This window comes from Paenibacillus sp. Mc5Re-14, from assembly GCF_001049835.1.
Classification (GTDB): Bacteria; Bacillota; Bacilli; order Paenibacillales; family Paenibacillaceae; genus Paenibacillus; species Paenibacillus polymyxa_C.
The window spans coordinates 1,016,600-1,074,270 of the sequence record NZ_CVPD01000001.1; the positions used below are offsets into that span (position 1 = coordinate 1,016,600).

A 57,671-nucleotide genomic window follows, 5' to 3' on the forward strand; every position below is an offset into this window, starting at 1 on the left:
GTACTGCATTCATACACCAGAGATTTCCGGGGCAGTGAACGCTTCATCACCACACCCCATGACGAACGACCAATTTGGGAAAACAGTAGCTAAGGTATATCGTCGTCCGCACTGGTTTCCCGTTCCTGGCTTTCTAGTCCAAAAGCTATTGGGTGAGATGAGCACGCTTGTATTAGACGGTCAAAAGGTAATACCGCGTAAAGCGCTGGAGCACGGATTTAAGTTTAAGTATTCTTCACTGAAGGAAGCGCTAGAGGAACTCCATTCTTCTCACAAGTAGCGTTGAATTAAAAAATGAACTCTATGGATGATAGATAATATCTTTGTATCTCTACCAGCTTAGGGTTCATTTTTGATTTAGACATAATCTATCAATTAAACTTGAGATCTTTGAGTTGTCTTGTTTTAGGCCTATGAATGGTCTTCTAGTTATAAAAAAGAAGCCCAGAATATAACAGGCCTCTTCTTAACATATATCCATTTAACGTTTACTCAAGATGCATTAGAGGATTTAAAAGAGTCCAATCGATAAATATAAGAGACTCCAGCGATTTTAAAAGTATCTCCATCCTTCATAGTATACTCCTTATAAGGCACCATAGGCTCTCCATTCAGCACTGTTCCGTTCGTCGAGGATAAATCTTTAATGATATGGCTTTGTCCTCCTGTAACTATACAAAGCTCAATATGAGAACGGGAAACTCCATCGGTATGCTCTACAAACTGGACCAATTGCGGATCTCTTCCGATGATAAAGCTACCTCCAACGAATTGGTCTGGCTGCAACCGTATGCGCTCGGTTTCTCCACTCCCAGATAACTTACGATCCAAACAAGCAATCGGCGAGTGCTGAACAGTTGGACTCGGTATCTCTTGATCCGGACGAAGCAGCACGGTTTCCTGCTTGGATATAGTATTGAGTAGCTCCGTTACCCCGGACAAGGACTTATAATAAGCCTCGCTAGTATCGCTGTCGTCCAATTCATTTCCCCGCATGGCACCTTTCCTCGAAGGCTCGTGCAAGTCATAATTTGTACTTACTTTCCCTCCATCCTCCGTCGTTCGGCTTCCCATGCTTTTAGATTCTGAGTCTGGAAAAGTCCAACGCCAGCTTTCCTGTCCTTGATCACTTGAATCGGATGATTGCTTGTCATGATGATGGCGTCCCGCTACAAACCCAGTTAGCTTATCTACCTGATAACGGTCATTTTTTCGCTGTGCTGGAGAAGCACCTCCTAACCATTCCGAATCCAATACAGGTACTGCCTCGCTATAAAAAGGAGATAAAGCTCGATTGCGCTCTAATTTCCCCGTCCAGCTTATATAAGCAACAGCGACAAGCACTAAAGTTAGCACAATCGAAATAAGCAAGGGAACCGTCTCTGGATGATCCAAATAAATATAACGCCAAACAATGGCCGAGGCGAGCAAACATCCGAGAGAAATGTATGTTTTATATTTTTGTAATTTAGGCTCCACCTCTTCATTTTCCATTTCGTTGTCGGCTCCTACCTCGACATTCTCCTCTGATTTTGCGGACTGCTTGAGTCGATTGACTCGCTTAAGCCCCTGAATTTCCTGCAGAGTCTCCCGATGTTCTTGGCCGTACGTTCTTCCGCCACGATCTGTATCGTTATCCTGTATGGTATGAGAGGAATGAACAGATGATCTACCTTCAGCCTGACCGCTGATGCTCTGTTCACCAGTCGCCATCCCTTGTAATAGTAGTTCCTTCAACGCGCTCAACTCAAATTCATTTCTATCGCATAGATCAAGTATGCGCTGTATAGATTCTCCCTGAAGGTGAGCCACACGAGTCATCAAACGAATAACCATCTGCTTAAAATAGCTACCTGTTTGTTGCGTATACTGTACACTGCACAAAGGAACATAGGTTAAACTAACGTTCTTCCTTGTGCCTGAACCGCTTATAAAAATGTAATCTTCGTGCAAAATAAACTGGCGGATATTTAACATATATTGTGGGCTACGATGAAGAGCATCTACTACTTCAAAAAGAATCCGGTAGAAATCAGAAGTCGACACATTCCCACCTTTCCATACTTGGGAAAGCATACGTTGCCCCGAAATATCGTAATGTAACTCGATCTGAAAATCGACTTCTTTTATTCTAAGTTCCAGCAGACCGGGAATCCGATTACCAGTCATCATTCGGGTCTGTACAGAATTTAAATCATCGGTCTTGAGCCCGCCTTCCTTGTTTAGAATCATAAACGTCCCGCCATTGCGAGCAAAATCCCTGCTTAAACCAAACAATTCATGACCTCCTTAACAATTCTTATTCCCTGAGGTAGCATGATCTCCCCAAGCGGACACGTCATGACAAGAAGTAAAGATAAGCGCTGACCGCTCCTGGAATGACTGCCGTCATAAAGGGAAACCTGAGGTGCGCTTCTCTCCCACTAGTCAGCGCTTTGCCGCTGCGAAATAGGAAAAATCCTCCTAAATTAAACGCCACGCGTCGTAATCTCATGATGGTTTCCCTCCTCCATAGCAAAATCCCTATACCAATAATGCCTGCAAAAAAAATCGAATATAGAGCCGATTGCCACGCAAAAGCTGCACCTGTCCATGCTCCAATTAAGCCAAACAGCTTTACATCTCCTGCACCAATTGCTCCCATCCAGTACAAAATCAGCATGAATCCAAAGCCGGTGCCAAGACCAGCAATAGCAAATAAAAAACCGTGCCAGCCTCCGAACAGAGTATTGAACAGCAAACCCACCGCTATGCCGGGCAATGTAAGCTTATTAGGGATTTTCATGCTTCGTAAATCTGTCACTAGCGCGATCGCCAGCAGAACTCCACACACAATATACATCCATGTCAATGCGGTCTTCCCCCTTCATAACAATGAAAATTAGCAGGCCTGCCAAATCATTTTTCAGTGTAGTTAACTCTATAAGTCTATATCTAGCCTATCCATCAGTTGTCTTCTGCACAGAAAACGGAACCTCAATACGTTGGCCATCCTCCGTTTCAATTACAAAGCTCCATTGACCTGGTGTTGTGTTTGTTCCTACAAACCAGTTCCATTCAACAATCCCGTCTGCATTGGCTGAGGTCCAGCCCAAGTGCTGAGCTGTGCTTTCACCTGACTTATAAAGTACAGAAAGGGTAGCATTCGTCCCAGGTTCAACCTTGGCCTTGATCAAATTGTATACACCCTTCACAGCAGGCTCAGGCTTGACAAGCAACTGTATGGAATGCTGCGCATCCTTATCCCCTGTTTCATCACCTGTACCTGCTCCCTCTCCTGTATCACCAATCCAAAGACGTTCCTCAGCCGCCGCTTGGAGCACAATGTTGCGATACAAAAAGGGGACTTTCATCGGTAGTTCATATGATAGCTCTACTCTAAAATAAGGGTCCTTAGTTTCTGTAAGAGAGGGTACATGTACGCTCGTTATATGAATACGGTCATACTCCAGAATACTTTTCTCCATAAAAGGCTTTAGCATCGGCTTCAGAACAGGATCAAGTGCAGCCTCCGTCAAGTGTCCCCGCAGCTCCTCCAGCGGCTTTTGACCGCCTTGAACAGCGTTTTCTACCCAGTCGCCGATTGGAGGTGGCAGTTGAGCAGCGAATTGGCTTGCATATTCACTCACAGATAACTTAGGAAGTTCATCTAGCGGTTTGCGGACTGCATCTATTTTAGCGGACGCCGCCTCCACGGCTAGAGACACCGGGTAGATTTTAGCCGAAACCTGCTTAACCGTTTCTGAAGCGGTAGTCTGCAAGGCTGTGGAGACCAGTGTCATTTGGACCATATAAATGAGAAAAATAATAAAAAACAAAAACAATGGCAATACCAGTGACGCTTCTAAAACAATACTTCCTTGTTCACGCTGCTTCAATCCACAAGCCTGCCGTAGATAATGATTAATAGGAAAAATGCGCTGTTTTCGTGACATAGTACACACTTCCCTTAATACTCTCGCCTTCTTTGGAGGCGGTTCCGAGCATTTTCATTACTCCAGGTAGAAACCACAGCCTCATCCCATTCTTGACCTCACCCTTCGCATACGTCCGTCGCTCAGCTGGATTGACATCTGTATTCAGGCGGATCAGAGCAAGCATACGGGACATTTTTCGTTCATTATTGCTATGGAGCATCAGGAACAATCGCAAATGATCCTTGTAAGTCATTCGAAATTTCAGAAAATCAGACAAAGGCACATCCCCTTTTTGCGCCAGCATGATCATATCTTCAATCGCCTTCTCTACTCCATATAACAAAGCTGCCGCCAAAACGACCAACGGGTTACCCTTTGAACTGTTTTTGACCAGTCCCTCCATCGTTCGAATGGCAAGCCTCATAGCAAAAATCTCCCCATAGGCAGATGCCAGATTACCCGTCGGATTATGAAACCCATACAAGATGTACTCAACTTCCTGATTATTCACCTCCAGCTGGTCCCTTAAAATCTGTGCAGCATTACCCACATTTCTACCTGATCCGGCCAAACTACCAAATCGGCTGAAATCCACATGATGGAAGTAAGAAAGCGCGTACTCATTCTGGTAAATCTCGTCTCCCAGTTGAATCAGTAAGTTAGATGCCGCCTCATATAGACCATCCATTCTATCCATGGAAGCCCCCGTTGCATCATAGGTGTCATAGGACAAATCAGCGGATACAGATGGACTGGATGAAGACTGATTGAACGAAATACTTTCATTGTAATACTGCTCCACTACTCGGAATTGCTCAGCACTTTGTTTACCTTTAGAAAGAACCTCAATGATCCGATAGGCTTGCTTGAGCTTGTTTTTTGCCTCTCTTTCCATTTTTTTGCGCTCTTTGTCAGGGCCGCGTCGCGTATCCATCGTTCTGGCCTCACCGACGAGTACATTGGCGGGTCCCGCCCAAGCATATGCATTTAAGTATTTATCTATCTCCTTGAGCGTTGAAGCAACTTCTTGCTTGAGCATGTCTGCATTCAAAAATGGATCTGTATAAAAAGACAGTGTACGCATCATGCTCGTTATTCTATTGTTAGCAGTATTTATTGCGGTCCTTTGCTTTTCGATTTCTGCTTCCCATTGCTCAAATTCATTGCTCGGAACCAACAAATCCTCTGCCCTTTGCCGGGCACTTCCTACAGACGGATCAGCGTTGGAGCCTGCTCCGCTTGGGGTGGGGGCTGCAGAAACCTCGTCATAGCCTGCATTGGCCGCCCTCTGCTTATATTGAACAATGACTTTGCGCATTTCTTCATTAATCTGCCGGGCTTCATTTAACGGTTCCTTGGCTTGCAGAAGCAGCTTATCATGCTCCTCTCCAGTCTGAACCATGACCTGTCGCAGGCGATCCAGTGCTTTCCTTGCCCTTCTTGCATATTTCTCCATCTGCATGATTTTAACGTCATCCACACTCTTCTTGTTGTCCTCATATACATGTACGTAATGCTTATATTGAGCAGCAATGTCGGCTACAACTTCAAGTGGGTCCCATATATACTGATTAGGCATATATGTCCCCCTCTGTTTAATTATCCGTTTGCGAACCTCTTCCATATAAGCTCCTGCCTTACGCTGTTTCTCCAGCATGTCATCCAGTTTGGCCTCACGTCTGTCATACAGCTTTTGCAGCCGTTTCAGCAAATCTACCGTGTGTGAAGCCTCCTTCATATTTTGAGAGAGTGGCTTTAGCTTTTCTAGCACTTCCATCGTAAAATCTACAGGCGCTTTATACTTCATCTCTTCACGGATCTGCTCGTTAAATATGGCATATTTACCAAGCTCCCTTTCCATTTGCAGTGAACTGGAATCCAGCTTCATATTCATTAGCGGTAGCGTTTCCGCGCGCGCCGTACGCCGCGCACTGTCATTCAGCACTTTGACCATAATTTGTTCGCCGCCGCCTTCACCATAAGCAAACAAACCGTACTCCTGCTGTAATGCCGGATCATAAGCAGACATCACTGACCGTACTGCTGCATGGGTCAGCCGTTCAGTCTGCACATGCAGTGCAGCAATTCTAGCATAATCAATAAATACAGCAATAAAACCGAACATGACCGCCAAAATCAGAATGAGGAATACCGTGACAGCACCTGATTCTCCGTCCTTTGTATTTCGTCCCTTACCAAACACCCGCTTCCTCCTTTCCAGTTAATTCCCGTTAACTACTCCTTACTGACCATTTTGCCCATATTGCATCAATACTTTCCCTACAATTGCCGGATCTACCTTTTCACCTGAGCCTCTACCCATAAACTTCGCACCATAATAACGGACCAACTCGATTGTACGAATCCATTCCACAGGTTCCACCACACCCGAGCTCATTTTTCCTTGTAAATCTGTATGATCTAAAAACTGATTCAACAAAGGTACCTCCACGATCTTATTTAGCTCTGTGGTCACCTTACGGTGAATCATACTGTTCTCATATGTCATCTGCCCATGCATACCCGCAGGCATTCTATTTTCTGCATTGGACAGCTTCTGAGCAGGTAACGAGCCTCCTTCATTGCCGCCCGGTACCTGTACACTTTCCTGATTATTGGCTCCGGCCCAGCCAAACAGGGCGCCTAACATAACGTCATCCTTCAAGCGCCAATAGAGAGAATCCCGTTGCCCTTGCGCAAATGCTCCCGTACGCGGGTCCTTAAAGCTGTTATCCCAACTGTAAGCGGCTCTTTCCGAAGCAGTAGAGGCAACCTGCACCAATATAGATTTTTGATATATATACAGGCAAAAGAATAACATTACAAAAATAACCAGCAGCAAAATGGGAAAGACGAGGGAAGCCTCCAAGGAGAAGCTTCCGTCCTCTTTTTGTACCAATTTGCACAGCATTATGAATCCATAAAATCGTTACTTTTTTTATCCGCCTTTTTCAACAGCCCTTCTACAATTTTCTTGATCTGATCTTTAAAAATAATCGCCACCGCAATCAGAATCGCAATGATCAGGATCATTTCTAACGTCCCCAAACCATCCTCATCCTTGTGCAATTTACGAATACTACCTGCTACAATTGTCATCATCATTTTATTCCTCCTACATATTCATCATCATTAAAGCCGGAGCGCCCACCAGCACAATGACCGTTAGCAAAATTAGTGCCATCGGGAAGACTAACTTTGAAGAAGCCTGTTCCCCTCTTGTGCGGCTAATCGAAGTCCGCTTGCTCCATAACGTCTGAGATAACTCACGTAAAGCCATTACAAAATCGCTCCCGCCACGCCTCATATTCAATAAAACTGTTGTTGTAAATATCGTCACTTCTTGAATACCACAACGTTTACTCAGATGTTCAAATGCCTGTTGAAAGGAATAGCCACTTTCCCATTCCCCCACTGTCTGCAGCAATTCCCGATACAATGGGTGTACCGTATCCGCCCCTTTACGCTCCACGCAATGAAGTAAAGCCCGTTGTACTGTCTCTCCCGCACCAACCAAAAGCATCATTTTACTCAATAATTCAGGCAATTCCATTAAGATTTGCTGATCCCGCTTCTGTACTTTCCCATGCAAATCCTTGACCAGCGCTACTGGCACCAGAACACCGAGTCCCAAGCCAAGCACCAGTCCGGTCGCTTCCCCGCCCATCATAATGGATATTAAAGCTCCACCAGCAGCCACCATATATCCGTACCCCAACATTTCTGCCAGAAAAAGCATCGTTTTTTCTCCGCTGTTGCGCATACCATACAGCTTCTGTATGGAACGCTGTAGCTTGAACATCAGCAAAGGCAACCTATGAGTGGCACGTGAAACATGAAGTATGTGTACAAAAGGCACCGAAAGTTTTTGCAGCCGCAGTCCTTCGAGCTTCATATGGCGAAAATGTGCATACTTAGCAGTGTACATTTGGTTCAGCACCACCCAACCTCCCAGTTGCAGAACCAGCATAACCAGACAAACCAACGTCACCACACCCATCACTCCTTACACTTCAATCTTCATAATGTGGTTGATCCACACGAGACAGCCACCAAGCACCAGTAGGCAAAAGGTTGACAGAATCATACCTGTACCGCTGTATAAGGGCATCATGTAGTCTCCTGCGGTCACTGTCATAAACAAAACAAACAAAAAAGGCGCTGCAAACATAACCCTCGATTCAAAACGTTTCTGCGCAATCATTACACCGATCTCCTGCTGAATTTCCAGCTTCTCACCAATGACACTTGAAGCCCGTCGTACGACTTCCACCAGATCACCTCCGGTTCGTTTGCAAGCCGCAAATACGTCCGCAAAATTCGTAATATCCTCCATCTGAGCCCGACGAGCCAAATCCTGCAAAGCAGCCTCTACAGGCTGTCCGATTTCGAGGCAGGCCGTAATAATGTTAAATTCAAAAATCAGATCGTGATCTCCATCCGGACTAAGCAACCTCAAATCCTCTACAGCCTCACGAAACCCATTCTCCACCGACCTTCCCGCTGAAAGAGAAGACGAAAGCGAGTATAAAGCCTGCTTAAATTGAATGCTTAAAGCAGACCTACGTCGTTGCAGCAAAAACTTTCTAAAATAACGAGGCATCACCACAGCTCCAGCAGCACACAGCAACGATAATATCCATTGGTGATAAAATAGATATCCGATCGTCGCGAACAACACTCCACTAGAGAGAATGCACATACTTTTTTGTACAGTCGATAATGTATACACCGTATAATTTGGCAGAGAAGGGACCTCACGTGACACTTGCTTGGCAGTCGCCTTTCCTGTTCTCATGCCGATACTCCTCCCTTGTGCCAAATTTCCGGCTTGATCCCGGCCATTTGCAGCTTCAATGTATGTTGTAGCCTCCCACCACAACGTTCCAGTTCCCCTACAATTTGTCCTTTACTTTCTCCGTGTTCTTGGAAGCGATAAAGGGGATTTAGCGTCACCTCACCATTTTCAAAACCAATCACTTCGCTAATTTCTAGCACCCTTCTGGATTTGTCGCGTAGCCGTGACAGATGAACGAATATATCAATGGCCGAGCTGATCTGCTGCCGTACTACTCCAAGCGGAAGCTCTGCCCCACCGAGCACCATCGTTTCCAGCCGGCTGACCATATCGCGGATATTATTCGCATGCCCAGTTGACAACGATCCATCATGTCCCGTGTTCATCGCTTGCAGCATATCCAACGCCTCACTCCCTCTGACCTCACCCACCACAATGCGGTTAGGCCGCATACGTAAGGAGGAACGAATCAGATCACGAATCGTGATTTCTCCCTTCCCCTCGGTGTTCGCGTTCCGTGTTTCCATGGAAACCAGGTTGGGGACAGTCACAATTTGCAGCTCTGCCGAATCTTCAATCGTAATAATCCGTTCAGACGAAGGGATGAACTGGGATAATGCATTCAGAAAAGTTGTTTTACCAGAGCCCGTTCCGCCGCTTATAAAAATGTTGTACTTGCTACGTACCAAGTCTTTGAGCATAGCGGCGGCTTCTATATTGAGCGCACCCATTCGTATCAAATCATCCATCGTCATGGGACGCTCGGGAAACTTCCGTATGGTCATCGTCGGACCCTTGAGAGCAACTGGCGGCAGCACGATATTTACACGTGATCCGTCCTTTAGTCGGGCATCCACAATGGGAGAAGCCTCATTCACAATTCGGTTCACCCCGGCTACAATCGTCTGGATCAAATCCTCCAGTCGTTCGCGGGATTCGAATTGATCGGGCACCTGAATCACCTCACCTGCCCGCTCCACGAAGATTTCCCGATGACTGTTGATCATAATTTCCGTAACGGTCGGGTCGTCAATCAACGGCTGGAGCACATCCAGCCCACGGAAAGAGTTGAAAATTTTGCGGACAAGTGCATGCTTTTCTCGGGAAGTTAAGCTCGCCAGCTCTACGTCGTGTAAAATTCGCTTTTCGATATGCCGTACTAGATCTGTATCCTTTACCGAGGACGTTACGTCCAGCCCGTTACGAATATCCGCGCGCAATACCTTAAATTGTTCCTCATTCATGTTCATCATCCCCTTAAGACCAAGCAACCGTCGACTGTGCTGTGCTCTCCATATCCAGCAGCTCGCGGCACAAATGACGAATTTCCCGCTGATAAATCGGTGAACTAAGCAGCAGCTCACGATGCTGCATTTGTTTCCATGAAGGTATATAGGGTAACGCTCCGTTCAGTTCCATGAAGTCACGAGGTAACGAGTTGATCATAGTTCCCATGTAGCGATTCACCACAAAGCTGGTTTTGCATATCATGGCTTCAAGCCCTTCAGGCTGTGTAGTTTCTAAAACATCCAGCCATAATCCGCACTTGTGCATACTCATTAAATCGTCAGCCAGCAACCAGATCAGCTTATGACTAGCTTCAAGCACGGCTTGAGCCCGCTCACCATTTTCAGAATCGCAATCTACGATCACTACATCATACTGCCCGCTTTCAGCAATCGTTCGAATGAGCTCTTTCGCTTCATCACAAGTCATGTCTGTCAATTCCTTGCGATTATAGACAGGTTGAAACGTATCAGCCTGAATTTCAGGACGACGCACACAATACGAAGCCAAAGATAACGAAGTGCCCTCATTTCCCTCCGACTTGAGATCATACAGCAGTCTGGACAGTCCTTCTCCTTCTCCTTGTGCTCCGCTAGAACTGTCTGAACCAGTGAACAACGAGCTTGAATCCACCGTTTCCAGATTCAAGTAGAATACCGAATATCCCTCATTCCCCAGCTGCTTGGACATATTGAGCGCGGCCGTTGTCTTGCCCAATCCACCTGAAGCTGCCACCATGCCGATAATCATTCCACCTTCCCGACTGTTTACGCTTTTCCGACCATTCAACCTCTGTCTCGCCGTTTCCAAAATAATACCGGCCAGTTCAGATAAAGGCTGATATTTTAATACAGGCTGCCCATATTCACTTACTTGTTCTCCCTCATGTAATACCAAACAAGGAATATTTGCATCTTCCCGAGCTGTCCATAGATTCAGAAAGGGCATTTCACCTACTACCACATCTGGTCTTTTCATTCCGCTAGTTTCCATCATGTATTGATGAAATGCCTCCGGCTGCGAAAAAGCCGTTATTCTGAGCCTTCTGGCGTACTCGCTTCCGTGAACATAATTCAGCAGAGGCTCAATATAATCCCGGCCTTCTACGGCCAATACCACTTTTACCGGAACCAATATGCTCATCCCCTTTCCCAACACAACAACGCAAAAAAGCACCGTTCATCCATCCGTAAGTACATACGGTTGGTGAACGGTGCTTCCGTCACGTGCAATCTATTTATTGGTAGAATAGCATAGCACCTGTGTTAGAGCAAGTATTTTTTGCGCAAGTATTTTCTTAGAATTCTGGTACTAGGAGAAGGCGGGCAGTCTAGCCCCGCCTCCTACGATCTTCAACTTAGTAGAATTTGTGGTGACGACGATGACAGTCATGATGGCGATGATGGCGACGTTTCCGGCAATGACATTTCTTATCAAAGTCTTCATGTTTCCAGTGATCACGTTTAAATTTTGGTTTAAACTTAATGACAGTCACCTTAATGATTTTCTTAAAAACACGTTTTTTTGGCTTTGGAAAATGACAATCATGCTTACGATGTTTATACATTCAAACTCGCCTCCATTTCTTTGAGATAGAATATACTATGGAAGCAGTGAATAACCGGTAACCAGCATATGACTATTTATGAATGGATTGGGCATTTTAATAATCTGTCTCCAGCTTAATATCCGGATCATAATCCGCCACGATAAGAACATCCATATGACGTGCTTGACGGAGAATCCTCGGCACAACCGCAGTCTTCCCCCAACAGCTACTTCGGGAAGACTGTCCCACGATGAGCTGCGTACCTGAATATCCTTCTACTGGAGCAATCAAAATGTCGGCAATCTCGCGTCTGCTGGAAACAAGCCGAATTTCAAAGGTTCCCCCAGTCGGTGGGTCAGCAGCTTTATTTGTTCCAGACGAGGGTTCAATCTCTCCGGTATACGCTCACCGATATGGACATAAGTCACAATCCACACAGCCTTCAAACGAAATGCGATACGAAAACCGCGGCGAATCAACCTTTCAGCATTTTCACTTAGCGTCACGCCTACAAAAATCACTTCCTCCCTGCGCCACGGTCCCCGAAGTGACTCGTGCCGATCCCAGGATTCCAGCCGCTCATCTACATCGTCTGCCAATTCCCGCAAAGCAAGTTCACGCAGCGCAATTAGATTACCCAGCTTAAAAAAGTGGCTAAGTGCCTGCTCCACCTTCGCAGGAGCGTAAATTTTGCCCTCACGCATACGTTGCTGTAACGATTTGGGAGCCACATCAACAAGCTGTACTTCATCGGCCAGACGCATCATATGGTCAGGAACTGTTTCTCTCACCCGAATGCCAGTAATTTGTTCTACTGCGTCATTCAAGCTCTCCAGATGCTGCACATTCATTGTGGATATAACAGAAATACCTTGTTCCAAAATGGCCAGTACATCCTCATAACGCTTAGATCTCAGACTTCCCGGAACGTTGGTATGTGCCAGCTCATCAACTAGCACTACCTCAGGATTACGCCTGAGAATGGCTTCAGTGTCCATCTCTTCCAAATGTGCACCATGACGCTCGATAGACTGACGGGGAATCATCTCCAGAGATCCTACCTGGGCTAGTGTTTCTGCTCTTCCGTGCGTTTCCAGCAATCCGATAACCACATCAATCCCGCTTTCCAGCAGATCATTTCCCTCTCTCAGCATGGTGTATGTTTTGCCGACCCCCGGAGCAGCCCCAATATATACTTTGAGCTTGCCCCGCAGAATTTTGGCTTCCTCAGCCTGCACTTCCTCAACGCTCAAACGATGATACGGGTCAGTATCTCCTTCCTCCTGTCTCATCGTTGGCAAAATCCGTTCGCCCTCCTGCTCGGCTCGGTCTGCAATCAACAGCAAATCCATATTTTTCATTCGTTTTAAAATTCCGTTCACCAGTGATCCTTTAACCAGCTCCTGCCACGGAGTCTGCCGAGAATGCCCCATAACAATTCGGGTAACATTGTGAGTCACCGCATAATGGATAAGTTGACGTGGCAGCCTTCTGCGGGAAAAGAGCGGGATTTCTTCAAATGTCGATCCGATCTTATCGGCCAACTGCTCAATGGAACGTTTGAAGGCTGCTGATTCCTTGGACAGCTTGCGCTTCGAGCTGACAAAAGAGACCACCAGCATATCTCCACCCAATCGCTTGGCCACCTGTTCTCCCCTACGTACATAAATGGATCCATTCCAATGATATTGGACAGGCACCAAAATACGCTCTGCTGCTCCTGACGCCCCGTGCAAGCCTAGCTCCTCCCGGTGCCGTTCCAGCGAATCATTCACATCCTCTGCCACCAATCGCAGAGCGAGCTCACGCAATTTACCCAGATTTCCCCGGTGAAACATCTCTGGATTGGGCGTATGCATGTAACCTTTCGCCAGCCGTTCCAGAATCATCTCCGGGGTGGCATCAATTAGACGAATTTCATCCGCCAGCTCCAATGTATCAACCGGAACCGTATATTCCGCTTCAAAGCCAGTCAGCTGATATACCCACTCCGTGATCCCTTCGAGTTCATAAACATTGACCGTCGTAATGACGCTAATTCCCATCTCCAGCAAATACCGAATATCCTCCAGCCTTGTTGGAAACGAGGCGTCTTTTCGGTTATGATGTGCCAAATGATCTACCAGCACCACCTCAGGATTTCGCGCCACTAAAGCTTCCACATTCAGATCCTTTTGCTCCTCGCCATCCTTCATCCAATGAATACTGGGTACTCGCTCTAGGGAGCCGACCTGTTCCACGGTCTCACGCCGTTGCAGAGTCGATACCGCACAAATTACAACATCAATCCCTTCATGCTGCAGCGATTGTCCCTCCTGCAGCATATGATACGTTTTGCCAGAGCCACTGACCGCACCAATGTATATTTTGAGTCTGCCTCGATGCAATTTGTTAATGGAATCCAGTATCTCCTCTGGTGATTTACGTTTGAAGCTCTCCAATTTCGTTCCTCCCCGCAGCGTAACAGCTCGTTCCGAATCCTTCTGTGTGATTGTAAAGAATGTACTCCCGTGTCCCGGTTAATTCAAGATGACCCAACAAGCTTGCCTCAAAAAAAGCCGCACAGATTAGCATAAGCTTAAAAAAGCGTGCATTCAGGCACTTTATGCCCGTCTGCACGCTATTATGAGTAATTCATATAGGAACACTTCCTACGAGACTCACTTGCTATTTTCGCCAATGATTCCCCGTTGTTGAAAAAACTTTCGCCATACCACACCATGAGACGGGGAAAATAGAAAAGCCAAAAGCAGCAACACACCCGATACACACAGCATACATGCCGCAATAGAAGCATCCAATACAGTTGCTGTATAAAAGCCTACGATCGAGCTAATGGCTCCAACTCCCACGCTGTATGCAATCATACGGGACAGCTTCTCCGTCAGCAAATAAGCGGTAAGAGGCGGTACAACAAGCATGCCAACCACTAGAATTGCACCCACACTCTCAAATGACGCCACTGTCGTTAGTGATACGAGACTCATTAGCAGATAATGAAAAAAAACAACCGGAATGCCCAATGAAGCGGCCAATGCGGGATCAAAGGAAGTGACTTTAAATTGCTTGAAAAAGCCCCCTACCACGAGCAGATTGATCAAAAACATTGCCCCCGTAATCCACACAGCCCTCGGACCTATATCGAAGCCAGCAATCTCTATCGTATTCCACGGAACATAAGCAATTTCCCCATACAAAACGTGGTCCATATCCAGATGGGCATCGGAAGCAAACACACTGATCAGTAAAACACCGATAGCAAACAATGTTGTAAACACAACGCCAATGGCAGCATCACTTTGCAGACCGCTTTGTTGGAATAGCTGAATCAGATACACCGTTAGAAGCCCCAGCACGGCAGCACCAAACATCATCCACACCGAATCCCTCGATCCGCTGATGAGAAAGGCAATGACAATACCAGGCAGTACCGCATGACTGATGGCATCACCGATCATAGCCATTTTCCGAAGCACGAGAAAGCATCCGACGATACTACATCCCCCTGCCACTAACATTCCCGTCAGGATCACATAAAATGAACTCATAGGGCACGTTCCTCCCTGGGCTGTGTTCCAACTCCCTGCTCCAGACTTTTTCTGGCGTTTAACTGAACGATAGCCTTGGAAATCATTCCACGCTGCGGCGCAAAGATCAGACTTACACCAAATACCACAGTCGCACACAACACGCACAATGGTCCTGTAGGCAAATTTTGTCCCAGAGAGCTAATAACAGTCCCACCAAGACCCGCTATAGCACCAAACAAGCCTGACAGGCATACCATAACACCCAGCTTCTCTGTCCAGTATCTTGCCGACACGGCCGGGGTAATCAGCAGGGCAGCCATCATAATGACGCCCACAGCTTGAATGCCAGCCACCACCGCAATGACAATCAACAGCATTAATAACTTATCCAGTAGACCTGCCGGAAAACCAAGTCCACGGGCAAAGCCGGGATCAAAGCTGAGCAGCTTAAATTCCTTGAAAAATAATAAACATATTCCAATGAGCACCACCGAAATTACCGCCATCGTATAGACATCAGACAACACCATTGCCGCAGCCTGGCCAAATAAAAATTTATCCAGCCCACTTTGGTTGCCTGCGCCACTATGCTGAATTTCGGTCAACAACATAATGCCGAAGCCAAAAAATACGGACAGCACCGCTGCAATCGCTGAATCACTTTTAATTCGCGAATACCGGGTTAGCGCACTGATGGCAAAGGTAGCAACAATCCCTGCAATGGCTGCTCCAATCATAAATCCAAACATGGATTTTGTACCTGTGATCATAAAAGCCACACATACCCCCGGCAAAGCCGCATGTGCCAAAGCATCTCCCATAAGTGATTGCTTACGCAAATACATAAAACTGCCAATCACCCCGCTGCTTAAACCGAGTAAAATACATCCAAGCAAAATCCATTGCATGTTCGGGTCTGCCAAAAGCGCTGCCAAGCTTGTCATACTGCTCACCTCACTCCGAGTATCGTGCCGGATTCCGAACCTGTTTTGAGTATACTCAGACGCCCGCCATACGTACGTTGCAGATTTCCCTCGGTAAAAATATCTGCGGTCTCTCCAAATGCCATCAGATGCCCGTTCAACAGCATAACCTGGTCAAAATAATCCGTGACCGTAGATAAATCATGATGAACGACAAGCACGGTTTTCCCCTGCTGTTTCAGATCGTTAAGCAATGAAATGATAGCTTTTTCTGTTGCAGCGTCCACACCAACAAACGGTTCATCCATAAAATAAAGCTGAGCGTCCTGCGCAAGCGCTCTCGCCAAAAATACACGTTGTTGCTGACCGCCAGATAATTGACTAATCTGCCTGTCTGCAAATTTGCTCATTCCAACCTTGTCCAAACTCTCCATCGCAGCCTGACGATCTGCTGCTCCCGGACGTTTAAACCAGCCCAGTCTGCCGTAACGTCCCATCATAACCACATCTAGAGCGTTCGTCGGAAAATCCCAATCCACCGACTCCCGCTGCGGTACATATCCAACCTTGAGCAGCTGTTGCTTATAGGGCTTGCCGTAGACCAGCACCTCGCCCCTGAGCTTTGGAATCAGCCCAAGCACGGCCTTGATCAGTGTAGATTTGCCAGCCCCGTTGGGGCCGATAATACCAATCAGCTTACCTTCCGGCACCTCAAAGGAGACATCGAACAAAACGGGCTTTTTTTGATAGGCTACCGATAAATCACGAACAACAAGTGGTGAATGTCCCATGTGTCTACGCCTCCTTATTTAAGAGCTCTAACGATCGTATTCACGTTATGCTTGACCATTCCAATATACGTTCCATCTTCTGTCCCCTCTTCACCCATAGCATCCGAATACAGCTCGCCGCCAACCTGTATGGTATGACTTTGCTGAGCTGCACCCTGAATAACCGCATCTATGGCCTTTCTCGGAACACTTGATTCTACAAATATGGCTTTAATTTTATGCTCCACCAGATAATCTCTCAGCTTGGTCACATCTTGTGAGCCCGCCTCTGATTCTGTACTCATGCCTTGAAGGCCTCTTACTTGAATCTGGTAAGCGTCTCCGAAATAGCCAAATGCATCATGTGCCGTGACAAGTACGCGCTGTGCCTTCGGTATACTGGCAATCTGCTCTCTCGTGTAATCGTCCAGTTCTCGTAGCTCAGCGAGATAAGCTTCGGCATTGGCCTTATAATCCTCCGCATGAGCAGCATCAAGTGCCGACAATTCATCTCTGACGGTTTCTACCGCAGACATCCAGTTTTGTACATCAAACCAGATATGTGGATCATACTCAGATCCCATTTCTGGGCTAGCTGCACGCAATTGATTTTGGGCAATGTTTTTGGACACGGGTATAACAGGCTTTTTCTTGCTAATTTTCTCCAGGATGTCCTGCATTTTCCCTTCCAGATGCAACCCGTTATAAAAAATGATGTCGGCTTTATCCAGCTTACGCATATCTCCCTGAGACGCCTTGTACAAATGTGGGTCAACGCCTGACTTCATAATTCCCGTGACCTCCACATGAGCACCGCCGACCTTCCCGACAATGTCAGAGATCATACCGATGGTAGTCGTAGCCTTTATTTTCTGTCCCGCCTCTTTCGTAGCTCCCTGTTCTGTCTTCTTGGCATCTGTACATGCAGTCGCTAGAACCAGAACTAGAGACAACACTCCAACCGTCGCTACCCATTGTGGCAAAGCCTTCTTAAACTGCTTGTTCATGTTTTAGAATCCTCCTTTTAATATTTGTTTTAGGACAAACTATTTCCTTGAGACAATTATTTTTTATCCATACTATATTTTAGAGTATACACTAAAGTTTTTACCTAAGGAAACATTTTTGAAATATAAATCTTAACTATTCTTTTATATCGTTCGATTTTGGCTCTCCGAATGTGTAATATATAGAAGATATCCGGTCGTTATACCAAAGAAACCATACAAAGAAGGTGCAAGTCATGGACCCAACAGGATACAGCCCTAATTGGAACAAACGTCGGCAAATACAGTTACGAAAAATACTGCTCATTTTTATGCTGGTGTGTTGTCTGTTTGCCCTAACTTCCTGTGCTCGGGGTGACATTCATGTAGATGTTCATCTAGATCAAAGTGTAGATATGGATGCAACGTTCAGTGTAAACAACCAGACACTGATGATGTTGGACAATCCGGGGCTGCTCGATCGATTAGTTCAACGTATGCAAAGCAATAATGTAGACGTACAGCCGCTATCGGAACAAGGGAGAAAGGGATATCAAATAAAGGGGCATTATCAAGGGGATTGGGGTACAAACCAAAAAAATCCCGATCAGGGTTTAAACCTGCCTGAGGGATTAGAAATAAATCGCGCAGTGAGCCAGCATTTTTTCACAACCAATATGGATCTTACGCTTAAGCTCGATTTGCCTCGGATGCTTCCTGAAGAAGCTCGTGGCCTGAGTGATAAATTAGAACAAATGAATGTGTTCGCACGCAAATTACTAGAACGGCAACTGGATCTTAACTTCAGCCTATCCCTGCCCATCCAGCCTGCTTCCAGCAATGCGGACCGTGTGTCGGATGATGGAAAAACACTCTATTGGGACATTGCTCCATTAGAGTCAAACGAGCTAAAATTGTCGGTCAACGTACCCAATGTACGCCATATCGTGTATGTATCGGCTACGGGTCTCATACTGATCGCGGTAGCTGTGATATTACTGATTCGTAATTATCGTCGTAAAAATAAACATAAATAAAGCAACTAAAAAAATCGTTTCCTAATTTCTGGTGGGGGGATCTGACATTGATCCTCCTCATCCTTGCCAAACCAACGATATCGGTTACGTGCTACCCAGTTATAGGCTGCGTTGCGCACAAAGCGGGGAATCAAGATGAATACATAGGCCAGCGGGTATGGAAAACGAAGGCGTTTGGCAATCCGTAAAGCTGCAGTTGACCTTGTATAATACGTACCGTCTTCAATCAGCACGAATGTATCCAGTTGATCTGTAGACAGTCCACCTGCACGTAAAAGTTCTTGCCCTACCTCGGATTGCAGGGAACCAAAATGGAATATTCCCTTAGGATCACGCTTGATAATGAAGCGGGTTGCTCCCTGACAAAAGTGGCATACCCCATCCACCAATACAATGGAATATTCGGTATGGACATGATCAGACTGGTTCATCAACGCATTTCACCTCCACAGAGAAATCAACGGCATGAAAACGCAACGGTTCGATTATAAACAAAAAAACGCCGAAAGTATCCGACGCTTGTCTAGAAATTATCCTTGCCTGTTAGAAAAACTAGCTCAATGCTTTCTCAAACAGCTGTTTTGCATTAATTTGCTCTAAAAACTCATCATGGAACTGATCCATACACTTGCAGATAAAATCCTTATGGCATACCGGGCAAGGCGTCGTTAGCAGTCGACTAATATTCGTCAAAGTCCACTCCGGATTACGTTGAGAAAAAACGCGGCACTCCGTTCCATCGGCCAAACTCATTTTAAACTCATAAAGCCCTTCCTTTTCGTTGCTACCAGCCAGCGTGAAATTAACAATATTCGGTCTGTAAGACATCATATCACCCGTATTTTTCAAATTTGTTTCGTACCTGATGACCAGAATCACCTATGACATCTTAATGAATTTTGGCGATGATGTCAAATGGACGCCATTCTCAGCGAATCAAGATTTAGGTGTAAAAGCCGCCGATCAATCGGCGGCCGTGTGTGAAATTTTTAAAAATGCGGTCAAATGACGTTGAGTTCAACATCAATGTTACCGCGAGTGGCTTTGGAGTACGGACAAAAATCATGTGCTTGGCGTGCCAAATCTTCAGCCTGGGAACGCTCAATCCCCGGTATTTTTACATCCAGACGCACCGCTAACTGGAAGCCGCCGTCGCTTGGGTCCTTGCCGATCGATACGTGGCTGGTGACCTCTACATTGTCCACCTTTACCTTGGCTTTACGGGCCACATTTGCCAACGCACTTTCATAGCATGCGCCATAGCCTGCCGCAAACAGTTGCTCCGGATTCGTAGCGTCCCCACCTGCGCCACCCAGTTCCTTCGGTGTGCTCAGCTTATGCTTCAATACCCCGTCTGAAGAAGCCACTGAACCGTCTCTTCCACCATGTACCGTTGCTGATGCTGTGTATAACGCTTCCATGATTTCATCTCTCCTTCTTCCATCTTATTGACATTCCGCAGGAATCCTCGTCATGTTAATACATGATTTCCTTCTCGTATGTACTTTAAACGAGCCACGCAAAATGAATCATTTAAAAAGGGATGATAACCCGTTTATTTACCGTATTATTTACCGTTTAGTTCCACCTCTTTTGTGTTTACACTATATGTTATAAGCCCCTAACCCCTAACTTGATGGGCCGCCTGCATTTAGAAAATCCAAAACAACCAAGCTGCCCCTTGAGAGCAATATAGCTTGGTTTTTTCCATTGTTTAGTTTTAATTAAGATGGTCAATTGCTTCAAAAATACGATGATTTTGCTTGACCACACAAAAGTTGCACTAGACAAAAACTATTGTGGGTGTACAATAGGGATAACGCAATCGCTATGTCACTAATAATATATTTCAATATGAACAAAGAAGGTGAAGCGTATGAAAAATTCAAAGGGCAACTTCGCGGAAATCGCTTCACTATCAGAAGTGAATCGTTCTTTGAGCATCCCGAAGGATGGGACCTGGTTTCGGAAGTTTCTTGCCTTTGCTGGACCAGGCTATATGGTTGCTGTCGGCTATATGGACCCTGGCAACTGGGCTACAGACATCGCTGGCGGATCAAAATTCGGCTACACACTACTTAGTGTTATTCTAATCTCCAACCTGATGGCCATTCTGCTGCAAGCCTTATCTGGCAAGCTCGGTATTGCTACAGGTAAAGATTTGGCTCAAATGTGCCGGGATGCTTACAGTCGCCCTGTCGCGATCGGCTTATGGCTTTTATGTGAAATTGCCATTGCAGCCATGGATTTGGCCGAGGTCATCGGTTCAGCCATTGCCCTGAAGCTACTGTTCGGTCTCCCGTTACTATACGGAGTCATCATTACCGCATTTGATGTTATGCTCATTTTGCTGCTGCAAAATAAAGGTTTCCGGGCATTGGAAACCCTCGTTATTGTATTAATGGCCACGATTGCCGGCTGTTTTGGCATTAATCTCATTTTGGCACAACCAGAATGGGGCGGCGTATTGGGTGGCTTTGTACCGGACTCACAAATATTGACGAATCCAAGCATGCTGTATATTGCCATCGGTATTATGGGAGCTACCGTAATGCCACATAACCTGTATCTGCATTCTTCTATTGTACAAACCCGCAAATATGAGCAGACATCAGCAGGTAAACGGGAAGCTATTACATTTGCAACTTGGGATTCCAGTATAGCGCTCATGTTCGCTCTATTCATTAATGCAGCCATCTTGATCGTAGCAGCTGCCGTATTCCATACAGCAGGAAGAACAGATGTAGCAGAGATTAGTGATGCCTATTATCTGCTTTCGCCATTGCTGGGAACCACACTTGCGAGCATACTGTTTGGAGTGGCGTTACTCGCCTCAGGTCAAAACTCGACCGTGACAGGTACTTTAGCCGGACAAATCGTGATGGAGGGCTTCTTGAATCTTCGTCTCTCACCTTGGTTGCGTCGTCTGGTGACCCGTCTTATCGCGATCATTCCAGCGGTCATCGTCACTGCGATTGCAGGTGAAAAAGGTGCGGAAGAGTTGCTTGTGCTGAGTCAGGTTATTTTATCCATCCAGCTTCCTTTTGCCATCATTCCATTACTGCTCTTTACCAGTGACAAAAAGATTATGGGTGAATTTGCGAATAAAATGTGGCAAAAAGTACTAACCTGGATCGTGACCGCTATCATCATTATCTTGAATGTAGTGCTTATTATTCAGACAATTACAGGTTGATCGGTAGCAAAATCATAAAAAGGTATCTCACTTGCCTCCATGGCAGCGAGATACCTTTTTTTACTCACCCTATTTTATTGGTCCTCTATAAATAAGTGTTGGTTTAATTGTTAAAATGGAGTATTGCACTCACATAATAATGAGACTCAGCAGAAATCTCAAACCCTATTGACCTGTAGAGATTCAAGGCGCGTTTATTTTGAGTAACCACTCCTAGTCGAATCTGAGTGTACTGCTTGGCAAGCAAGATGTTAACCACACGAGCAAGAATTTCCCGGCCATACCCTCTGCCTTGGTATAATGGATGAACACAGAAATCATGAATAACTGCTGTATCCGTATGAACATGATTGACTCGGATCATTCCAACCGGTGTCAGAACATCTAGAGCGAGGTAGGTAACACGTTCTGGTTCTCTCGTATGTTTAAAATAGTTCCTTGTCCAAGACTCTGAATCCCCAAAAGCTTGTGACGAACATTTAACCATAAAATCAAAATCTTGAGCTTCTTCTAGTCGCAAAACTAAGCCGGAATGATGTAACATATCAGAGCGGAACTGAACTAAATGCATAGTAAATTCAGACGTATTAAAGTTCGCCCCCAAGTGCTTCACACAATCTATTCCAGGTTTTGAATTGGACGGGATTCTGATACGACATGTTTTGATGCCTTGTATTTGCATCTTTGTTGCAGCTTTGTTCATTAAGGAGCGGAACACACCCTGACGCCGATAATCCGGATGAACCATAGCGTTAATATTAGCTTCGATTTCATCTGATGTATACCAACTGAGATAGCCAATGAGCTGGTTGCCCATTTGACAAAGGAATGCTTTATCCCCACCGTTTTCTTTTAGGCTTTCTATACCCACTCTCAAACTTGAACCATCAAAATCCTTGCATAGTTGTTCTAACATTCGTACCCGAGAAAGCTGATGATTTGAAAAATCATTCATTTTTAAAATTTTATATTCCTGCATATTATTTGTTACCCTCATCAAGAAGAAAACACGCAGTTTATGGACGATTAGGCGCTGTCCTTCTATAGTCTGTCCGCTTATTCATCGTTACCATTCGGACCGCCTCCTTGAGCATATGTGAGTATAATTTTAACTTAATCATCAGACAAATCAATAATATTATATTCTCAACGCTTGCCAGCCTTCGTCTGCACTTGAGCTTCAAGCGCGAGATTCAGCTTGAGCACGTTCACACGCGGCTCGCCGAACACCCCGGCGCTGCGGCCTTCTGTCTGCTCCTGCACCAGCGTCTTCAGCTGGTCCTGACCAATCCCCGTCAAGCCACTAATACGCGGAATTTGAGCCTGTGCCGCCTGTGGGGAGATGTGTGGGTCTAGACCGGAGCCGGAGTTCGTAATCAGGTCCAATGGAACCTGACTGACGGGTACATCCGGATTATGCTTCTGCCAATCCGCAATAGAATCCTTGATCCGCTGCACCAATGCCGGGTTCGAGGGTGCGTAATTACTTGAGCCTGAACCAGCCCCATTGTAATCGATACTTGATACCCGACCTTGGAAAAACGCCGGATTGGTAAAGGACTGCCCAATCAGCTCAGAGCCGATTACTCGCCCCTCCGTGTCACGAAGCATACTGCCGTTTGCTTGCTGCGGAAACAGGACTTGCGCCACTCCTGTACTAACTAGCGGATATGCCAATCCGCATAATAGGATCATTAGCACAGAAGTTCGCAAAGCCACTCCAATAACCGCGCTTCCTCGCATCTCATGTCTCTCCGGTTGATTTTCCGGCACTGCCTCCGTCCCTGTACGCTTGTTATGACCTTGTCCGCCAGATCCGGCTTTCTCATGTGCAGCAAACCTGCGTCCAGACAACATCCGATAAAAACCACTCATGTCGCTCACCCTTTCTGCGCTAAATCCACAAATGTACCAGCAAATCAATGGCCTTAATGCCGACAAACGGTACCACCATACCGCCCAGGCCATAAATCAGTAAATTCCGTCCCAGCAAACGATCCGAGCTCATTGGCTTATACTTCACGCCCTTCATTGCCAGCGGAATCAGAAGTGGAATAATGACTGCATTAAAAATAAGCGCCGATAAAATAGCCGAGAGCGGGGAACCCAGTCCCATGACATTCAGTGCACTCATTTGTGGAATAGCCAGCATGAACATCGCCGGAATGATGGCAAAATATTTAGCAACATCGTTCGCAATACTGAACGTTGTCAATGCCCCGCGTGTCATAAGCAGTTGCTTTCCGATGGTGACCACCTCAATAATTTTGGACGGATCAGAATCCAGGTCCACCATATTAGCAGCTTCCTTGGCCGCGACCGTACCGCTATTCATGGCAAGACCGACATCTGCCTGGGCCAGCGCAGGCGCATCATTGGTACCATCTCCAGTCATGGCAACCAGCTTGCCCTGCTCCTGCTCACGGCGGATAACCGCAATTTTGTCCTCCGGCTTGCTTTCTGCTACAAAATCGTCCACACCTGCTTCACGTGCAATTGTAGCAGCGGTCAGCGGATTATCACCGGTACACATAATCGTGCGGATGCCCATTTCCCGAAGCTGATCGAAGCGTTCCTTCATGCCCGGCTTCACCGTATCCTTCAAATAAATAATGCCGTATATCCGATCATCCAGCGCCACCGCTAACGGTGTACCTCCTTCTGCGGCTACCTGATTTGCTTTTTCCTCCAGATCGGCCGGAACACTGCCTTTTTGCGATACAATCCACTGCCGGACAGAGTCCACGGCGCCTTTGCGTACTCTTCGTCCATCGGCGAGATCCAGACCACTCATCCGGGTTTCTGCCTTGAACTCGATAAAGGTCCCACCTGCTGCCAAGGATTCATCCAGCGTGTACTCCTGCTTGCGCATCAATTCCAGCACCGAGCGCCCCTCAGGTGTCTCATCCTTTAGTGAACTCATCGCCGCCCATTTCGCTAACTCTGCCTTTTCTATACCATCCACCACCACGAATTCACTCGCCATCCGGTTTCCGAAGGTGATGGTACCCGTTTTATCAAGAATCATCGTATTGATGTCCCCGGATGCTTCTACCGCCTTGCCTGACATGGCCAGCACGTTAAACTGGGTAACCCGGTCCATACCGGCAATCCCAATAGCCGACAAAAGCCCGCCAATCGTGGTCGGAATCAGACAGACTAGCAACGAAATCAGCACGGGAACAGGCAAATCAATCTTAAAATGACGGGCTATCGGAGCCAGCGTCACCACCACAATTAGAAAAATAATCGTCAAACTAATCAGCAATGTATTCAGTGCAATTTCATTTGGCGTTTTTTGCCGCTGTGCACCTTCCACGAGCGAAATCATTTTATCAATAAACGTCTCACCCGGCTCAGTCGTAATCCGCACCTTAATGCGGTCACTGACCACCCGCGTCCCGCCAGTTACCGAGCAAAAATCACCGCCCGATTCCTTAATGACTGGAGCTGATTCTCCCGTAATCGCAGATTCATCCACCGAAGCCAGGCCTTCAATGACCTCACCATCACTTGGAATCATTTCGCCCTGAGAGACGATTACCACGTCACCTTTACGCAATGCTGTCGAGCTGACTACTTGAATCTCATTTCCGACAAGCTTATTAGCTCGCGAGTCCTGCTTGGATTTTTTTAAGGAAGCAGCTTGTGCCTTCCCCCGTCCCTCCGCGAGCGCTTCGGCAAAGTTAGCAAAAAGCAGCGTGAACAACAGAATAATAAATACAGCCAAGTTAAAGCCCATTTCCTTGCCGGCTCCAAAATAACCGGGAAGCAGTAGCATGAGCAGTACGACCAATGTACCGATCTCCACGACGAACATGACAGGATTTTTCATCATGATCATTGGATTTAATTTGATAAAGCTATCCTTGATCGCCTGCTTCAAGATGCTTCTATCCAGCATGCGTTTGCGTTCTTCCTTCATGATCAAGCACCCCGTTCATCCATTCTCATTTTTCTTCTTCATGCTCATTTTTCATCACATGGTCAAAAATTCAGTTACAGGACCCAATACGATCACCGGCAAAAAGGTTAACGCACCAATCAACAGAACAACTCCGATGAGGATGGCTCCAAACAGCTTGTTGTCCGTGCGCAGTGTGCCTATCGTCACCGGGGTCGGGGCTTTGGCATTCAACGAAGCTGCCACAGCCAGCAATGCAATCATGGATACATATCGTCCAAAAAACATAACTGCTCCTGTTGTAACATTCCAGAACACGTTGTTATCTGAAAGGCCTTCAAATCCTGAACCGTTATTTGCCGCAGATGATGCATATTCATAAAGCACCTGAGTCAACCCGTGATATCCGGGGTTAGAGACCGCATCGTATCCCCAATGACTCATAAACGCAAGCGCAGTTGGAGCAAGAATAAGAAACGGATGTACCAAAATGGCAATCGCAATCAGCTTCATTTCCTTGCCTTCAATTTTCCTACCCATAAATTCCGGGGTTCTTCCGACCATCAAACCGCATATAAACACCCCCAGAATCGCATACATCAGCATATTCATCAGCCCGACGCCCTTGCCGCCAAAAATGACGTTTAGCATCATTTCTCCCAAAGCAGCCATACCACCTAGCGGGGTCAGTGTATCATGCATATTATTGACCGAACCTGTCGTCGCCGCCGTTGTGACCGCAGTGAATAATGCCGATTGTCCAATGCCGAAACGAACCTCTTTCCCTTCCATGCTTCCCTGAGATGCATCCATACCCAGTGCCTGGATTAACGGATTACCTGTCTTCTCCGACACATACGTTATGGATAGAAAAATAAGGAACAAGACCATCATCGAGCTAAAAATAATCCAGCCCTGCTTGCGATTACGGGCAAACAATCCAAAAGTATACGGCAGCGAAGCCGGCATTACCCACATTGCTAAAATTTCCAGTACGTTCGTCCAAGGACTTGGATTCTCAAAAGGATGAGCAGAATTAGCTCCCGCAAAACCGCCCCCGTTCGTGCCCAAATGCTTGATGGATTCCAATGAGGCAATAGGTCCCATAGCAATCTGCTGCTGTGTACCGCTTAAAGTCGTAATATCCGCTGTAGGCTGTAGCGTCTGTGGTACTTTTAGTCCCACCAGCACCAGCGTAAGTATAAAGGCAAGCGGCAGGAAAATCCGTATGTTGGCTTTAATAAAATCTTGAAAAAAATTACCCAGCCCTTCACCGCGCCGCGTCAATCCCCTCATAAAAGCCGCAGCAACCGAAAGCCCCGAAGCAGCCGAAGTAAACATCATCATCGTGACGAACGCCATCTGTGTCAGATACGTAAGCCCGCTTTCTCCGCTATAATGTTGGAGATTCGTATTGGTCATAAAGCTGATTACCGTATTAAAGGCCAATGATGCTTCCATATTGCTGTTTCCAACCGGATTGCCTGGGAGTATAGCCTGCAAGCGCAATAGCAGGTAGCTGATCCCCACAAGCACCACATTGGTTGCAATGAAACTCATAGCATACGTGGTCCAACGCATGCTGTCCTGTTTCTTCAAGCCTACAGCCTTATAAATCAGCTTTTCCGTCCCACCAAAAATCCGATCCGTCCGATTCGGTTCATTCGAAAATACGTGATACATATAGGTACCCACTGGCTTAACCAAGAGCAGCAATATGACGATCACAATTCCAATTTGCAGTAGCTCCATCCTCTATTCCTCCTTAAAATGCTCCTGCATTTGGAACAACAGACCTGATTCAGAACATCCATTGAGTGCACACGTTTGCGAAAATCTACACCTCTGATGCTTCCTTCTTGATCTGCTGTTCCCGCCTGCTCGATCCTATAGTTGACTAGAACTTTTCAGGATTCAGGAGTGAGTAGATTAAATACACGAACACAATAGCCGTGAGTCCTAGCACAACAATCATCCTCTTCGGCCTCCTTTTGAGGTCTGCGCATCACACCAGCGTACAAACAGCAGTATCACTCCATAACTCACAGCCATTATGAGCAGCATGTATAAATCCATCATGTTCATACCCTCCGTATCGCTCTTCAGATCGTCATTTCCGATTCCATCATAAAATCATAAACCAGCTATGTTATAAGTGCTTATCCGTTCAGCAGGAAACCCACCTCTCCGTTCAATGTGTAGATCACATGGTCCGCTCCCAATCCCCGATAAATTCCTTGTGGATTACAGCCGTGCGTAATAACATAGATCAATTCTGATGTTAGTGGCCGACATATTTGCAGGAAACGGCAAGTCAGATTCAAGCTGTTTTCGAACAAATACACACTACCAATTTCTTTTTTAGGAAAATTCCATTTTCCCGCTTGCATCGTATTGATGCGCACAATATGCTCCACACCCATTTTTTTGAGCTGTCGTTCCTCCTGAGTGCTATTTGTGAGAACTGCAAACGCCAATTTTTTAAACATAAGCAATTTCACAAAACTTCTGCCCGCTTCATTCGGTGCAGTGACAATAATTAACCGACCTTCCATCAGTAGCTCCTCTCCCGGTATAAAAAGACAACAAAAAGAAGCCGAAGGAAAAAGGCTTCCTCCGGCTTCATACATTCCATGATAAAATAAACCATGGTTGCACACGGCGGTTTGTTGCCTCTCCCTGTACGCTTACGAGGTTAGCTGTCGGATTCGGACGTGAGAGTCGCCCTATTTACGGCACTTGGCCGGAAAATTCACCCCATGAGACACACACGGCTTGCAAAGCCGTACATACTCGTTGGTTCCCCCGCTTTTGCAACTGCAAAATTCAGCGCTTTAGACAATTCGTTGTTGCTTCATTGGTGTTAATTTGAAATTACGTCTTGAATCATACACCCGTGCAAGGAAGACTGTAAAGCTCAACGGCGGGGCTATAAATCACCCTTTAGAGCATAGGAGATTAAGAATAACGCTTACAAGGCATCTATGCTTCTCGTATCTCTTTAAAACTCTGTATTTCACCCCTTTTTGAAAATGAAAGGCATGTCAATATTGGCGTAGGGTATGGCTTAGTTACTCCTTATTTGCAAAAAGGAAAGAAAATACGCTATATGTGCCAGATAATTACCGATTGAACCCGTTTTTATGAGAAGAAACACCTCAATTAGCTCCATTTGAAGTGCGATTTACCGTTTTGAACAAAAGACGATTTTACAATGGTCCAATGCCCGTATACTCTTCCGGACTTGCAACCCCTTGTTGAGTTGCTTACAATTTAATTGCAGAATATTGAATGAGGAGGGATATCTTGACCGTATATAAATATGATGCACAGACCCTACAAGGGGTACAAATTCCGTTATCCACATACGAAGGGAAAGTTCTACTTATCGTGAATACTGCCAGCAAATGTGGGTTAACCCCCCAGTACAAGGCGCTACAAGAGCTATATGACCAGTATCATGAACAGGGGCTCGAAATTTTGGGATTTCCCAGCAACCAGTTCGCCAAACAAGAGCCGGGCTCCAGCGAGGAGATCTCCGAGTTTTGCCAAATCAATTACGGTGTAACCTTCCCCATGTTCGCCAAGACAGATGTCAACGGTGATCAGGCACATCCTTTATTTCACTACCTGACCCACACTGCTCCAGGAGTATTAGGCTCCAAAGCGATCAAATGGAATTTCACTAAATTCTTAATTACACGAGAAGGTAACGTATTTAAGCGTTATGCGCCGCAAACCACTCCAGATAAGCTTATAGGAGATATTGAGAAGCTTTTGCGGAAAAACTGACATCTTTCTTCATTACAGTTAACGAGCGGTCCGCTGTCCATATGACCGCTTCTGTAACAGAATGATATAACGAAAAATATTTAACGAAAAAAGCACCCCTTCACGTAAAACGTGTCAGGATGCTTTTTCAACTGGGTATTACACATAATGCGGTCGAGAGGACTCGAACCTCCACGGGCGTACGCCCACTACCCCCTCAAGATAGCGTGTCTGCCATTCCACCACGACCGCATGTCACAATGTATTGAGGCAACAGATTTATTATACTCTCTCAGCAACAATTTGTAAACAATAATATTATAATTATTTTTAGTGTAACTTTATATAACATATATAAGCAATAAAATTATTTAATTTGACATGAAAGAGCTCGAAGTGTAAATATATATTACATAAATAATTGAACTATTATTATATAAATAAGATTAGAGTCAAATAAACTAACACAAATATTCACCTCAAGGAGGCGAACCATCCTGCATAAAGGTAACCGATTGCTAAACTACGCATTGTTGTTGGACCCTTCCCTACCCATTGGTGGTTTTACCCGTTTCTACGGACTGGATGAACGTTTCCGTAACGGAAACTTGAACAGTCTACAGGATCTGAAACATTTTATGCGAGACGATTGGTATCCTCAAATTACAACCCTTGACGGCATGGCCATCAAAAGTCTGTATGCAGCCATCCAGCAGAATGACGGTTGGCGGATCGCCCTTATTGATAAAATGCTGTACACCCAGCACCCTTCCTCGCAGTATGTGAAAAAATCGCGACTTTCTGGCCAGCGTCTGCTCAAGCTCACCAAGGCTCTTTATCCTTGGCTTGCATTTGACCAACTGGAAGACACACTCACTCAATACAATGCAATTGGCACACTCGCTACTGTCCACACTTGGATTAACTTCCTTCTCGGAACCGATATAGAACAGACCATTCACGGCTATTTTGCCACAGCGGTATCCTTCTGTATCGAAGATGCCTTCAGACTGCTCAATCCTCCTTACGAGGAAAAGAATCCTCTTATCGATCACATGACCAGCGAGTTGCTCACCACCTGGAAGAAATTTAACGAACCTACGCCAAGCTTATTTCAGCCTCACCTTTTCCATAGCCATCAGACCAGTTCCTACATCACTCAGCCACCCTATATGAGCCATAGTAGCCATTTGAATGCATCCAGGCCCTTTTCCTCCTCCATCCTATTCAAACGCCTTCCAGCCTCCCTCTGATGCGTCGTTTTACCAGTCTAGCAGTCACAATAAAAATACTCTGCCCTTTTCTCAAGCGGCAGAGTATTTTTAATTCATGTATCCAAATTCATACCACTCACAGACTATAGTCGGATTATTTTCACTTTTTGCACTTAATTAAGTAATTATTTTAATAAAATAACGTATTTAAGATTGTATAAACACGTATAAAAGTGTATCATAGTTTTAGATGGTTAATTCTAACATGTTTACTGATGATTATTATATCACACCAATTATTCTGCAAGAATCCGTAAGGGGCGATTTCTCTTGAACAACAAAATGCCTGTCACCTCCTTCGGGTGGGCCATCAAACAAAGGCTTGTCGAGCTTCGACTGGATCAGAAAACATTTTGCGAGACACACAATATCCCGCCTTCACGCTTGTCCAATCTGATTCACGGCACCCGTAAAGCACAAAGGTACAGAAAACAAGTTGCTGCAATTCTGAATATCGACGATAACGATTATAAGGAGGCGACACCACACTAAACCCAACAAGCATCCAGCATCCGACGCGCCGCCATATTATCAGGAAATCAAATAAACCCGTAAACCGAACCCCTTAGTCCGTTTTACGGGTTATCCACCCAGGCGTTTAGCCATAGATTATTCAAGTTTCGCTTTGTCCTTCTCCCTTTTTTGCTTACGGTATTTCGCAAATTCAACATATTCTAAAATAAAGTTCTGTTCTTCTGTCTCAAGATCTTCAGCCTGGCAATTCAATGGCCCCATCACCCCAAAAAAATAAGCAGCCTTCTGCTCCTGAAGCACGCCTTCCCCCGGCTTAATTCCTTTCATCAACCAGTCGAGCGATACATTAAAAAAGTCCGAAATCTGAATCAAATGGGCGGTACCTGGCGTTGTTTTTCCTCTTCTCCAATCACCGAGATTCCCTGAGCTGATTTTAAGCTTTTCACAAAATGCCTTCTTGGTCATTCCCCGATCCTTAATTAAAGCTTCAATCCGCTGATAAATAGTTTGATCTCCCAAAACGTTTCCCCTCCGACACTGTAGCTTTTTTCTAATTATTTTTCAATTGCACACATTAGAATATCCTTATCAAACCTCACAGAAAACATTAATCAGTAGTTGAATTATGCTGGTTTTTCTCTTTACGAAAGCGGGTAAATTCAATATACTCAAGTATAAAATCTCTTTCCGCCTCACTTAGCGATTCCCCCTGGCAATTCAGTTGCCCTGAAGCTCCAAAAAAATAAGGGTCCTGCGACTCCTTTAGTACTTTACTCTGCACATCTCGACCCAGCATAATCCAATCCAGACTAGCATTAAAAAACGAAGCGATTTCAATGAGTTTATTCGTGCCCGGTGTCGTTTTTCCTCTTTTCCAATCTCCAAAGTTTCCTGTACTAATGCCCAACTGCTGGCAAAACGCCTTTTTCGTCATACCTCGTTCCTTAATGAGCTCCTCAATGCGTTGGTAAATAGATTGCATAGAAGTTCCTTCCTCCCTAGCAGGCTCTCCAAATAACGATATCATGTACCCTGTTCCCATTTCAAAGATCACGTATGCTAAAATTACCGAATTATGTATGTTGGTTTTCATTATACCACAATATGCAACAAAAACCGCCTGTTTTCCGAAGAAAGGGCGGTCTTTAAGTCAGTTCGCTTACGCCAATCAATCACGTAGCAGAGTTGTCGATTTTAAGTAAAATCTGCTTCAATTCGTTCAACGTTTCACTCAAGTGCAATAATTCTTCTTCCGGCAGATACACCAGTCTCTCTTGAATTTTATTAGAGAAGGTATGAAATACCTGTTCACAAAAAGCGTCGCCTTCTTCTGTAATGGCTACGTTCACGACTCTACGATCCGAGTCACACGATTGGCGGTCAGCCAATCCATGCTCCACCAGCTTATCCAGAAGAGGAGTCATATTTGGGCGTGAGACATTAAGTTGTTTGGACAAATCGGATACTGTAGACGAACGCACTTCACGCAGAAGCATGAGCACCTGAAAGTTATTAGGCGACAAATGCAACGGAAAATCAAGCGGACCGTAGGTGAAAAATTTCTTCTTCACAATCGGAAACAAGCCCAAAATATTTTCTGATATATTTCCTAACAGTTGAGTGTCCATATTTTTCACCGTCACTTCATAAGTTTATATATTTATTATTCTATAACATTATGGCGTCATATTATACTATGGAATCATTATTTCATCATAATCATTGTTTAATTGCATCAATGCACAAATAAAAAAAGCCTCTAACGCGAGAGACTTTTCCGTTTATTCCATTGATGCGGTCGAGAGGACTCGAACCTCCACGAGCGTACGCTCACTACCCCCTCAAGATAGCGTGTCTGCCATTCCACCACGACCGCATAACAAAATATAAATGGTGAGCCATGAAGGACTCGAACCTTCGACACCCTGATTAAAAGTCAGGTGCTCTACCAACTGAGCTAATGGCTCATGCTATTCATCCAAGCTGTCCGCCATTAGACCAGACCTCAGGAATTCCCCTTAAGCATGCAACATGTAGTCTATAAAGACAACAATGACCCGTAGGGGATTCGAACCCCTGTTACCTCCGTGAAAGGGAGGTGTCTTAACCCCTTGACCAACGGGCCCTATTAATGTACACCAACTTGGCGACAAGAAAGAGTATATCAAATAGAATAGTAAATGGCAATACTTATTTTTAAAAATTTAAAAAAAGCTATTTTATATAATTATAAAATGCATGTTCACTTACATTAACTTATCTATAATCATCTAACCCCTGAAAAATCATGATAAATGATTGCAATATCACTTACATTTACTTATAATCACTTACGAGATACCGAAATGATTATATATCAGAGGAGCTTTCTATGTATCAGGAAGAACGAATGTTAAAAATCGTTGATTACTTACAGCTTCACAAGCGTATTTCGGTGGATGATATTTGTGAAATTTTTAATGTTTCACGGGATACGGCCCGTCGAGACCTGGTAAAACTTGAAGAGCATCAAAAAATTATTCGCACCCGCGGCGGCGCCCTACTCCCTAAACTGCATCACGATCCAATTGGAAATTATAACGAAAGACTACTTACTGTATCAGAGGAAAAACAAGTGATCGGACAACTGGCTGCCAGCATGGTACGAAATAGGGATCGTATTATATTGGATTCCTCGACCACCGTACAGGCGTGTGCAGAAAGACTGAATGTCCAGGAATGTTCGGTTATCACCAATTCAATTAATCAGGCTGACGTACTATCTGGAAAAGACGGTGTCTCCATTCATCTGTTGGGAGGCCGCCTGCAAAAAGAGCACCGATATGTATACGGCTCGTCCGTAATCGCCACTTTGTCTCACTATTTTGTAGACAAAGCTTTTATCGGGATTGGAGGTATATCAGCTCACGGACTAAGCCTGATTCATGAAGAAGACGGTATGCTGAAGCATCAGATGATGAAACAGGCGGATCAGGTGATCATCCTTGCGGACCATTCGAAATTCGGAATCAATTTCCCCTATCGTTTTGCTGATTTGTCTGAGGTTAATATCGTGATCACCGATCGCATGCCAGAATCAGCGATGCTGGAAATTTTGCAACATCATGATATTGAAGTGGTTGTCCCCTCATAATATTGAATCAATTACTCTTACTAGATTGAAGATATATAACAGAGAGATCAAGAGACAGGAGCTGGAGAGAAATGAAACTGTTTGCGATTGATATGGATGGAACGCTACTGAACGAGGAAGGAAAAATAAGCAAAGCCAACGCAGAGGCAATCCGCAAGGCACAGCAGCAAGGTGTTCAAGTGACGATTGCCACTGGCAGAGCCGCTTATGACGCCTGGACAAAGTTAGAGGAAGCAGAGCTGGTTACTCCCGTCATTGGAGCAAACGGCGCCACTGTACACGATGCGCATCGTCGCCAGTTAACCTCTACTCCTATGGGCCGGAGCGAAACATTTGAAGTGCTGAGCTGGCTCGAGGGTAACGACTTCTACTATGAGGTCATGACAGACCGGGCCATTTATTCTCCACAAAAGGGACATCAGCTACTTGCTGTTGAAATGGACCGCTTGCTGAGCGCCAACCCAGATATTTCACTGGATACTTTATTACATGCAGCTGAAAAGCAATATGAACAGACCGGGCATACCCGCATCGCTTCATATGAGCAGATTCCACTGGATGTAGAGATATATAATGTGCTCTGTTTCTCCTTTGATCAAGCCAAATTGGAATGGGGGCGTGAACGTTACCGAGATTTTCAAGGTCTGAACATGGTCATTTCCTCAGATCGTAACTTTGAAGTCGAGCATAAGGATGCGTCTAAGGGTAATGCATTGCGCTATCTCGCGAATCATCTGAGCATCCCCATGCAGGAAGCGGTAGCGATCGGAGACAGCTATAACGATATTTCCATGCTGACGATGGCTGGGAGAGGTATCGCCATGGGCAATGCAAAAGACGATATAAAGGCAGTCTGCTCCGACGTTACCCTGACCAATGTGGAAGATGGCGTTGCTCATGCTCTGTTGAACTTACTCAAAACCATCAAGGCTGACACTGTGAAATAGAAGGGATTGGCTGCTACGTTACTTAAAAAGCAGATCTAAACAAAAGCAGATCTAAACGAAAAGGACGCTCGCATGCATTGTTACCATGCATACGAGCGTCCTTATTCTACTTAAAATACCAACGGAGAGAGAGGGATTCGAACCCTCGCACCGCTTACGCAGTCTAACCCCTTAGCAGAGGGTCCCCTTATAGCCACTTGGGTATCTCTCCATGGCTCCCCGAACAGGACTCGAACCTGTGACAACTCGATTAACAGTCGAGTGCTCTACCAACTGAGCTATCAGGGAACATTACTGTAAATTATCATACAGTATGGTTAATTTACCATGAATCAGGGGGTTACGTCAAGTGTCAACAAGCGAAGTTTACCTCCACATTTTCCACAGCGATATCGCTGTGGGTTCATTTTACGCTTGCGCATATACTCCTGTTGACAGGAAACACACACCAGCTTGTAACGATAAGGCTGAGGTTTTCTTCCCACTCTTCCCGGCAGAGTCTGACAATGCCTGCTCCCTCCTACACGGGCCAGCCATGCTTTGAAATCAGCATCACGATGCTGATAGCCCATTCCGCGCAGATGTAGATGATAATGGCACAGCTCATGCTTTATTATTTTTTCCACTTCAGAGCGTCCATAAGCGGCGAGTTGATGTGGATTAATTTCAATATGATGACTTTTCATAAAATATCGACCGCCTGTAGAAGACAGGCGTGAGTTAAAGGTGGCTTGATGCTGAAACGGCACGCCAAAGCTCTCCAGCGAGATGCGCTCTACCCATTCTTGAAGTTCTTTATTACTCATGGAAGGGTTCATTGAATTGCTCAGAGACTCGGACTCCATCTTTATGGTTTCCCTCCTTTGCTCCATACTGACAAGCATATTATAAAATAACGGCCGAAGTCTAACCCTGGTTCATTAAGCACACTTTAGGTATCCACCCCATATGCTAAACATACAGATGTAACGCAGAGGAGGAGATCGGCTTGCCTCAATGGCTTAGTAACCAGCTCATGCGGGCCTTTTACAAGAAGGACCGACGCCAAATTAGACTGTTGAATGATTGTTGGTTTTTTTATCATAAAGCACCTGGTATAGAATTTGATGCCAACAACGGATAGAATCAGAAACATCCAGAAATGGAAAACCGGAGTCTCCGATATGATTCGGAGATTCCGGCTTTTTTTATACCCTCACAAAAGGTCATATAGCTTTATTTATAGCACTATGCCTGTGACTGCGCATCTGCGGGAGGTTTCATGGTCAGACCTACCCTGCCTTTTTTCAAATCAACATTCAACACCCACACCGTTACGTTATCACCAACAGATACAACATCCATCGGATGCTTAACAAAACCACTGCGCAGCTGTGAAATATGAACCAGACCGTCACTTTTAATACCGATATCAACAAACGCACCAAAATCAATGACATTGCGGACAGTTCCTTGAAGTTCCATACCCGGTGCCAGATCCTCGATCTTCAACACGTCCTTGCGGAATACAGGCAATGGCAGCTCGTCACGCGGGTCACGCCCCGGCCGCTGGAGGCTGTCCAAAATATCCCGCAATGTTGGCACACCAACTTCCAGCTTCGCTGCCAACTGCTCAATATTAGACACATTCAGCGCTTCTGTCGCAGCTTTCGAACCCAGATCATGGGCACTGATGCCCAGTTCCGCCAGCAGGCGGTCTACGACAGCATACGATTCAGGGTGGATCGGCGTGCGATCCAGTGGATTTTCGCCACCTGGTATACGGATAAAACCAATGGATTGCTCGTAGGTTTTTGCACCAAGACGCGGCACCTTCTGCAACTGACGACGGTTGCTGAATTTCCCGTTTTCCTCACGGTACTTAACGATGTTTTTAGCAATGGTCGCGTTGATCCCTGCTACGTAGGACAGCAGCGCCGAGGAAGCTGTGTTCACATCCACACCAACGTGGTTAACAGCCGATTCTACAACGTCCTTCAAACTTTCATCCAGATGTTTCTGCGACACATCATGCTGGTATTGGCCTACACCAATGGCTTTCGGCTCAATTTTGACAAGCTCAGCCAGCGGGTCCTGCACACGACGCGCAATAGACGCCGCACTTCGCTCAGCTACGTCCAAATCAGGGAATTCTTCCTGTGCCAGCTTGGAGGCAGAGTATACGCTCGCACCTGCCTCATTGACGATCAGATACGCGAGGCTGCTGTCACCAATATCCGCGATAACTTCGGCTACGAATTGCTCTGTCTCACGTGATGCAGTTCCGTTACCAATGACAATCAACTCGATATTGTATTTGGCAATCAGCTGCTTGAACGTTTCTGCAGCCTCACGTTTCTTGTTGTTTGGCGGTGTCGGATACGTCACAGCCACTTCCAGCAGCTTGCCTGTGTCATCGACAACAGCCAGCTTACAGCCTGTCCGATAGGCTGGATCGACTCCAAGCACACGACGCCCCTTAATCGGAGCCTGTAGCAACAGGCTGCGCAAATTGCCTGCAAAGATAGAGATGGCCTGCTGCTCGCCCTTCTCTGTCATTTCAGCACGCACTTCACGTTCGATAGATGGCGCGATAAGCCTTTTGTATGCATCCTCAATGACACTGCGCAGCAGGTCTTCCACCACAGACGATCCTTTAATCACTTGACCTGCCACATAATTGTAAATGGAATCAGGCGCTACCTCCAGACCAACCTTAAGAATGCCTTCCCGCTCCCCGCGATTAATCGCCAGAATACGGTGAGGTGGCATTTTCTTAGCCAGCTCACGATAGCTGTAGTAATTTTCATACACAGACTCTTGCTCGGTGTCCTTTGCTTCAGAGGTCAACATTCCATGATCCAGTGTATATCGGCGCACCCATTGGCGAATAGCCGCATCATCAGCTATATTTTCGGCCAAAATATCCATGGCTCCTTGGATGGCAGACTCAGGGGTTTCGACTCCCAGCTCAGCATTCACATAGGATTCAGCTTCTTTCAAAGCATCACCCTGCTTCGGCTGACCCCAAATCCAGATGGACAGCGGCTCCAACCCCCGTTCCTTTGCCACACTGGCGCGCGTCTTGCGCTTTTGCCGATATGGACGGTACAGATCCTCCACTTCCTGAAGCTTAACCGCAGAAGTGATAGCAGCCTGCAGCTCTTCAGTCAGCTTGCCCTGTTCATCAATAATGCGGATGACCTCTACCTTACGATCCTCCAGATTACGTAAATACAGCACACGATCTTCAATTTCACGCAGCTGATTTTCATCCAGCTCCCCTGTCATTTCCTTACGATAACGCGCGATAAAAGGAATGGTATTTCCTTCATCCAATAAACTGATCGTTGTCCGGATTTGCTTGAGTGCCAGCGACAGCTCTCTCGCCACTTGTTTGACAATCCGTTCTTGGCGTTCTGCTTCGTTCGGCTCCTGCCCAATTTCCGTCTTCATTTCCTCGTTAGACAAACCTATCCCTTCTTCCTCACAGCTCTTGTCATACATCATGTCTTTTATTATCACAAAAAATGATTCAAAGCGCCAGCAGGTGACGTAAAAGCAAGCCCTACCTGTATTGTTCTTCGGACATGCAAAAGGACAGCGCTAGAGCGCTGTCCTTTCCCGTTTCACTCGTCGTTCCATCATACTAAAAATCAATCAAACCGAGACTGATCTGTAGCGAGTCGCTCACTTTGCGCATGGTTTCTTCATCCAAATGGGTGATTTTGTCGGTAAGCCTTTGCTTGTCGATTGTCCGGATTTGCTCCAGAAGAACAACAGAATCACGATCAAAGCCATGCGTCGCCGCGTCGATTTCCACGTGTGTAGGCAGCTTTGCCTTCTGAATCTGTGCAGTGATGGCTGCTACGATCACGGTAGGGCTAAACCGGTTGCCGATATCATTTTGAATGATCAGCACAGGTCTGACGCCACCTTGCTCGGAACCGACTACGGGTGAAAGGTCTGCAAAAAAAACGTCGCCGCGCTTTACGATCAATATGGATTACACCCCGCTAACTGTACGGCCCAAGGTGCTGTTTGCATCTTCCTCCGCGTGAAAGGCTTCGGATGCCATGGTCAGGTTAATTTTAGCCATTTCCATGTATCCACGCTGCATAGCTTCACGAATGTAACGTTTTTTACGTTCACCTACATAAAGCTTCATTGCCTGCCTGATAAATTCACTGCGGTTGGAATTTTCCATAGCTACGATCCCGTCCACTTCCTGCAAGAGATGATCTGGCAAACTGATCATTATTCTTTTGGTGTTCTGCAAATTGGCCAACTTCTCTTCCACCCCCAAAACCTTGTCGCCATTGTACCATTATAACGTTATTCCCGGTAATTTATTCAAACGGAATATAAGAGAATGTATATGATATTCGTATATCATCTATGCTGCATTCCATTATAAACTACGCAGTTCGTTTTCGTACAGGCGTTTGATCCCCGAAATACAAGTGTCAGCGGAGCCTAATGCGTCTTTTGACAGTTATAGCGCTCTTTTCTTTCCTTTTTACATATTTCGGGACGTTCTACGAAAACTCCTGCTTTTATCCGGTAATTTGCGTTATGAAATTAATTCCAGTGGGTTGGAAGAAGCGAGTTCACCCGAACGACAGGAACATGATCTCGCATGTAAACACGCGGTACCCTGTCTGCGATCATGCAGATCACCTCATAGTGGATCGTACCAAGCTTGGATGCCAGCTCATCCGCCGCAATGATTTCGCCGGACTGCTGGCCGATGAGAACAACCTCTTCGCCGGTTTGGATTTCTTCCGCATCCTCTGCGAAAGATTGTAAGGATACCATACACTGGTCCATGCAGATCGTACCGAGTACAGGGACGCGACGACCGCGTATCAACACTTCAACCTTCCCACTTAGCATGCGAGAATATCCATCCGCATAACCGATTGGCAGTGTGCAGATCCGCTCTTCACTAGAGGTCACATACCGGGTACCATAACTAACTCCCCATCCAGGAGGAAGCGTCTTGGTATAAACCACCGCCGTCTTTAATGACAATACAGGCAACAGTTCAATGACTTGCCGGTTAACCTCATCAGACGGATACAAACCGTATATACTGATGCCAATCCGCACCATATTGGGGGAAAGGGAAGGGGTATCAATGGTGGCCGCGCTGTTGCCCGTATGTATAATGGGAATAGTAATACCTTGTTCCCTTAGCGCATCCGCCACGCCCCGAAACCGATCATATTGTAGCAGTGTATAGCTTTTATCTTCTTCATCCGCGCGGGCAAAATGGGTGTACATGCCTTCCAGCAGCACCTGCTCTAATTCGTGAGCCTGCCGGACAAAAGCCAAAGCCGCTTCTCCAGGCAGCAAACCGAGTCTTCCCATGCCGCTGTCTATTTTGATGTGCACCTTCAGCTTGCGTTCGCTTCCTTGGCGGTCCAATCTGCGGATACCTTCCAGCACTTCCTCACTAAACACAGTCAATGAGATATCATGCTCCCAAGCTGTTTGGACAGCTTCAGGCGAGGTATAGCCGAGTACAAGGATCGGCAGTTCAATCCCCGCATGACGAAGCTCAAGAGCCTCATCCAGAAAAGCGACGCTCAAATAATCCGCACCAAGGCGTTCCATTTCCTTTGAAATTTCTACGGCACCGTGCCCGTAGGCATTAGCCTTGACACAGACCAGTATCAGCTTATCCGCAGGCAATACCTTGCGAAAGGCTTCATAGTTGGCGCCAAGGTGATCCAGGTTGATTTCGGCCCGGGTCGATCTGTATTGTGCTTGCAAAATCCAGTCACCTTCTTCAATTGTTAGCCTCTAACATAACCTTTTACCATTCGAATGTAGCAAATTCCTTGCTTCCAAAGGTTAATGGTAATATTCAGAGACGTGGCTGTCAATGGCAGGGGAGCTTTACCAGCCTCCTCTACCATATCTACAATAGAACAGGATATACAAGCGATGCACATCTTAGACTGCGAATGAATAAAAAGACGGATACGGGCGGCAGCAGAGCATTTTACACTCTAGACCGTCTGCATCCGTCTATAAAATTTTATTTACCCGATTGATCCTGTATAGAAGCGGCAATTTGTATCATTTCGCTCACAGGCAGGTCAGCACTGGTGATTCTGAACTCTATTCCATCATTCATCCAGGTCATCGTCTGCTGTTCGCTTCCTGTCAGCACAGCAAAGCTTCCTCCAATATCAACCAGTTCGCCTGCGGAAAGTGCGACCGCCCGATCTTTTGGACGCGCCTCCACAATGGTATAGTTATACGTTCCGCTATACCGTAGCATCACTGCATGTGTACCGTTATCCTCCAGCTCCGGCGTATCCTTAATCTGTACTCCGCCTGGCGTGTAGGAAGGTTCAATCAAGCCGAACTCACCCAATACAGCTTCTGCGGCATCCGTTCCTGCTGAGGTTCCGGTTGCACCATCCGCTGTGCTCGGTGTTTGTTGCTGCGCCTCTGCGTTAGCTGCTGCTTCCGGCTTGGACGTATCGCCTGTGACAGCTCCGTCGCTCTTCGCTTCACCAGCCGGTTGCTGAACATCGTTTCCTACGGTTCCCTGCCCTTGTCCAGATCCACTGGATGTCACGCCAGTCGTCCCTTCTAACGTACCGGAAGAATCGGGCAGACCGCTGGAATCGACTGCCCCTGAAGATGGCGATCCCTCGCTACCAGCACTCGTTTTTCCGGAAGCCATATTCCGCTCCATATCAAAGGAATCTTTGTCAAACTTCGTATCAAAAGCGAATTGATCGAATTTCAGATCGACAACCACCTTGGCATTCGCATCAGATACCTGTACCTGGGTAGGGGCATAGTTGTTTTTGGATAGCCAAATCTTTTGCCTTACCAGCGCATGGCTGTTGTAGTTCGCAGCCACATCAAACACATAGGATTTATCGTCGGTAGCCAGCTGACGGGAGGCATCACCGATAATGCTGCGAACCAGCGTTTCATATAAATATACCTGACCCTGATTGTTTGGCCAGTCACTTTTGAAACGGAAACTCTTGTTCAGGCTGGGGGTCAGTACAAATACACCCTCATCATTACGAAGCACAATTTGTGTAACATCCTTTTTCTCGTTCGTCATGGCAATGCGGTAATAGGACGGCTTGCGGTAGGAAATATCGACCTTGTATTCCTGCGGCGTGTCGCCGGTATGCAGCGTCATCAAAGCTGTACCGTGGTAGCTGTTCAGGTCGCTCACCACGTCACTCAAATCTTTAACCACATCGTCTGCGCTCTTCTTGCCGCACCCGGCCAGCAGCAACGTTACACACATGACCATGGCAAGCATCCATGAAATCCGGCGCATGTCATCAACCCCTTCAGCACATGTTTTAAATGAATTAGTACATGTCTATGAAGGACTTGTTCGATTTATGCAGACTGGCATGACAAGCTTGAGCGTATTCTTGTGTAATGCTACAAAATCTTTTGGAGACTAACCATAAATTCATATAGGAAATAAACCGAAAAAACAATCAAAACTACGCCGGCACAGATCGTAACCCACTTGATGGCAGTTCGGTTCATGGCTTTTCGTGTTGTTGCTACGAGGGTCATTAAGCCTAAATCATGGACAAGAATACCAAACAAAATACCTAAGCCAACAATCAAAAATTGACTTGTATTTGATCGATCAAACGAACTTGCCAGCACAGTCCCAAAAACACTTACCCAGAACACTAAATTCCCTGGTGAAACAGCTACAAGCAGCCCATTTTTATAGGAAGAAAATAATGACTTTGTCTTTTTCTCTCCTTCTAGCGCAATATCATGATCCGCATTTTTAATGCTGTCGTACCCTACGTAGCACAAAAATATGGCTCCAACCAGCCACATGATCACCTGTACAACAGGTAAGGACAGAACAGAGGCCAGACCAAAATATAAACCAATGATTAATAACAAATCGATGGTCATCCCTCCAAGCCCAACAATCCATCCATGCATGAATCCATTCTTTAGCCCTTGCTTTGTCATTTCAACCGTGATGGTACCTACAGGTAGTGCTATTGAGAAACCTAGTAAAACATATGTAATAAACAATGCCATTTCAAAACCCCTTTCAAATGTATAAAAACGTTATTCTATACCATAAAAAATGACAGATCAATAAAATTTGAAGAATAAAATGAGCTAGTAACACATGAGACTTATTTTGTACAAAATCGGGATGCATTGACCAAGTTTGTCCATTGAGTATTGAAGGTTCAGCGCTTATCATTGCTTTTGTGATAATAATTCTCATTTGCAATATTATGAATCATTCTATTATACGGAGGTTGCTATGATCAACAAGAACTCTACGATTAACAAAAAACCTACTCGACAATACACTTCTCTGATCTGTCTATTCTCTCTTATGGGGGCATTGCTGCTGGGGTGCGGCGCATCAGACAACAATCAGACTGCAAACAGCAACACAGCAGCATCAACAAAAACATCGGAAACAGCCACAACTCGCGCCTACACAGACTATAAGGGACATACAGTAGACATTCCCACGACTCCTGGGCGCATTGCTTACTTCGGAGAAAACTATGGGGATCTATTGGTTTTAGGCGTACAGGCTGTTGGTACATCGACTTCTATGATCGAGGGAAAGATATATGAAAAAAAAGTTCAGAATGTATCGGACCTAGGATTTCCCATTGATTTAGAAAAAACATTGGCTCTACAACCAGACCTAATCATTACCGCCGATACGGACGAAAAACAATACGCAGCGTTATCAAAAATTGCACCTACAATTATGTTCGATACCTTTGCTCCATTAAACGAGCGTTTGGTACATCTCGGAGACATTGTGAACAAGAAAAAGACTGCGGAAGACTGGCTTGCCCAATATAAAATCAAGGAAGCAGAGATGTGGAGCAAACTTCAGGTGAAAGGTGTAAAACCGGGTGAAACAGCTTCGGTCTTTACCTACTATCCCGGTGACCGTTTGTTCGTCATGGCACGGACAGGCTTGTCGCAAATACTGTATGAAAAAAATGGTCTCAAGCCTACTCCTCTTATTCAGAAAGCACTGGATGAGGACAAAGGATTCGTACAATTATCACAGGAAGTAATCGGACAATACGCTGGAGATCGGATTTTCATACTAAGCACTCCAAGTTCAGAAGCCCAGCAATCCACCGAACAATTAATGAAAAGCAAGCTGTGGCTTCAGCTCCCTGCTGTCAAGCAGGGACATGTGTACATGCAGGACATTGGCAAAACCGAAAGTGATGCTTCTACTCGAGAATGGCTGCTGGAGGAATTGCCCAAGCTCATAAAATAAGATTGGAGAAGCCTATCGCCCTTGTTGATAGGCTTCTTTTTTGTTAAACCTAAAGGAGGTATACTTATGCATATATGATAACCATTCTCAATAAAAGGAGTATTACACCGTGAATCAGCCTTCTTCGTCTGTAAATTCACCCCCTCCCAACTCACTGCTTTTTCATTTTAAGGAAATTGTGTTGGCTAGTGAGTCCAGTGATGGACTAACATCTCGTCCAAGTTCAGATCACTGTCTGCTTATGTTCATCGGCGGGGCTGGAAGGGTGGATATTGGTCAAGAACAATATGTATTCCATTCAGGTCACGGGTATTGGTTAACTCCTGGGGAATCCTATCGCATCGCCCCCTTGGATGGAACTGTACCTGAATACTACAAAATCACGTTCAGAGTCATTGCTATGTCGTTGGAGACACAATCAGACATGACCTTGGCTGAAAACGCAACGGGCATGCCATCCATTTATCTTGGCTCCGTCCTGCCAGAACCGCGTGAATACGTCGTTTCCTCTTCCTTCAAGCCTATTCAGTTGGCCGAAGAGTTATTTTATAGCACCCAACAAACAATACAGCCTCATAGACAAACCACTGCATTGCGTCAGCAAATCATGTTTCAAGAGCTGCTCTTACTGTGGCAGGAAGCCCACGTCCCTATTAAGCATAACGAGGGCTTTAATCCGACATTGCCTGCATCGGTGGAAAGCACCCTTGCATATATGGAAAACCACTACGAAAAGCCTATTACCGTCAAGCAGCTTGCCGAACAGGCCAACGTTTCCATATGGCAATACTCCCAGCTGTTTCGCAAAATAACGGGCAAAAAGCCGTTGCATTACCTCACTGAGCTGCGCTTGAACCATGCCAAGCGGCTGCTGCTGGAATGCAAACGGCCTTTACGTGAAATTGCCCGTCAGGTGGGTTTCTCTGACGAATATTATTTTAATCGGCGTTTTAGGCAAATAACCGGGGTTCCGCCGGGTAAATATGCGCTTTCCGCTCCCAGTTCTGTGTGCGTTAAGGATTGGACTGGCCACCATATTCATATCCCTCGTCGAGCGAGCCGCATCATCTACCACGGAGAAACGATGGGCGATTTGCTCGCGTTAGGAGCCACAGCCATAGGCGGAAGCCTGCGGCTCAGTGAATCCAGCGTCTATAAGCATCGTCTTGAGAACGTAACTGACGTGGGACTTCCGCTGGATACCCGCTTGACCAGCGCTCTTGATCCTGATCTGATTATCATCGCTAACTCGGATGAACAGGAATACGAGCGTATTGCAAGCATCGCGCCCACCCTCACCTTCAACTCCTTTGCCGCCCTGGAGGAACGACTGCGTACACTTGGCGCATGGCTCGATAAGGAGCGAGAGGCCGAACGCTGGTTAGCTACCTTTGCCGCTCGTAATCTGGAAATGTGGAACCAACTCAGTGCGCATATCACAGCCGGAGAAACCGCCTCTGTCTTTATTTTCGATCATGGCGATCGGCTCTTTGTCATGGGCATGTCCGGATTCTCATCGTCCCTTTACCACCCGCACGGCTTCCAACCCGCAGAGCCAATCCGTAAGGTGCTTGACGAGGGACTAGGCTTCGCAGAAATTGATCCGAATGAATTGCCTGATTACGCCGGAGACCGCATATTTATGCTCGTCCCTACGGCACCAGACTCCAAGCATACGCTGGAATGCATGCTCAACAGCCCTCTCTGGCATAGCCTCCCTGCTGTGCGTCAAGGCCAGGTATATTTCGTAGAAGCAGACCGCTGGAACTGGAGCGATGCCATGACTCGGCAAAAGCTGCTCACTGCACTGCCCAAACTGCTCATTCATTGATACTGAAATGCTGCTATTTTTTCTAAAAATGCTACATGAGTCCTTGAATACTCCCATCTGCCTCCAGCGACATATGCTCAGCTGCTGGAGATTTGGGCAGTCCTGGCATCGTCATGGTATTACCTGTTTCCACGACTACAAAGCCTGCGCCTGCAGACAATGATACGCTGGACACGTGAATGGTGAACCCCTCTGGCGCACCTAGCAAGGAAGGTTGATCTGAGAAAGAATACGGCGTTTTGGCCATGCATACTGGCAGTTGTCCAAAACCAAGCTGCTCCATACCCGCCAACGCCCGTTTGGCCGCAGGCGTGTAAGCCACCTCTGCCGCACCGTAAAGCTCCTTGGCAATGACACTAATTTTCGCTTGTAAATCAAGCGTATGATCATATAGCGGTGCAAAATGTGCTTTGTCCTCCTGAAGTAAGTTCAGCAGGCTTTGGGCCAATTTTTCTCCCCCTTGGCTTCCCTGCGCCCATACTTGTGAAAGCTCTGCGGGTACACCCAGCTTGCGGCATTCCGAGAAAATCAAATCCAACTCGGCTTCGCTGTCTGTTACAAAATGGTTAATCGCCACCAGTACAGGCATACCAAACTTTTGCAAATTCCGTACATGTCGGCTCATATTGGCTAATCCGAGTTGCAATTGCTCCAGATTTTCCGCATCCAGCTCATGTTTAGCTACACCGCCGTTATATTTCAGCGCTTTGGCGGTTACAACCAGCACAGCCGCATCCGGCTGCAAGCCGGACTGGCGGCACTTGATATCAAAGAACTTTTCCGCTCCCAGCTCAGCCCCAAATCCCGCCTCTGTGACGACGACCTCTCCCAGCTTCAACGCCAGCTTTGTCCCCATCAGACTGCTACATCCATGGGCAATATTAGCAAAAGGTCCACCATGCACAATAACCGGAGTGCCCTCCAACGTCTGCACCAGATTAGGCTTTAATGCTTCCCGAAGCAGCACAGCCATAGCTTCCACCGCGTGCAGTTCCTCTGCTGTTACCGCCTCACCGGCTTCGTTATAGCCAATTACCATCCGACCCAACCGTACTTTAAGATCGTCCATATTTTCACTTAAGCATAGTACCGCCATGACTTCGGAGGCCGAGGTGATCAGAAAGCCGCTTTCTCTTACCGCTCCATTCCCCGTTCCCAATCCAGTCACAATACTTCGCAAGCTCCGGTCATTCATATCGACAGTCCGTTTCCACACAATTAGGTCTGGCTTCAGCCGCAAAGCATTTCCATGGAACAAATGGTTATCAATCATCGCTGACAGCAAATTATGCGCAGCTGAAATGGCATGTATATCCCCTGTAAAATGCAGATTAATGTCTTCCGCCGGAACAATCTGGGCCTGTCCTCCCCCGGTTGCTCCCCCTTTCATCCCAAAGCAAGGCCCAAGGGACGGCTCACGCAGTGCAGCAACGGTTTTATGCCCCATCGTGTTTAGTGCCTGTGCCAGTCCGATGGTTGTCAATGTTTTTCCTTCTCCAGCCGGGGTGGGATTCATCGCCGTAACCAGCACCAGCTTTCCATTCGGGCGATCCTTTAACTGCTCCCACAGAGATGGATTCAGCTTCGCTTTATATTTGCCATACGTCTCCAGATGCTCTTCTTCAATTCCTGCTTCTTTGGCAACATCAATAATCCTCTTCATCCTTCGTTATGTACCCCCCGTTTTATAAGTCTGAACAATGGTGTCAAACCCTTTATCATTTCATTCTACCAAAGTGTACCGTTTATTGCGCTATGATTCATTTCATCGCAAGCGTTGCTATCCTGTGAGTTATAAAAAAAGGCATCCCCAGCCCGCATGAACTTTGAGGATACTCTTTTGGCATATCCTAATCAGCATAAATCCTCTAAAGGTCAGGACAGCTTGGGACTACAAACCATCCATATGTAAACGCTCAACTACTCTCTACTTTATAATGCTTTTCTAGCAGTTCCTTAAAAACATCAATCGGGTACTTGTATTGATCCGTTTTGAACACAATTCGGTTATTCCATTGATTCTTTTCCAGCTCGCATCCATGCTCCATATCCAGTTCCTTCATAATAAATATAATCTCATCTAAGGTTACCATCACACTATGTCTGTTCGTCGTAGTCGCCAGCATCTGCTCGCCTTCCTGTATGTATGCCTTAACGATCTGTTCATCAAACCCTTCGCTGATCATTAATTCCTTCAAGGTTTGTACAAAAAGAGCTGGCAGATTTTTGTACTGCGATTTTTTAATTCCAAACAGCGTGACGCTTAAGCGGGAAATATCATGCATAAACACAATATTTTTTCTGCGATTTAGTAAGAACAAGCTGGCATGCCAACTATTCAAAGGCGGATAAATATCAACTTGAAGTGGTTCAGTCTCCCATTCCTTCAGCAGTTTTTCTGTTCCCCGTATAACAAACATCATTGCTCTCCTTTATTGACGGTCCTGTACCGTAGCTCGTGATCTGGCATACCTAGTCTCTCACATCAGGCATACCCTGGATATTATAACTCCGTATTCCAAACATCGGATTATAGACTATTTCAGTATGATATAGGAAGGCGGTGAATTTCCAGTAGCTTAATTACATCTTACGCGGGGGATGGAGAAAAAAATCTACTTGAGTGCCTTCAGGTTGAGAATATTAATAGTAACTTTGGAGAAAGGCTTGCCTCTACAAGGTTTCCACTTTTATCTAAAAAAGAATAGTTAATTCTAACTGAGAAAAGAATGTAGTAGAGTTAGGTCACATGTCAGCAGATTAACTGCTTCAAGCCAAAATCATAAGAAAATCTGTATTAAAAAGCTGACTTTACGGGATAAGAAGTCAGCTTTTTACAATTTAGGCCAAAGCCTTTTCTAATTATTCACAAATGTATTGCGGTTTAAATAGAGTTTTTTATTCTTGTCTACTAACTATACTTTTAATATTTTCTTTAAATGTACTTAGTTTTTGCCCATCAATATATGGATTGTTTTCTGCGTCAATACTATTAAGACTAGCTTGTTCTTTTAACGCCTGATTGACCGCATAAACGTTTCCGTTTTTAATGTCAAATTTACCTTGATATTCACCAGCCACAAAGTAAATTGGATTAATTTTAGGATCTTGTCCCTTTTTCAAAAATAAAACGAGTTCATCGCCTTGCTTAAGGTAGGGATTGTCTGTTTTTTCAACAATATTGTCTGTTTTTATTCCTAATTGGGTAATAACAATATTTTCTTCTGATTCTGTTCCTTATTAATAAAGATCATTAATAACAAACACATCTTCGCTAGGCTGTGGAGTGTAAATTCCCCAATTATCATAGCATTGTGGTGTAGTTGGATACATCAAGCATTTACTAAAGTCTTCATCTAGTCCTAAGACATGTCCTAGCTCATGAGCAGCTACTGATTGTGCCTTCTGAGAAGAATAACAACTAACATTATTGGACTGAGCAGAAAGATTCTGAAAACAAGAACTTGATTGAATTGGGATGCGAGTTAGCAGAATCATAGGACCATGCAAAAAACCGAAAGACCTTCCTACATAGGAAGGTCTTCATAGGCCCTCTCGTACCCTGCCGGATCGGCAGATTGTATAAAAGGGGGCGGTGGATACGATTTTAACCTAACGTTTTTTCTCCTTACAAAAACAGCATTTTATTTACTGATTTTCTCTATCACTTCAAGTTCTTGCGTGGAATAATATTTCCTATCATATTCTGTTAAGTAAAATGCTTTGGGTTCCTCTGAAACTCTTAACACAATAGATCGAAAATCATGCTCGTGAAATTGAGTATAATTTTTATTATAAAAATAATCACTCTGTCTTAAATCGTGATTGATATGATATGGGTATAATCCGTGTTCCTTAGAAGCAAACCAAACGTTTTCCAACGTCATGCCCTTTTTTGTAGCTTGTCCATTTTGTTCTTTTTCCGTTTTCATTTGATCCTTCATATCCATTCCTAACACTCTCCTATTCTAAGCTATCGTCTATTCCTTTGGACTATTTCCCGAGCTTGGTCAATCGTGTAACCCTTACGAATATAATAATTCTCTTCCACATACTCCATGTGTCGATCAACCTTTTCTGGCATTGTTTCAGGACTCCAACCTTCTTGGATAGCTCTTCGAAGAAAATTTAACGGCGACTTAACTGGACGTGGTGACTGTCTCATAATAAGTAATAATTCCAATACTCGTTCAAAAGGTAACGGTCTTAGTCGTCCGTCTATTTGCTTGCTTAAAAGTTACATTTACGTATACGTAAATGTAATCGTATATGTATAAGTAAATGTTTATAATTTGAGAAACAGACCGCCCCAGGTCAAAGGATGCGGTCTGCCCCATAAAGCCCACCTTGTAAGCCGCCGCCTTTATTTAAAGCGACTGCCCGAGAGCCGTGTTACCAGCACGGTCCTCCTGAAACAAGTATAACACCTCGCTCAAATGGAATAAATGCCTTTTGTGGGCGTTCATTTCAAATAAGGATTTGGATGAAATAGGTTTTGCATACACGCCCTAATAAAAGAGGCTATCTGCGATCCACGCAGATTGTGTTACGAACCCTATCCCAAGTATCAGGAAGAAACTGTACATATAATTGACTTAGCTAAATACCATCAATTAAGCATTGGTTTGATCCAATGTTTCAATAGAAGTAAAGCTATTCAGAATCTCTTTAGCTATCAGCAATCCAAAGCAGAAAACAATCTCTTATAAAATTGTTACAAAAGTAGGACGCTTACCATGGTACAGCTGATTTTTCAAGGAATATAGCTAGCCTCCAAACAAGATGATGGACACAGGATAACTATTTTAGGTTTTTCAACTTTTCATCATGTTGGAGAGCTTGGAAACAAACAGCCTTTAACGCTCCTCCAAAAATTCCCCTATTCAAATTCGTTGGATATTTTTTATGGAAATCCCCTCCACCACTCTATATAATTCAGATACAGTTCGCCACACGAGCTAATCTAAAAATTAGGGGTGTTCCACACCTATGCCACAGCATATTTTACTTATTGAAGACGATCTATCTATTGCTGAAATGCTGCTTAAAGCACTCACCAAGGAGGGCTACAATTTAACCACCGCCTCTGACGGGGAAGAAGGGCTTAATGCCTTTGAACGTCATACTTACGATCTGATCCTCGTGGATTTGATGATGCCGAAGGTTGACGGTATGGAGGTAATCCGGCAAATTCGTACCCGCAGCGCCGTGCCGATTCTGATTATGTCGGCTAAGGACAGCGATGTGGATAAAGCGCTTGGACTCGGCTTCGGGGCAGACGATTATATTGCCAAACCTTTTTCAATGCTTGAGATGACAGCTCGTATTCAGTCCGCGATCCGCAGATCGACTACATATGCCCGTCTGCAACAGCAGGAGGAACAGCCGCAAGCACAAGTTTTGACCTATGGAAATCTACGCATTGATTTTGATCATTTTGCAGTCATTCGCGATGGAAATGAAATTCAGCTAACAGCCAAAGAATCCGATATTCTGAAGCTGTTTGCATCCAATCCGAACCGGGTATTTACGAAAGCTCAATTATACGGGTTTATTTGGAAAGACGATTATATGGGTGATGAGAATGTGATTAACGTCCATATTCGCCGCCTACGTGAAAAAATTGAAGAAGATCCCTCTCACCCTGTCCATATTAAAACGCTGTGGGGCATCGGCTACAAATGGGAGAATGGCTGATATGATCATCGAAACTATTTTTGAATGGATTGTCATCCTCATAATGTCCGTCGTTATCCTATGGCTTTGGCGGGAACGTGTAGCCTATAAGCGTAAAATCAAGAATGTCCGAACCCTACTTGAGCGGATCGTGACCGTGAATCATGCGGAAAAGCTGCTATATGTTACAGGTGACGTGGAACTGCAGCGACTCATGACGGAAATCAACCGGCTACTAGACTTAAATTTGAGGGTATCAGCCGATTACAACCGAAGCCAAATCGCTATGCGAAAAATGATTTCAAATATTTCTCACGATCTCAAGACCCCGCTTACCGTTGTGCTTGGATATGCCGAGATGCTGGATGACGATCCAGATATTTCGCCAGAAGAACGTATAAAGCTGCTATCCAGAATTCATCAAAAGACAAGCGAAGCGATTGAGTTGATCGGAAGCTTTTTTAGTTTGGCGAAGCTGGAAGCCAACGATACGGATATTCCACTGACCCGACTGGAGATAGGAGAACTGTGCAGACGCAGCATTTTGGAGTTTTATGATCTGCTAACGGCTCAGGGTTTTACGGTACATATTGACATCCCGGAGCATCCCATACATGCCTTGGGGAACGAAGGAGCCATTGGGCGGGTGCTGAGCAATCTGATTTCAAATGCCATTCGCTACGGGGCAGAGGGTCGAACGCTAGGCCTGACGCTGTCAGAACAGCAGGATACAGTGCGTATAGAAGTGTGGGATCGTGGAAAAGGCATACAGGAGCCGGAGCAGGATAAGGTTTTTGAACGCATGTACACACTTGAGGATTCCCGTAATAAGGCGGTACAGGGCAGTGGACTGGGTCTTACGATTGCCAAGCGCCTGGTTGAATGCATGAATGGAGAGATGCAATTGACCAGCAAGCCTTATGAGCAGACCGTCTTCTCTTTTACCTTGAAGAAGATCAACTATTAAGCGAACTGCTCAACTTAATAAATTTGTAAGGATTGCGAAAGAAAAATGAACATTTCGCCCTTTATTCTTGAATTATCAACAGCACACGAAGGGAGAACACCCATGACTTACATATTACGTACACATCAGCTGACCAAAGCCATGAAGGGCAATGAAATTGTAGCAGGGGTCAGTATGAATGTGCGCAAGGGGGAAACCTATGGCTTTCTCGGTCCCAATGGAGCGGGCAAAACGACGGTGATGAAAATGATTACCAACCTGCTCAAGCCGACCTTGGGCGAGATTGAATTGTTCGGTGAAAAGCTAACGCCACAGTCTTATCATCTGCTCGGACGGATGGGTTCGATTATTGAATATCCGATTTTTTATGAAAGGCTGACAGCTCAGCAAAATCTCGAACTTCATTGTGAATACATGGGCTATTATAATAAGCAGGCTGTCCGGGATGCACTGGAATTAGTGAATTTGCGGAATGCAGATGACAAGCCGGTAAAAGACTTTTCACTCGGAATGAAGCAGCGTCTCGGGATTGCCCGAGCCATTGCGACCAAGCCTGAGTTACTCATTTTAGATGAACCGATTAACGGTCTGGACCCGGTGGGAATCAAGGAAATTCGGCAGTTATTCCATATGCTATGCAAGGAATATGGGATGACGCTGCTCGTGTCCAGTCATTTATTAGCGGAAATTGAGCAGATTGCGGATACAATAGGCGTGATTAATCACGGACGGCTGATTGAGGAAGTTTCGATGGAACAGGTACGGGATACCAATACGGAATATATCGAATTTACGACCAACGATTGTAAAAAAGCAGCCTACATCCTCTCACATCAACTGAGTCTGAATAATATAAGGGTGCTCAATGAACAGAGTATACGTATTTACGATCTTAGTGTACCGCAGAAGCAAATTACGAAAACGCTCATTTTAAATGATGTAGAGGTCGATTCCATTCATCAGAAAAGCAGTACGCTGGAAGACTACTTTTTACGTCTGTTACATGGAGGGGATCACCATGCTTAAATTGATACAGTTGGAGATGAAAAAGCTTCATCTGGCGGGTTATATCCGTTCAGCGCTGATCGCCAACGCTTGCATTCTAGGTTTGCTCAGTACTATTGCACTGGACAGCCAAAATGAAGGAGTACCCGAATTTACACAGTACGCTCAGCTTCTCGATCTTATGGACAATATGGTGAGGGCAACGTTTATTGTATTTGCCTCCGTTCTACTGTGCCGTTTTATCGTAGGAGAATTTAAATCCAAATCGATTACAATCTTGTTCATGTATCCGATTCATCGTCAAAAGCTAATGATCGCCAAGCTCTTGATTGTGCTGCTGTTTACATTCTTGTCTATTGTAATCTCGGAAATCATCATTACGGCTGCGATCCATTTGCTCAACCAGTTTGTCATAATTGTACCGGATAAGCTCACTCTTTCCATACTAGCCGAGCAATCAGCGCGCACGCTAATCAATGCCGTTGCCGCCAGTTTTATGGGATTGGTTCCGCTGTATATGGGAATGCGAAGATACTCTGTACCCACGACCATTGTGACCTCAATTCTGATTGTAGCATTGCTTTTCTCCAATAATAACGGTGCTACCCTTAGCTCCATTGCTCCCGTGCAAATCAGCTTCTCTGTGCTGGGAATGCTTGTGGCTTATGCAGCCATTCGGCGCATTGAGTATAAGGATATTGCCTAGTAATAAGGATTAAACATAGAACGCTTTCATAAAAAGATGAAAATCCTTGCTTGATATACACACATTTTTCACTGGACTTCATTCTAAAACAGGTATATCCTATAGGAGAAATTAAAAAACGGAATAAGGATCTTCGGGGTAGGGTGAGATTCCCAACCGGCGGTATGGCTCATGGAGCTAAGCCCGCGACTCTGTATCCGGCAACAGGATACGGACTGATTTGGTGAGATGCCAAAGCCGACGGTAAAGTCCGGATGGAAGAAGATCGAAATATGAACATGCCGCAAAGTCGATGAATACTGCATTATGGTTGTGCAGTGACTTCATTTAACTTGCATCAAACGGCAAGTTTATTTGATCAACCCCCGTCTTGCATGGCCTTCGCCATGGACGGGGGTTTTTGTGCCACCGGTCCTGTATTCGCAAGGAGCTAAATAAGTATGAGTCAATCATCAACTGTACTAACATCCAAGGATTTTGATCGTAGCTCCCACATGAAAAGCGGTTTTTGGCTAGTCGCGATTGGAGCGGCCTTGTGGGGCGCAGACCCGCTGTTTCGTATTATTTTGTTAAAATCATTTACCTCAGCACAAATCGTACTGATGGAGCATGCGCTACTCTTTATCGCTCTGACGCCGATGCTGTGGAAGCATCGCGAGGAACTCAAAACGATACGCTTTCGTCAGGTTTTCGCTATTTTGTTTGTCTCATGGGGTGGCTCGGCACTGGCCAGTGTGATTTTCACCATGGCGCTCAGCAACGGTGATCTGAATGCCGTACTTTTACTTCAGAAGCTTCAACCTTTGGTTGCTATTATTCTGGCCCGCGTGATATTGAAGGAAATGTTACCGCGTCATTTTGGAATATTAATTGTCATCGCTCTGTTCGGGACGTATCTTCTGACCTTCGGTTGGTCGCTTCCCTTTGGACATGTTCATGATTTTGTTCAAGTTGGTAGTCTGCTTGCACTGGGTGCAGCGATTCTGTGGGGCGGTTCGACCGTTATGGGCAGCTACTTGCTCCGTTCGATGAAATATGAAACGGTAACCTCCCTTCGCTTCATGGTGGCGCTCCCTCTGCTCATTGTTCTCACCTCTGTGGAGCATGCTCCGTGGAATATGCCTACAGGTACATGGGCGGGCGCAGCTGTAATTATCAACTTGCTGCTGCAGGCATTGCTTCCGGGTCTTCTCAGCTTATTACTGTATTACAAAGGCTTAAGTACAACCAAAGCTTCTTATGCTACGATGGCAGAATTGAGCTTTCCTATGGTAGGTGTTGTGATTAACTGGATCGCTTTCCAACAAATCGTTACCGTAGCGCAATTAACTGGTTTTATGCTTATCTGGGTTACACTCTTTATGATTTCTCGTCAGCAAAAAAATTAACAGATCCATTTGCTTTATACTCACCTCAAGCCTCAAGCCAAATCATGAAGGTGCTTTTGCATCTCTGATTTGGCTTTTTATGTATGCATATTCATACCGTGATTAGCCCTTAAGAACTATTTTTTAAAAAATGTACCTAAAACATGCCTTGATTCATCATTTTTTAAGATTACATCTATAAAATTAGTCGATTTCTGTCGAATAAAACAATGTAGTGACCATCAGACACAGAGGAGAAAAAACATGACTAAAGAAAAACAAACAGTTCCGTGGTGGAACAGGTTTCTCAAGCAGTTTTATTTAATGAGGACAAAATTAATCATTTCTTTTTTGGCTGTGTTATTGATTCCGAGCTTACTTATTGGATACTTTTCTTATCAGGGGGCGACGACACAGCTCAGTCAGCAAATGGCTAATTCCGTATACACGAATCTGTATCTGATCCAAAGCAATGTCAATCAGTATGTATCCCCGATCATGAAGGACGTGGACGTTCTTACCAGTGAAATCCAGGCTGATTCCATTGGTTCCAACCAAGAAGCCCTTCAGAAAAAGTTGGATGACATCGTCAAAGCTCATCCTGAGTTAGATGCCGCGCTCCTTGGCAATGCGAAAGGAGAATATATCCGTTCTCCGCTAAAAAAGGAGGCTGATTATGATCCTAGGGAGAGAAAATGGTACAAAAATGCGATGCTACATAAGGGCAACATATTTGTCGGTGTTCCAGTTGCCAGCGTTACGACAGGGAACCTAGTAGTTAATGTATCGGCAACGCTGAAGAACGGTGAAGGGGCTGTTGCATTGGCTTTGAATCTGGACAAGATGGGGGACAGTCTGCAGTCTGTTAAGATAGGCGAACGCGGAGGACTCATCATTGTTGATTCTGATCATAAAGTTGTATCTGGAGCTGGAACAGCCTTTGACAAGACTGGCAAAAAACCGGCTGACACTATGGAGGGACTTCCCAAAGTGGCGGCAACCGGAGAAAATGATACTCCTTCCGTGTCGCAAATTAAATTTATGAATCGGGATGTGCTGGCCTTTACACTTAAGGACCCTCTCACTGGATGGAATATTGTTGCATTATCGGATCTGGAGGATTACAGTGATGCAGCCCAACCGATTCTGAGGCAAAGCCTGATTGTAATTGTTATTTCCATACTGGCCGCTGCGATCATCATAGTGCTAATGATCCGCTCATTCCTGATCCCTCTCAAGAAGCTGCAAGCAGGGACACGGATCGTCCGTGATGGAAATCTGACCGAACGTGTAAATCTGTCTAGGAAGGACGAGTTCGGCGAGCTGGCACAGAATTTTGACCAGAT

At 45.5% G+C, this 57,671-nt stretch carries 55 protein-coding genes, 6 tRNA genes, 1 pseudogene and 2 riboswitches (2 of these 64 running past the window's edge); of the genes and pseudogenes, 17 read left to right on the plus strand and 45 right to left on the minus strand.

Annotated features, from left to right (window positions below; translation table 11 throughout):
• A protein-coding gene (locus tag BN1546_RS04740) for a TIGR01777 family oxidoreductase (protein ID WP_040101851.1) crosses the window boundary here: on the plus strand, positions 1 to 280 show its 3' portion. The gene continues 629 nt to the left of window position 1, outside the view; only the last 280 of its 909 coding nucleotides appear in the window; its start codon lies beyond the left edge, outside the window; it ends in the stop codon at positions 278 to 280.
• Between the two features lie 212 nt (positions 281 to 492).
• Here BN1546_RS04740 and BN1546_RS04745 read toward each other — a convergent pair whose 3' ends face one another.
• The 15 genes and pseudogenes from BN1546_RS04745 to BN1546_RS04820 form a co-directional block, all read right to left on the minus strand.
• Positions 493 to 2,277: a DUF6382 domain-containing protein gene (locus BN1546_RS04745; RefSeq protein ID WP_040101852.1), complete on the minus strand. Its 1,785-nt coding sequence runs from the start codon at positions 2,275 to 2,277 to the stop codon at positions 493 to 495.
• A gap of 61 nt (positions 2,278 to 2,338) precedes the next feature.
• Positions 2,339 to 2,851: an A24 family peptidase gene (locus BN1546_RS04750; protein WP_013369967.1), complete on the minus strand. Its 513-nt coding sequence runs from the start codon at positions 2,849 to 2,851 to the stop codon at positions 2,339 to 2,341.
• A gap of 88 nt (positions 2,852 to 2,939) precedes the next feature.
• Positions 2,940 to 3,935, minus strand: a complete 996-nt coding sequence (locus BN1546_RS04755) for a pilus assembly protein (RefSeq protein ID WP_090736203.1) — start codon at positions 3,933 to 3,935, stop codon at positions 2,940 to 2,942.
• Entirely contained in the window at positions 3,904 to 6,120 is a 2,217-nt protein-coding gene (locus tag BN1546_RS04760; protein WP_090736205.1) for a DUF5702 domain-containing protein, read from the minus strand. The genes BN1546_RS04755 and BN1546_RS04760 overlap by 32 nt, the downstream gene beginning before the upstream one ends.
• A gap of 39 nt (positions 6,121 to 6,159) precedes the next feature.
• Entirely contained in the window at positions 6,160 to 6,828 is a 669-nt protein-coding gene (locus tag BN1546_RS04765; protein WP_090736208.1) for a TadE family protein, read from the minus strand.
• A complete protein-coding gene (locus BN1546_RS04770; RefSeq protein WP_013369963.1) occupies positions 6,828 to 7,022 on the minus strand; it encodes a Flp1 family type IVb pilin in 195 nt (64 codons plus the stop codon). Before BN1546_RS04770 ends, BN1546_RS04765 begins: the two co-directional genes overlap by 1 nt.
• 10 nt (positions 7,023 to 7,032) lie before the next feature.
• Positions 7,033 to 7,917 carry a type II secretion system F family protein gene (locus BN1546_RS04775; RefSeq protein ID WP_090736210.1) on the minus strand — a complete coding sequence of 295 codons (885 nt, stop codon included), beginning with the start codon at positions 7,915 to 7,917 and terminating at the stop codon, positions 7,033 to 7,035.
• Positions 7,918 to 7,923: 6 nt separating this feature from the next.
• Positions 7,924 to 8,715, minus strand: coding sequence for a type II secretion system F family protein (locus BN1546_RS04780; RefSeq protein ID WP_090736213.1), 792 nt, complete (start codon positions 8,713 to 8,715; stop codon positions 7,924 to 7,926).
• The gene (locus tag BN1546_RS04785) at positions 8,712 to 9,959 is read right to left on the minus strand and encodes a CpaF family protein (RefSeq protein WP_090736215.1); all 1,248 of its coding nucleotides are present in this window, start codon (positions 9,957 to 9,959) and stop codon (positions 8,712 to 8,714) included. The genes BN1546_RS04780 and BN1546_RS04785 overlap by 4 nt, the downstream gene beginning before the upstream one ends.
• A gap of 13 nt (positions 9,960 to 9,972) precedes the next feature.
• Positions 9,973 to 11,145 (minus strand): AAA family ATPase, encoded by a 1,173-nt coding sequence (locus BN1546_RS04790; RefSeq protein ID WP_090739126.1) that lies wholly within the window; start codon positions 11,143 to 11,145, stop codon positions 9,973 to 9,975.
• A gap of 520 nt (positions 11,146 to 11,665) precedes the next feature.
• Positions 11,666 to 13,992 (minus strand): annotated as a pseudogene (locus BN1546_RS04800) (histidine kinase).
• A 219-nt stretch (positions 13,993 to 14,211) separates the two neighbouring features.
• On the minus strand, positions 14,212 to 15,099 hold the full coding sequence (locus BN1546_RS04805) for a metal ABC transporter permease (protein WP_090736221.1): 888 nt from the start codon (positions 15,097 to 15,099) through the stop codon (positions 14,212 to 14,214).
• On the minus strand, positions 15,096 to 16,025 hold the full coding sequence (locus BN1546_RS04810) for a metal ABC transporter permease (RefSeq protein WP_025677760.1): 930 nt from the start codon (positions 16,023 to 16,025) through the stop codon (positions 15,096 to 15,098). Before BN1546_RS04810 ends, BN1546_RS04805 begins: the two co-directional genes overlap by 4 nt.
• A 5-nt stretch (positions 16,026 to 16,030) precedes the next feature.
• Complete coding sequence (locus BN1546_RS04815) at positions 16,031 to 16,795, minus strand: metal ABC transporter ATP-binding protein (protein ID WP_013369953.1); 765 nt, start codon at positions 16,793 to 16,795, stop codon at positions 16,031 to 16,033.
• A 14-nt stretch (positions 16,796 to 16,809) separates the two neighbouring features.
• Complete coding sequence (locus BN1546_RS04820; RefSeq protein ID WP_090736224.1) at positions 16,810 to 17,781, minus strand: metal ABC transporter solute-binding protein, Zn/Mn family; 972 nt, start codon at positions 17,779 to 17,781, stop codon at positions 16,810 to 16,812.
• Between the two features lie 236 nt (positions 17,782 to 18,017).
• Here BN1546_RS04820 and BN1546_RS04825 point away from each other — a divergent pair, with 236 nt between their 5' ends.
• Entirely contained in the window at positions 18,018 to 18,797 is a 780-nt protein-coding gene (locus BN1546_RS04825) for a DUF3153 domain-containing protein (RefSeq protein WP_090736227.1), read from the plus strand.
• Positions 18,798 to 18,802: 5 nt separating this feature from the next.
• Here BN1546_RS04825 and BN1546_RS04830 read toward each other — a convergent pair whose 3' ends face one another.
• From BN1546_RS04830 to BN1546_RS04840, 3 genes are all read right to left on the minus strand, one after another.
• A complete protein-coding gene (locus tag BN1546_RS04830; RefSeq protein ID WP_090736230.1) occupies positions 18,803 to 19,228 on the minus strand; it encodes a thiol-disulfide oxidoreductase DCC family protein in 426 nt (141 codons plus the stop codon).
• Between the two features lie 121 nt (positions 19,229 to 19,349).
• Entirely contained in the window at positions 19,350 to 19,676 is a 327-nt protein-coding gene (locus tag BN1546_RS04835) for a hypothetical protein (protein ID WP_013369949.1), read from the minus strand.
• Positions 19,677 to 19,798: 122 nt separating this feature from the next.
• Complete coding sequence (locus BN1546_RS04840) at positions 19,799 to 20,218, minus strand: organic hydroperoxide resistance protein (protein ID WP_013369947.1); 420 nt, start codon at positions 20,216 to 20,218, stop codon at positions 19,799 to 19,801.
• 455 nt (positions 20,219 to 20,673) lie between these two features.
• Between BN1546_RS04840 and BN1546_RS04845 the strand changes: the two genes are divergently transcribed.
• On the plus strand, positions 20,674 to 21,993 hold the full coding sequence (locus tag BN1546_RS04845) for an Nramp family divalent metal transporter (protein ID WP_013369945.1): 1,320 nt from the start codon (positions 20,674 to 20,676) through the stop codon (positions 21,991 to 21,993).
• A 103-nt stretch (positions 21,994 to 22,096) separates the two neighbouring features.
• On the opposite strand, the gene BN1546_RS04850 is transcribed toward BN1546_RS04845, so the two are convergent.
• The 6 genes from BN1546_RS04850 to BN1546_RS04875 all read right to left on the minus strand — a co-directional run bounded on the left by BN1546_RS04850 (position 22,097) and on the right by BN1546_RS04875 (position 28,452).
• Positions 22,097 to 22,972 carry a GNAT family N-acetyltransferase gene (locus BN1546_RS04850; protein ID WP_176702320.1) on the minus strand — a complete coding sequence of 292 codons (876 nt, stop codon included), beginning with the start codon at positions 22,970 to 22,972 and terminating at the stop codon, positions 22,097 to 22,099.
• Between the two features lie 167 nt (positions 22,973 to 23,139).
• Complete coding sequence (gene kdpC, locus BN1546_RS04855) at positions 23,140 to 23,868, minus strand: potassium-transporting ATPase subunit KdpC (protein ID WP_090736238.1); 729 nt, start codon at positions 23,866 to 23,868, stop codon at positions 23,140 to 23,142.
• A 19-nt stretch (positions 23,869 to 23,887) separates the two neighbouring features.
• On the minus strand, positions 23,888 to 25,918 hold the full coding sequence (gene kdpB / locus BN1546_RS04860; RefSeq protein ID WP_090736241.1) for a potassium-transporting ATPase subunit KdpB: 2,031 nt from the start codon (positions 25,916 to 25,918) through the stop codon (positions 23,888 to 23,890).
• Between the two features lie 54 nt (positions 25,919 to 25,972).
• Positions 25,973 to 27,649, minus strand: a complete 1,677-nt coding sequence (kdpA, locus tag BN1546_RS04865; protein ID WP_090736245.1) for a potassium-transporting ATPase subunit KdpA — start codon at positions 27,647 to 27,649, stop codon at positions 25,973 to 25,975.
• A 145-nt stretch (positions 27,650 to 27,794) separates the two neighbouring features.
• A complete protein-coding gene (gene kdpF / locus BN1546_RS28450) occupies positions 27,795 to 27,872 on the minus strand; it encodes a K(+)-transporting ATPase subunit F (protein ID WP_090739127.1) in 78 nt (25 codons plus the stop codon).
• Positions 27,873 to 28,056: 184 nt separating this feature from the next.
• Positions 28,057 to 28,452 carry a hypothetical protein gene (locus BN1546_RS04875; protein ID WP_016820703.1) on the minus strand — a complete coding sequence of 132 codons (396 nt, stop codon included), beginning with the start codon at positions 28,450 to 28,452 and terminating at the stop codon, positions 28,057 to 28,059.
• 113 nt (positions 28,453 to 28,565) lie between these two features.
• Positions 28,566 to 28,739: riboswitch (cyclic di-AMP (ydaO/yuaA leader) on the minus strand.
• 464 nt (positions 28,740 to 29,203) lie between these two features.
• On the opposite strand from BN1546_RS04875, the gene BN1546_RS04880 reads away from it, so the two are divergent.
• Positions 29,204 to 29,689 (plus strand): glutathione peroxidase, encoded by a 486-nt coding sequence (locus BN1546_RS04880; RefSeq protein WP_081317828.1) that lies wholly within the window; start codon positions 29,204 to 29,206, stop codon positions 29,687 to 29,689.
• A 148-nt stretch (positions 29,690 to 29,837) separates the two neighbouring features.
• Here the strand turns inward: BN1546_RS04880 and BN1546_RS04885 are convergent.
• Positions 29,838 to 29,920: transfer RNA gene (locus BN1546_RS04885), tRNA-Leu, on the minus strand.
• A gap of 263 nt (positions 29,921 to 30,183) precedes the next feature.
• On the opposite strand from BN1546_RS04885, the gene BN1546_RS04890 reads away from it, so the two are divergent.
• Together BN1546_RS04890 and BN1546_RS04895 are read left to right on the plus strand one after the other, a co-directional pair.
• On the plus strand, positions 30,184 to 30,921 hold the full coding sequence (locus BN1546_RS04890; protein ID WP_058829162.1) for an urease accessory protein UreF: 738 nt from the start codon (positions 30,184 to 30,186) through the stop codon (positions 30,919 to 30,921).
• Positions 30,922 to 31,212: 291 nt separating this feature from the next.
• Positions 31,213 to 31,434 carry a Rha family transcriptional regulator gene (locus BN1546_RS04895; protein WP_013369935.1) on the plus strand — a complete coding sequence of 74 codons (222 nt, stop codon included), beginning with the start codon at positions 31,213 to 31,215 and terminating at the stop codon, positions 31,432 to 31,434.
• Between the two features lie 117 nt (positions 31,435 to 31,551).
• Here the strand turns inward: BN1546_RS04895 and BN1546_RS04900 are convergent, their stop codons facing one another.
• The 6 genes from BN1546_RS04900 to BN1546_RS04925 form a co-directional block, all read right to left on the minus strand.
• Positions 31,552 to 31,935: a helix-turn-helix domain-containing protein gene (locus BN1546_RS04900; protein WP_013369934.1), complete on the minus strand. Its 384-nt coding sequence runs from the start codon at positions 31,933 to 31,935 to the stop codon at positions 31,552 to 31,554.
• Between the two features lie 88 nt (positions 31,936 to 32,023).
• Entirely contained in the window at positions 32,024 to 32,398 is a 375-nt protein-coding gene (locus BN1546_RS04905) for a helix-turn-helix domain-containing protein (RefSeq protein ID WP_013369933.1), read from the minus strand.
• A gap of 190 nt (positions 32,399 to 32,588) precedes the next feature.
• Positions 32,589 to 33,044, minus strand: coding sequence for a MarR family winged helix-turn-helix transcriptional regulator (locus tag BN1546_RS04910; protein ID WP_014599548.1), 456 nt, complete (start codon positions 33,042 to 33,044; stop codon positions 32,589 to 32,591).
• 165 nt (positions 33,045 to 33,209) lie between these two features.
• Positions 33,210 to 33,292 (minus strand) — tRNA-Leu (locus tag BN1546_RS04915).
• A 15-nt stretch (positions 33,293 to 33,307) separates the two neighbouring features.
• Positions 33,308 to 33,383, minus strand: a tRNA-Lys gene (locus tag BN1546_RS04920).
• An 86-nt stretch (positions 33,384 to 33,469) separates the two neighbouring features.
• Positions 33,470 to 33,541 (minus strand) — tRNA-Glu (locus BN1546_RS04925).
• A gap of 246 nt (positions 33,542 to 33,787) precedes the next feature.
• Between BN1546_RS04925 and BN1546_RS04930 the strand changes: the two genes are divergently transcribed.
• Entirely contained in the window at positions 33,788 to 34,549 is a 762-nt protein-coding gene (locus BN1546_RS04930) for a DeoR/GlpR family DNA-binding transcription regulator (RefSeq protein WP_090736249.1), read from the plus strand.
• A 71-nt stretch (positions 34,550 to 34,620) separates the two neighbouring features.
• Positions 34,621 to 35,496, plus strand: coding sequence for a Cof-type HAD-IIB family hydrolase (locus BN1546_RS04935; RefSeq protein WP_040101869.1), 876 nt, complete (start codon positions 34,621 to 34,623; stop codon positions 35,494 to 35,496).
• A 122-nt stretch (positions 35,497 to 35,618) separates the two neighbouring features.
• Here the strand turns inward: BN1546_RS04935 and BN1546_RS04940 are convergent.
• The 3 genes from BN1546_RS04940 to BN1546_RS04950 form a co-directional block, all read right to left on the minus strand.
• A tRNA-Ser gene (locus BN1546_RS04940) sits at positions 35,619 to 35,707 on the minus strand.
• Between the two features lies 1 nt (position 35,708).
• Positions 35,709 to 35,784, minus strand: a tRNA-Asn gene (locus BN1546_RS04945).
• 44 nt (positions 35,785 to 35,828) lie between these two features.
• Positions 35,829 to 36,341, minus strand: coding sequence for a SprT family protein (locus BN1546_RS04950; protein ID WP_013369929.1), 513 nt, complete (start codon positions 36,339 to 36,341; stop codon positions 35,829 to 35,831).
• Positions 36,342 to 36,484: 143 nt separating this feature from the next.
• Between BN1546_RS04950 and cmpA the strand changes: the two genes are divergently transcribed.
• Positions 36,485 to 36,619 carry a cortex morphogenetic protein CmpA gene (gene cmpA, locus BN1546_RS04955; protein ID WP_013369928.1) on the plus strand — a complete coding sequence of 45 codons (135 nt, stop codon included), beginning with the start codon at positions 36,485 to 36,487 and terminating at the stop codon, positions 36,617 to 36,619.
• 104 nt (positions 36,620 to 36,723) lie between these two features.
• Here the strand turns inward: cmpA and BN1546_RS04960 are convergent, their stop codons facing one another.
• The 6 genes from BN1546_RS04960 to BN1546_RS04985 form a co-directional block, all read right to left on the minus strand.
• On the minus strand, positions 36,724 to 38,946 hold the full coding sequence (locus BN1546_RS04960) for a Tex family protein (RefSeq protein ID WP_176702321.1): 2,223 nt from the start codon (positions 38,944 to 38,946) through the stop codon (positions 36,724 to 36,726).
• Between the two features lie 178 nt (positions 38,947 to 39,124).
• A complete protein-coding gene (locus tag BN1546_RS04965; RefSeq protein WP_007429335.1) occupies positions 39,125 to 39,475 on the minus strand; it encodes a type II toxin-antitoxin system PemK/MazF family toxin in 351 nt (116 codons plus the stop codon).
• Positions 39,476 to 39,481: 6 nt separating this feature from the next.
• Positions 39,482 to 39,763 carry a CopG family ribbon-helix-helix protein gene (locus tag BN1546_RS04970; protein WP_007429334.1) on the minus strand — a complete coding sequence of 94 codons (282 nt, stop codon included), beginning with the start codon at positions 39,761 to 39,763 and terminating at the stop codon, positions 39,482 to 39,484.
• Between the two features lie 293 nt (positions 39,764 to 40,056).
• Positions 40,057 to 41,253, minus strand: a complete 1,197-nt coding sequence (alr, locus tag BN1546_RS04975) for an alanine racemase (RefSeq protein ID WP_090736254.1) — start codon at positions 41,251 to 41,253, stop codon at positions 40,057 to 40,059.
• A gap of 268 nt (positions 41,254 to 41,521) precedes the next feature.
• On the minus strand, positions 41,522 to 42,799 hold the full coding sequence (locus tag BN1546_RS04980; protein ID WP_090736256.1) for an outer membrane lipoprotein-sorting protein: 1,278 nt from the start codon (positions 42,797 to 42,799) through the stop codon (positions 41,522 to 41,524).
• 110 nt (positions 42,800 to 42,909) lie between these two features.
• Entirely contained in the window at positions 42,910 to 43,542 is a 633-nt protein-coding gene (locus BN1546_RS04985) for a LysE family translocator (protein ID WP_040101871.1), read from the minus strand.
• 235 nt (positions 43,543 to 43,777) lie between these two features.
• On the opposite strand from BN1546_RS04985, the gene BN1546_RS04990 reads away from it, so the two are divergent.
• Complete coding sequence (locus BN1546_RS04990; protein ID WP_090736258.1) at positions 43,778 to 44,773, plus strand: ABC transporter substrate-binding protein; 996 nt, start codon at positions 43,778 to 43,780, stop codon at positions 44,771 to 44,773.
• A gap of 109 nt (positions 44,774 to 44,882) precedes the next feature.
• Positions 44,883 to 46,604 carry an ABC transporter substrate-binding protein gene (locus tag BN1546_RS04995; protein ID WP_090736261.1) on the plus strand — a complete coding sequence of 574 codons (1,722 nt, stop codon included), beginning with the start codon at positions 44,883 to 44,885 and terminating at the stop codon, positions 46,602 to 46,604.
• 31 nt (positions 46,605 to 46,635) lie between these two features.
• On the opposite strand, the gene BN1546_RS05000 is transcribed toward BN1546_RS04995, so the two are convergent.
• From BN1546_RS05000 to BN1546_RS05015, 5 genes are all read right to left on the minus strand, one after another.
• Positions 46,636 to 48,267: a formate--tetrahydrofolate ligase gene (locus tag BN1546_RS05000; protein WP_090736264.1), complete on the minus strand. Its 1,632-nt coding sequence runs from the start codon at positions 48,265 to 48,267 to the stop codon at positions 46,636 to 46,638.
• 253 nt (positions 48,268 to 48,520) lie between these two features.
• A complete protein-coding gene (locus tag BN1546_RS05005) occupies positions 48,521 to 49,024 on the minus strand; it encodes a DUF6933 domain-containing protein (RefSeq protein ID WP_058829158.1) in 504 nt (167 codons plus the stop codon).
• 478 nt (positions 49,025 to 49,502) lie between these two features.
• Positions 49,503 to 49,727 (minus strand): hypothetical protein, encoded by a 225-nt coding sequence (locus BN1546_RS05010; RefSeq protein ID WP_013369915.1) that lies wholly within the window; start codon positions 49,725 to 49,727, stop codon positions 49,503 to 49,505.
• Between the two features lie 117 nt (positions 49,728 to 49,844).
• A complete protein-coding gene (locus BN1546_RS28455) occupies positions 49,845 to 50,102 on the minus strand; it encodes a matrixin family metalloprotease (protein ID WP_141651598.1) in 258 nt (85 codons plus the stop codon).
• 146 nt (positions 50,103 to 50,248) lie between these two features.
• The gene (locus BN1546_RS05015; RefSeq protein ID WP_090736266.1) at positions 50,249 to 50,554 is read right to left on the minus strand and encodes a hypothetical protein; all 306 of its coding nucleotides are present in this window, start codon (positions 50,552 to 50,554) and stop codon (positions 50,249 to 50,251) included.
• Positions 50,555 to 51,593: 1,039 nt separating this feature from the next.
• Between BN1546_RS05015 and BN1546_RS05025 the strand changes: the two genes are divergently transcribed.
• The 6 genes from BN1546_RS05025 to BN1546_RS05050 all read left to right on the plus strand — a co-directional run.
• Positions 51,594 to 52,301 (plus strand): response regulator transcription factor, encoded by a 708-nt coding sequence (locus tag BN1546_RS05025; protein WP_090736269.1) that lies wholly within the window; start codon positions 51,594 to 51,596, stop codon positions 52,299 to 52,301.
• A gap of 1 nt (position 52,302) precedes the next feature.
• Complete coding sequence (locus tag BN1546_RS05030) at positions 52,303 to 53,247, plus strand: sensor histidine kinase (protein ID WP_090736272.1); 945 nt, start codon at positions 52,303 to 52,305, stop codon at positions 53,245 to 53,247.
• Between the two features lie 102 nt (positions 53,248 to 53,349).
• Entirely contained in the window at positions 53,350 to 54,273 is a 924-nt protein-coding gene (locus BN1546_RS05035) for an ABC transporter ATP-binding protein (RefSeq protein WP_013369911.1), read from the plus strand.
• Entirely contained in the window at positions 54,266 to 54,958 is a 693-nt protein-coding gene (locus BN1546_RS05040; RefSeq protein WP_090736275.1) for an ABC transporter permease, read from the plus strand. The genes BN1546_RS05035 and BN1546_RS05040 overlap by 8 nt, the downstream gene beginning before the upstream one ends.
• 125 nt (positions 54,959 to 55,083) lie before the next feature.
• A riboswitch (FMN riboswitch) is annotated at positions 55,084 to 55,228 on the plus strand.
• Between the two features lie 170 nt (positions 55,229 to 55,398).
• Positions 55,399 to 56,346 (plus strand): DMT family transporter, encoded by a 948-nt coding sequence (locus BN1546_RS05045; protein ID WP_013369909.1) that lies wholly within the window; start codon positions 55,399 to 55,401, stop codon positions 56,344 to 56,346.
• A gap of 243 nt (positions 56,347 to 56,589) precedes the next feature.
• On the plus strand, positions 56,590 to 57,671 hold the 5' portion of the coding sequence (locus BN1546_RS05050) for a methyl-accepting chemotaxis protein (protein WP_090736278.1). It continues 949 nt past the right edge of the window; the window shows 1,082 of its 2,031 coding nt (coding positions 1-1,082); its start codon is at positions 56,590 to 56,592; the stop codon falls past the right edge of the window.

Excerpts from the sequence above, each read along its gene's own strand:
- BN1546_RS04755 (WP_090736203.1), bottom strand. The coding sequence starts at position 3,935 with ATGTCACGAAAACAGCGCATTTTTCCTATTAATCATTATCTACGGCAG.
- BN1546_RS04765 (WP_090736208.1), bottom strand. The coding sequence starts at position 6,828 with ATGCTGTGCAAATTGGTACAAAAAGAGGACGGAAGCTTCTCCTTGGAG.
- BN1546_RS04770 (WP_013369963.1), bottom strand. The coding sequence starts at position 7,022 with ATGATGATGACAATTGTAGCAGGTAGTATTCGTAAATTGCACAAGGAT.
- BN1546_RS04775 (WP_090736210.1), bottom strand. The coding sequence starts at position 7,917 with ATGGGTGTGGTGACGTTGGTTTGTCTGGTTATGCTGGTTCTGCAACTG.
- BN1546_RS04780 (WP_090736213.1), bottom strand. The coding sequence starts at position 8,715 with ATGAGAACAGGAAAGGCGACTGCCAAGCAAGTGTCACGTGAGGTCCCT.
- BN1546_RS04785 (WP_090736215.1), bottom strand. The coding sequence starts at position 9,959 with ATGAATGAGGAACAATTTAAGGTATTGCGCGCGGATATTCGTAACGGG.
- BN1546_RS04790 (WP_090739126.1), bottom strand. The coding sequence starts at position 11,145 with ATGAGCATATTGGTTCCGGTAAAAGTGGTATTGGCCGTAGAAGGCCGG.
- BN1546_RS04805 (WP_090736221.1), bottom strand. The coding sequence starts at position 15,099 with ATGAGTTCATTTTATGTGATCCTGACGGGAATGTTAGTGGCAGGGGGA.
- BN1546_RS04810 (WP_025677760.1), bottom strand. The coding sequence starts at position 16,025 with ATGACAAGCTTGGCAGCGCTTTTGGCAGACCCGAACATGCAATGGATT.
- BN1546_RS04815 (WP_013369953.1), bottom strand. The coding sequence starts at position 16,795 with ATGGGACATTCACCACTTGTTGTTCGTGATTTATCGGTAGCCTATCAA.
- BN1546_RS04820 (WP_090736224.1), bottom strand. The coding sequence starts at position 17,781 with ATGAACAAGCAGTTTAAGAAGGCTTTGCCACAATGGGTAGCGACGGTT.
- BN1546_RS04825 (WP_090736227.1), top strand. The coding sequence starts at position 18,018 with ATGGACCCAACAGGATACAGCCCTAATTGGAACAAACGTCGGCAAATA.
- BN1546_RS04830 (WP_090736230.1), bottom strand. The coding sequence starts at position 19,228 with ATGAACCAGTCTGATCATGTCCATACCGAATATTCCATTGTATTGGTG.
- BN1546_RS04840 (WP_013369947.1), bottom strand. The coding sequence starts at position 20,218 with ATGGAAGCGTTATACACAGCATCAGCAACGGTACATGGTGGAAGAGAC.
- BN1546_RS04845 (WP_013369945.1), top strand. The coding sequence starts at position 20,674 with ATGAAAAATTCAAAGGGCAACTTCGCGGAAATCGCTTCACTATCAGAA.
- BN1546_RS04850 (WP_176702320.1), bottom strand. The coding sequence starts at position 22,972 with ATGCAGGAATATAAAATTTTAAAAATGAATGATTTTTCAAATCATCAG.
- kdpC (WP_090736238.1), bottom strand. The coding sequence starts at position 23,868 with ATGAGTGGTTTTTATCGGATGTTGTCTGGACGCAGGTTTGCTGCACAT.
- kdpB (WP_090736241.1), bottom strand. The coding sequence starts at position 25,918 with ATGAAGGAAGAACGCAAACGCATGCTGGATAGAAGCATCTTGAAGCAG.
- kdpA (WP_090736245.1), bottom strand. The coding sequence starts at position 27,649 with ATGGAGCTACTGCAAATTGGAATTGTGATCGTCATATTGCTGCTCTTG.
- kdpF (WP_090739127.1), bottom strand. The coding sequence starts at position 27,872 with ATGATTGTTGTGCTAGGACTCACGGCTATTGTGTTCGTGTATTTAATC.
- BN1546_RS04875 (WP_016820703.1), bottom strand. The coding sequence starts at position 28,452 with ATGGAAGGTCGGTTAATTATTGTCACTGCACCGAATGAAGCGGGCAGA.
- BN1546_RS04905 (WP_013369933.1), bottom strand. The coding sequence starts at position 32,398 with ATGCAATCTATTTACCAACGCATTGAGGAGCTCATTAAGGAACGAGGT.
- BN1546_RS04910 (WP_014599548.1), bottom strand. The coding sequence starts at position 33,044 with ATGGACACTCAACTGTTAGGAAATATATCAGAAAATATTTTGGGCTTG.
- BN1546_RS04930 (WP_090736249.1), top strand. The coding sequence starts at position 33,788 with ATGTATCAGGAAGAACGAATGTTAAAAATCGTTGATTACTTACAGCTT.
- BN1546_RS04935 (WP_040101869.1), top strand. The coding sequence starts at position 34,621 with ATGAAACTGTTTGCGATTGATATGGATGGAACGCTACTGAACGAGGAA.
- BN1546_RS04950 (WP_013369929.1), bottom strand. The coding sequence starts at position 36,341 with ATGGAGTCCGAGTCTCTGAGCAATTCAATGAACCCTTCCATGAGTAAT.
- BN1546_RS04980 (WP_090736256.1), bottom strand. The coding sequence starts at position 42,799 with ATGCGCCGGATTTCATGGATGCTTGCCATGGTCATGTGTGTAACGTTG.
- BN1546_RS04985 (WP_040101871.1), bottom strand. The coding sequence starts at position 43,542 with ATGGCATTGTTTATTACATATGTTTTACTAGGTTTCTCAATAGCACTA.
- BN1546_RS04990 (WP_090736258.1), top strand. The coding sequence starts at position 43,778 with ATGATCAACAAGAACTCTACGATTAACAAAAAACCTACTCGACAATAC.
- BN1546_RS05000 (WP_090736264.1), bottom strand. The coding sequence starts at position 48,267 with ATGAAGAGGATTATTGATGTTGCCAAAGAAGCAGGAATTGAAGAAGAG.
- BN1546_RS05005 (WP_058829158.1), bottom strand. The coding sequence starts at position 49,024 with ATGTTTGTTATACGGGGAACAGAAAAACTGCTGAAGGAATGGGAGACT.
- BN1546_RS28455 (WP_141651598.1), bottom strand. The coding sequence starts at position 50,102 with ATGATTCTGCTAACTCGCATCCCAATTCAATCAAGTTCTTGTTTTCAG.
- BN1546_RS05015 (WP_090736266.1), bottom strand. The coding sequence starts at position 50,554 with ATGGATATGAAGGATCAAATGAAAACGGAAAAAGAACAAAATGGACAA.
- BN1546_RS05025 (WP_090736269.1), top strand. The coding sequence starts at position 51,594 with ATGCCACAGCATATTTTACTTATTGAAGACGATCTATCTATTGCTGAA.
- BN1546_RS05030 (WP_090736272.1), top strand. The coding sequence starts at position 52,303 with ATGATCATCGAAACTATTTTTGAATGGATTGTCATCCTCATAATGTCC.
- BN1546_RS05035 (WP_013369911.1), top strand. The coding sequence starts at position 53,350 with ATGACTTACATATTACGTACACATCAGCTGACCAAAGCCATGAAGGGC.
- BN1546_RS05040 (WP_090736275.1), top strand. The coding sequence starts at position 54,266 with ATGCTTAAATTGATACAGTTGGAGATGAAAAAGCTTCATCTGGCGGGT.
- BN1546_RS05045 (WP_013369909.1), top strand. The coding sequence starts at position 55,399 with ATGAGTCAATCATCAACTGTACTAACATCCAAGGATTTTGATCGTAGC.